This is a genomic window from Mesorhizobium sp. M0140 (assembly GCF_040322475.1).
Classification (GTDB): Bacteria; Pseudomonadota; Alphaproteobacteria; order Rhizobiales; family Rhizobiaceae; genus Mesorhizobium.
Window position 1 is genome coordinate 57,672 of sequence record NZ_JAMYTM010000022.1, and the last position, 55,868, is coordinate 113,539.

58 protein-coding genes and 1 pseudogene (2 of these 59 cut by a window edge) are annotated in these 55,868 nt (G+C 58.3%); 35 read left to right on the top strand and 24 right to left on the bottom strand.

Annotation, left to right across the window (positions count from 1 at the left end):
• Window positions 1-742 carry the 3' portion of a tyrosine-type recombinase/integrase gene (locus NKJ37_RS21440; RefSeq protein ID WP_352774931.1) on the top strand. 359 nt of this gene lie to the left of the window's left edge, so only the last 742 of its 1,101 coding nucleotides appear in the window; its start codon lies beyond the left edge, outside the window; it ends in the stop codon at window positions 740-742.
• Between the two features lie 832 nt (window positions 743-1,574).
• Here the strand turns inward: NKJ37_RS21440 and NKJ37_RS21450 are convergent.
• The 6 genes and pseudogenes from NKJ37_RS21450 to NKJ37_RS21475 all read right to left on the bottom strand — a co-directional run.
• Window positions 1,575-2,310, bottom strand: a pseudogene (locus tag NKJ37_RS21450) (CNNM domain-containing protein); the annotation flags it as partial.
• Window positions 2,311-2,439: 129 nt separating this feature from the next.
• Window positions 2,440-3,153 (bottom strand): HoxN/HupN/NixA family nickel/cobalt transporter, encoded by a 714-nt coding sequence (locus tag NKJ37_RS21455; RefSeq protein WP_023809575.1) that lies wholly within the window; start codon window positions 3,151-3,153, stop codon window positions 2,440-2,442.
• A gap of 21 nt (window positions 3,154-3,174) precedes the next feature.
• Complete coding sequence (locus tag NKJ37_RS21460; protein WP_502895378.1) at window positions 3,175-3,819, bottom strand: DUF1007 family protein; 645 nt, start codon at window positions 3,817-3,819, stop codon at window positions 3,175-3,177.
• Window positions 3,820-3,913: 94 nt separating this feature from the next.
• The gene (locus NKJ37_RS21465; RefSeq protein ID WP_127292005.1) at window positions 3,914-4,348 is read right to left on the bottom strand and encodes a YqaA family protein; all 435 of its coding nucleotides are present in this window, start codon (window positions 4,346-4,348) and stop codon (window positions 3,914-3,916) included.
• Between the two features lie 24 nt (window positions 4,349-4,372).
• The gene (locus NKJ37_RS21470) at window positions 4,373-5,701 is read right to left on the bottom strand and encodes a cation diffusion facilitator family transporter (protein WP_127292003.1); all 1,329 of its coding nucleotides are present in this window, start codon (window positions 5,699-5,701) and stop codon (window positions 4,373-4,375) included.
• An 8-nt stretch (window positions 5,702-5,709) separates the two neighbouring features.
• Complete coding sequence (locus NKJ37_RS21475; protein ID WP_127292000.1) at window positions 5,710-5,991, bottom strand: metal-sensing transcriptional repressor; 282 nt, start codon at window positions 5,989-5,991, stop codon at window positions 5,710-5,712.
• Window positions 5,992-6,199: 208 nt separating this feature from the next.
• On the opposite strand from NKJ37_RS21475, the gene NKJ37_RS21480 reads away from it, so the two are divergent.
• From NKJ37_RS21480 to NKJ37_RS21490, 3 genes are all read left to right on the top strand, one after another.
• Window positions 6,200-6,484 carry a hypothetical protein gene (locus NKJ37_RS21480; RefSeq protein WP_127291998.1) on the top strand — a complete coding sequence of 95 codons (285 nt, stop codon included), beginning with the start codon at window positions 6,200-6,202 and terminating at the stop codon, window positions 6,482-6,484.
• 114 nt (window positions 6,485-6,598) lie between these two features.
• Entirely contained in the window at window positions 6,599-7,267 is a 669-nt protein-coding gene (locus tag NKJ37_RS21485) for a HupE/UreJ family protein (protein ID WP_245490340.1), read from the top strand.
• Window positions 7,268-7,303: 36 nt separating this feature from the next.
• A complete protein-coding gene (locus tag NKJ37_RS21490; protein ID WP_352442498.1) occupies window positions 7,304-7,951 on the top strand; it encodes a transmembrane anchor protein in 648 nt (215 codons plus the stop codon).
• A 157-nt stretch (window positions 7,952-8,108) separates the two neighbouring features.
• On the opposite strand, the gene NKJ37_RS21495 is transcribed toward NKJ37_RS21490, so the two are convergent.
• The 6 genes from NKJ37_RS21495 to NKJ37_RS21520 all read right to left on the bottom strand — a co-directional run bounded on the left by NKJ37_RS21495 (window position 8,109) and on the right by NKJ37_RS21520 (window position 14,876).
• Window positions 8,109-9,125, bottom strand: a complete 1,017-nt coding sequence (locus NKJ37_RS21495; RefSeq protein ID WP_127291993.1) for an ABC transporter ATP-binding protein — start codon at window positions 9,123-9,125, stop codon at window positions 8,109-8,111.
• Entirely contained in the window at window positions 9,122-10,117 is a 996-nt protein-coding gene (locus tag NKJ37_RS21500; protein WP_127291991.1) for an ABC transporter ATP-binding protein, read from the bottom strand. The genes NKJ37_RS21495 and NKJ37_RS21500 overlap by 4 nt, the downstream gene beginning before the upstream one ends.
• Complete coding sequence (locus tag NKJ37_RS21505) at window positions 10,110-11,018, bottom strand: ABC transporter permease subunit (protein WP_031212634.1); 909 nt, start codon at window positions 11,016-11,018, stop codon at window positions 10,110-10,112. The genes NKJ37_RS21500 and NKJ37_RS21505 overlap by 8 nt, the downstream gene beginning before the upstream one ends.
• Window positions 11,009-11,944 (bottom strand): ABC transporter permease, encoded by a 936-nt coding sequence (locus NKJ37_RS21510; protein WP_023809586.1) that lies wholly within the window; start codon window positions 11,942-11,944, stop codon window positions 11,009-11,011. The genes NKJ37_RS21505 and NKJ37_RS21510 overlap by 10 nt, the downstream gene beginning before the upstream one ends.
• 12 nt (window positions 11,945-11,956) lie before the next feature.
• Window positions 11,957-13,534, bottom strand: a complete 1,578-nt coding sequence (locus NKJ37_RS21515; RefSeq protein WP_127291988.1) for a nickel ABC transporter substrate-binding protein — start codon at window positions 13,532-13,534, stop codon at window positions 11,957-11,959.
• Between the two features lie 121 nt (window positions 13,535-13,655).
• Entirely contained in the window at window positions 13,656-14,876 is a 1,221-nt protein-coding gene (locus NKJ37_RS21520) for an amidohydrolase family protein (RefSeq protein WP_352442496.1), read from the bottom strand.
• Window positions 14,877-15,045: 169 nt separating this feature from the next.
• On the opposite strand from NKJ37_RS21520, the gene NKJ37_RS21525 reads away from it, so the two are divergent.
• A complete protein-coding gene (locus tag NKJ37_RS21525) occupies window positions 15,046-15,726 on the top strand; it encodes a GntR family transcriptional regulator (RefSeq protein ID WP_352442495.1) in 681 nt (226 codons plus the stop codon).
• A gap of 39 nt (window positions 15,727-15,765) precedes the next feature.
• The gene (locus tag NKJ37_RS21530; RefSeq protein WP_127291983.1) at window positions 15,766-16,458 is read left to right on the top strand and encodes a flavin reductase family protein; all 693 of its coding nucleotides are present in this window, start codon (window positions 15,766-15,768) and stop codon (window positions 16,456-16,458) included.
• 138 nt (window positions 16,459-16,596) lie between these two features.
• Here NKJ37_RS21530 and NKJ37_RS21535 read toward each other — a convergent pair whose 3' ends face one another.
• Window positions 16,597-17,667, bottom strand: coding sequence for an NAD/NADP octopine/nopaline dehydrogenase family protein (locus tag NKJ37_RS21535; RefSeq protein WP_127291980.1), 1,071 nt, complete (start codon window positions 17,665-17,667; stop codon window positions 16,597-16,599).
• Between the two features lie 232 nt (window positions 17,668-17,899).
• On the opposite strand from NKJ37_RS21535, the gene NKJ37_RS21540 reads away from it, so the two are divergent.
• The 8 genes from NKJ37_RS21540 to NKJ37_RS21575 all read left to right on the top strand — a co-directional run bounded on the left by NKJ37_RS21540 (window position 17,900) and on the right by NKJ37_RS21575 (window position 24,518).
• A complete protein-coding gene (locus NKJ37_RS21540; protein WP_127291977.1) occupies window positions 17,900-18,871 on the top strand; it encodes a LysR family transcriptional regulator in 972 nt (323 codons plus the stop codon).
• Entirely contained in the window at window positions 18,868-20,337 is a 1,470-nt protein-coding gene (locus tag NKJ37_RS21545; RefSeq protein ID WP_352442494.1) for an NAD(P)-binding domain-containing protein, read from the top strand. Before NKJ37_RS21540 ends, NKJ37_RS21545 begins: the two co-directional genes overlap by 4 nt.
• A complete protein-coding gene (locus NKJ37_RS21550; protein WP_127292362.1) occupies window positions 20,334-20,816 on the top strand; it encodes a CMD domain-containing protein in 483 nt (160 codons plus the stop codon). Before NKJ37_RS21545 ends, NKJ37_RS21550 begins: the two co-directional genes overlap by 4 nt.
• Window positions 20,813-21,376 (top strand): peroxidase-related enzyme, encoded by a 564-nt coding sequence (locus NKJ37_RS21555; protein WP_023809595.1) that lies wholly within the window; start codon window positions 20,813-20,815, stop codon window positions 21,374-21,376. The genes NKJ37_RS21550 and NKJ37_RS21555 overlap by 4 nt, the downstream gene beginning before the upstream one ends.
• Before the next feature lie 56 nt (window positions 21,377-21,432).
• The gene (locus tag NKJ37_RS21560) at window positions 21,433-22,173 is read left to right on the top strand and encodes an amino acid ABC transporter ATP-binding protein (protein WP_023809596.1); all 741 of its coding nucleotides are present in this window, start codon (window positions 21,433-21,435) and stop codon (window positions 22,171-22,173) included.
• A gap of 24 nt (window positions 22,174-22,197) precedes the next feature.
• Entirely contained in the window at window positions 22,198-23,025 is an 828-nt protein-coding gene (locus tag NKJ37_RS21565; RefSeq protein ID WP_023809597.1) for a transporter substrate-binding domain-containing protein, read from the top strand.
• Between the two features lie 66 nt (window positions 23,026-23,091).
• Window positions 23,092-23,808: an amino acid ABC transporter permease gene (locus tag NKJ37_RS21570; RefSeq protein ID WP_352442493.1), complete on the top strand. Its 717-nt coding sequence runs from the start codon at window positions 23,092-23,094 to the stop codon at window positions 23,806-23,808.
• A gap of 17 nt (window positions 23,809-23,825) precedes the next feature.
• Complete coding sequence (locus tag NKJ37_RS21575) at window positions 23,826-24,518, top strand: amino acid ABC transporter permease (RefSeq protein ID WP_023809599.1); 693 nt, start codon at window positions 23,826-23,828, stop codon at window positions 24,516-24,518.
• Between the two features lie 487 nt (window positions 24,519-25,005).
• Here NKJ37_RS21575 and NKJ37_RS21580 read toward each other — a convergent pair whose 3' ends face one another.
• Window positions 25,006-25,416, bottom strand: coding sequence for a helix-turn-helix domain-containing protein (locus NKJ37_RS21580; RefSeq protein WP_023809600.1), 411 nt, complete (start codon window positions 25,414-25,416; stop codon window positions 25,006-25,008).
• Between the two features lie 438 nt (window positions 25,417-25,854).
• Here NKJ37_RS21580 and NKJ37_RS21585 point away from each other — a divergent pair, with 438 nt between their 5' ends.
• The 6 genes from NKJ37_RS21585 (at window position 25,855) to NKJ37_RS21610 (ending at window position 31,477) form a co-directional block, all read left to right on the top strand.
• Window positions 25,855-26,778, top strand: a complete 924-nt coding sequence (locus tag NKJ37_RS21585; RefSeq protein ID WP_352774934.1) for a hypothetical protein — start codon at window positions 25,855-25,857, stop codon at window positions 26,776-26,778.
• Window positions 26,775-27,152 carry a hypothetical protein gene (locus NKJ37_RS21590; RefSeq protein WP_127291969.1) on the top strand — a complete coding sequence of 126 codons (378 nt, stop codon included), beginning with the start codon at window positions 26,775-26,777 and terminating at the stop codon, window positions 27,150-27,152. Before NKJ37_RS21585 ends, NKJ37_RS21590 begins: the two co-directional genes overlap by 4 nt.
• 301 nt (window positions 27,153-27,453) lie before the next feature.
• On the top strand, window positions 27,454-28,833 hold the full coding sequence (locus tag NKJ37_RS21595; RefSeq protein WP_352774935.1) for a site-specific DNA-methyltransferase: 1,380 nt from the start codon (window positions 27,454-27,456) through the stop codon (window positions 28,831-28,833).
• On the top strand, window positions 28,830-29,276 hold the full coding sequence (locus NKJ37_RS21600) for a DUF5681 domain-containing protein (RefSeq protein WP_127291965.1): 447 nt from the start codon (window positions 28,830-28,832) through the stop codon (window positions 29,274-29,276). The genes NKJ37_RS21595 and NKJ37_RS21600 overlap by 4 nt, the downstream gene beginning before the upstream one ends.
• Window positions 29,273-30,727 (top strand): phage terminase large subunit, encoded by a 1,455-nt coding sequence (gene terL, locus NKJ37_RS21605; protein WP_127291963.1) that lies wholly within the window; start codon window positions 29,273-29,275, stop codon window positions 30,725-30,727. Before NKJ37_RS21600 ends, terL begins: the two co-directional genes overlap by 4 nt.
• A gap of 450 nt (window positions 30,728-31,177) precedes the next feature.
• Window positions 31,178-31,477, top strand: coding sequence for a hypothetical protein (locus NKJ37_RS21610; protein WP_127291960.1), 300 nt, complete (start codon window positions 31,178-31,180; stop codon window positions 31,475-31,477).
• A gap of 95 nt (window positions 31,478-31,572) precedes the next feature.
• Here NKJ37_RS21610 and NKJ37_RS21615 read toward each other — a convergent pair whose 3' ends face one another.
• The gene (locus tag NKJ37_RS21615; RefSeq protein ID WP_245273111.1) at window positions 31,573-31,923 is read right to left on the bottom strand and encodes a response regulator; all 351 of its coding nucleotides are present in this window, start codon (window positions 31,921-31,923) and stop codon (window positions 31,573-31,575) included.
• Window positions 31,924-32,413: 490 nt separating this feature from the next.
• Between NKJ37_RS21615 and NKJ37_RS21620 the strand changes: the two genes are divergently transcribed.
• On the top strand, window positions 32,414-33,160 hold the full coding sequence (locus NKJ37_RS21620) for a Crp/Fnr family transcriptional regulator (RefSeq protein WP_023809607.1): 747 nt from the start codon (window positions 32,414-32,416) through the stop codon (window positions 33,158-33,160).
• Window positions 33,161-33,615: 455 nt separating this feature from the next.
• On the opposite strand, the gene NKJ37_RS21625 is transcribed toward NKJ37_RS21620, so the two are convergent.
• The gene (locus NKJ37_RS21625; RefSeq protein ID WP_023809609.1) at window positions 33,616-33,858 is read right to left on the bottom strand and encodes a DUF982 domain-containing protein; all 243 of its coding nucleotides are present in this window, start codon (window positions 33,856-33,858) and stop codon (window positions 33,616-33,618) included.
• The gene (locus NKJ37_RS21630) at window positions 33,858-34,088 is read right to left on the bottom strand and encodes a hypothetical protein (RefSeq protein ID WP_023809610.1); all 231 of its coding nucleotides are present in this window, start codon (window positions 34,086-34,088) and stop codon (window positions 33,858-33,860) included. The genes NKJ37_RS21625 and NKJ37_RS21630 overlap by 1 nt, the downstream gene beginning before the upstream one ends.
• 1,452 nt (window positions 34,089-35,540) lie before the next feature.
• Here NKJ37_RS21630 and NKJ37_RS21635 point away from each other — a divergent pair.
• Together NKJ37_RS21635 and NKJ37_RS21640 are read left to right on the top strand one after the other, a co-directional pair.
• Window positions 35,541-35,840 carry a hypothetical protein gene (locus NKJ37_RS21635; protein ID WP_127291957.1) on the top strand — a complete coding sequence of 100 codons (300 nt, stop codon included), beginning with the start codon at window positions 35,541-35,543 and terminating at the stop codon, window positions 35,838-35,840.
• Window positions 35,841-36,247: 407 nt separating this feature from the next.
• A complete protein-coding gene (locus NKJ37_RS21640; protein ID WP_023809614.1) occupies window positions 36,248-36,421 on the top strand; it encodes a hypothetical protein in 174 nt (57 codons plus the stop codon).
• A gap of 489 nt (window positions 36,422-36,910) precedes the next feature.
• Here NKJ37_RS21640 and NKJ37_RS21645 read toward each other — a convergent pair whose 3' ends face one another.
• On the bottom strand, window positions 36,911-37,099 hold the full coding sequence (locus tag NKJ37_RS21645) for a DUF3606 domain-containing protein (protein WP_023809615.1): 189 nt from the start codon (window positions 37,097-37,099) through the stop codon (window positions 36,911-36,913).
• A 111-nt stretch (window positions 37,100-37,210) separates the two neighbouring features.
• On the opposite strand from NKJ37_RS21645, the gene NKJ37_RS21650 reads away from it, so the two are divergent.
• Together NKJ37_RS21650 and NKJ37_RS21655 are read left to right on the top strand one after the other, a co-directional pair.
• Window positions 37,211-38,074, top strand: a complete 864-nt coding sequence (locus NKJ37_RS21650; protein ID WP_352774937.1) for an ATP-dependent DNA ligase — start codon at window positions 37,211-37,213, stop codon at window positions 38,072-38,074.
• Window positions 38,074-38,301 carry a hypothetical protein gene (locus NKJ37_RS21655; protein ID WP_352774939.1) on the top strand — a complete coding sequence of 76 codons (228 nt, stop codon included), beginning with the start codon at window positions 38,074-38,076 and terminating at the stop codon, window positions 38,299-38,301. The genes NKJ37_RS21650 and NKJ37_RS21655 overlap by 1 nt, the downstream gene beginning before the upstream one ends.
• Here NKJ37_RS21655 and NKJ37_RS21660 read toward each other — a convergent pair.
• On the bottom strand, window positions 38,298-38,543 hold the full coding sequence (locus NKJ37_RS21660) for a hypothetical protein (protein ID WP_352774941.1): 246 nt from the start codon (window positions 38,541-38,543) through the stop codon (window positions 38,298-38,300). The genes NKJ37_RS21655 and NKJ37_RS21660 overlap by 4 nt on opposite strands.
• An 11-nt stretch (window positions 38,544-38,554) precedes the next feature.
• Window positions 38,555-38,788, bottom strand: coding sequence for a hypothetical protein (locus NKJ37_RS21665; RefSeq protein WP_023809618.1), 234 nt, complete (start codon window positions 38,786-38,788; stop codon window positions 38,555-38,557).
• 80 nt (window positions 38,789-38,868) lie between these two features.
• Between NKJ37_RS21665 and NKJ37_RS21670 the strand changes: the two genes are divergently transcribed.
• Window positions 38,869-39,588, top strand: coding sequence for an SOS response-associated peptidase (locus NKJ37_RS21670; protein WP_352774943.1), 720 nt, complete (start codon window positions 38,869-38,871; stop codon window positions 39,586-39,588).
• Here NKJ37_RS21670 and NKJ37_RS21675 read toward each other — a convergent pair.
• Window positions 39,585-39,773, bottom strand: coding sequence for a hypothetical protein (locus NKJ37_RS21675; protein WP_023809620.1), 189 nt, complete (start codon window positions 39,771-39,773; stop codon window positions 39,585-39,587). The two genes, NKJ37_RS21670 and NKJ37_RS21675, sit on opposite strands and share 4 nt — an antisense overlap.
• Before the next feature lie 167 nt (window positions 39,774-39,940).
• Between NKJ37_RS21675 and NKJ37_RS21680 the strand changes: the two genes are divergently transcribed.
• Window positions 39,941-40,126: a hypothetical protein gene (locus tag NKJ37_RS21680; RefSeq protein ID WP_245273113.1), complete on the top strand. Its 186-nt coding sequence runs from the start codon at window positions 39,941-39,943 to the stop codon at window positions 40,124-40,126.
• A 606-nt stretch (window positions 40,127-40,732) separates the two neighbouring features.
• Here the strand turns inward: NKJ37_RS21680 and NKJ37_RS21685 are convergent.
• Both NKJ37_RS21685 and NKJ37_RS21690 read right to left on the bottom strand, forming a co-directional pair.
• Window positions 40,733-41,455: a Crp/Fnr family transcriptional regulator gene (locus tag NKJ37_RS21685; RefSeq protein WP_023809623.1), complete on the bottom strand. Its 723-nt coding sequence runs from the start codon at window positions 41,453-41,455 to the stop codon at window positions 40,733-40,735.
• 561 nt (window positions 41,456-42,016) lie between these two features.
• Window positions 42,017-43,459 carry a LuxR C-terminal-related transcriptional regulator gene (locus NKJ37_RS21690; RefSeq protein ID WP_031212654.1) on the bottom strand — a complete coding sequence of 481 codons (1,443 nt, stop codon included), beginning with the start codon at window positions 43,457-43,459 and terminating at the stop codon, window positions 42,017-42,019.
• A gap of 192 nt (window positions 43,460-43,651) precedes the next feature.
• On the opposite strand from NKJ37_RS21690, the gene NKJ37_RS21695 reads away from it, so the two are divergent.
• Window positions 43,652-44,026 carry a hypothetical protein gene (locus tag NKJ37_RS21695; RefSeq protein WP_352774945.1) on the top strand — a complete coding sequence of 125 codons (375 nt, stop codon included), beginning with the start codon at window positions 43,652-43,654 and terminating at the stop codon, window positions 44,024-44,026.
• A 424-nt stretch (window positions 44,027-44,450) separates the two neighbouring features.
• The gene (gene ligD / locus NKJ37_RS21700; RefSeq protein WP_352774947.1) at window positions 44,451-46,223 is read left to right on the top strand and encodes a DNA ligase D; all 1,773 of its coding nucleotides are present in this window, start codon (window positions 44,451-44,453) and stop codon (window positions 46,221-46,223) included.
• Between the two features lie 50 nt (window positions 46,224-46,273).
• Here ligD and xth read toward each other — a convergent pair whose 3' ends face one another.
• The gene (gene xth, locus NKJ37_RS21705) at window positions 46,274-47,071 is read right to left on the bottom strand and encodes an exodeoxyribonuclease III (RefSeq protein WP_023809627.1); all 798 of its coding nucleotides are present in this window, start codon (window positions 47,069-47,071) and stop codon (window positions 46,274-46,276) included.
• 551 nt (window positions 47,072-47,622) lie between these two features.
• On the opposite strand from xth, the gene NKJ37_RS21710 reads away from it, so the two are divergent.
• The 6 genes from NKJ37_RS21710 to NKJ37_RS21735 all read left to right on the top strand — a co-directional run.
• Entirely contained in the window at window positions 47,623-48,792 is a 1,170-nt protein-coding gene (locus tag NKJ37_RS21710; protein ID WP_352443095.1) for a fasciclin domain-containing protein, read from the top strand.
• 914 nt (window positions 48,793-49,706) lie between these two features.
• The gene (locus tag NKJ37_RS21715; RefSeq protein WP_023809629.1) at window positions 49,707-51,344 is read left to right on the top strand and encodes a methyl-accepting chemotaxis protein; all 1,638 of its coding nucleotides are present in this window, start codon (window positions 49,707-49,709) and stop codon (window positions 51,342-51,344) included.
• Between the two features lie 23 nt (window positions 51,345-51,367).
• Complete coding sequence (locus NKJ37_RS21720; RefSeq protein WP_023809630.1) at window positions 51,368-51,835, top strand: chemotaxis protein CheW; 468 nt, start codon at window positions 51,368-51,370, stop codon at window positions 51,833-51,835.
• Window positions 51,832-53,070: a CheR family methyltransferase gene (locus tag NKJ37_RS21725; RefSeq protein ID WP_023809631.1), complete on the top strand. Its 1,239-nt coding sequence runs from the start codon at window positions 51,832-51,834 to the stop codon at window positions 53,068-53,070. The genes NKJ37_RS21720 and NKJ37_RS21725 overlap by 4 nt, the downstream gene beginning before the upstream one ends.
• The gene (locus NKJ37_RS21730) at window positions 53,070-53,774 is read left to right on the top strand and encodes a chemotaxis protein CheW (protein ID WP_127297588.1); all 705 of its coding nucleotides are present in this window, start codon (window positions 53,070-53,072) and stop codon (window positions 53,772-53,774) included. Before NKJ37_RS21725 ends, NKJ37_RS21730 begins: the two co-directional genes overlap by 1 nt.
• Window positions 53,771-55,868, top strand: partial view of a hybrid sensor histidine kinase/response regulator gene (locus tag NKJ37_RS21735; RefSeq protein WP_352630559.1) — the 5' portion only. 176 nt of this gene lie beyond the right edge of the window; only the first 2,098 of its 2,274 coding nucleotides appear in the window; its start codon is at window positions 53,771-53,773; the stop codon falls past the right edge of the window. The genes NKJ37_RS21730 and NKJ37_RS21735 overlap by 4 nt, the downstream gene beginning before the upstream one ends.

Below are 55,868 nucleotides of genomic sequence, written 5' to 3' on the forward strand. Positions count from 1 at the left end.
GGTCGCAATCAAGAAGCTCCTGTGGGTGGGGATCGAAGTTGAGAAATGGATAAAACCGCAGGACGATCCCTCACTGTCGATCCGCGTCCGCATTCCTAAATCGACCGCCAATCCCGCGTGGCCCGTCCCCATTCGTGAAAAGTTCGAGGCGCGCCATCCGATCGGCTCCCCGCCGCGCACCTGTTACGCGCTCGCCTTCTGGCTCGGCAACCGACGCGGCGATATCGCCTCGTTGGAATGGGACGATTTGGTATTCGAAGAGATCGAACTGTTCGATGGCTCTCTAGAGGTGATCGAGGCCTTCGATTTCCGGCAGAAGAAGAACCGCAACCGTCACGGCGGGCGCGAGATGTTTATCCCCATCGTCGACAAGCTCGCGCAAGCGTTGGCGCCGCTCGATCGTTCGAAAGGCGGGACGGTCCTGAAGAATGCCTATGGGCGTCCATTCGCGGAAAAGAGCCTCACCGGCATGATGGCACATTGGAACAAGCAGGCCGGCATTCCTGAGGGCTACACTCTGCACGGGCTACGCCGCACATTCGGCACTTATCTCGCCGAATGCAACATCCAAGCACGCGCCATCATGGAGGCGATGGGGCATTCTTCCATGACGGTGACGGACGAATATGTCCGAGAGGCCAACAAGAAGCGAATCGCTGTCGACATAGCCCGCGCCATCAACGAGCGTGAGGCCAAACGCGATGCGATGAAGCAGCGAGCGGCCCTGCGCGTCGTCAAGTAGGTGAGATCAACCGGCCATGCGCAGGGTGCTACATCGGCCGCCCATTCTCTTTGGGCCCATAACGGGCCCAAAACGTTTTGGGCCGAGGCATATTTTTATCAATGAAATCAATGGTTATGGTGGTGCAGGCAGTCATTGGCGAACCAGTCTCTGTCTGATTTTCCCTATTAGAGCCCGAAAAACAGCGAATTTCTGGCGATTTTGAGCGGCCGAGCCAATTCCGGCCTGAAATCTCACAGTAGTTTCAACGCGTTGTCCAGGAATTCCCTATTCGCCCTAACAGGGAAATGAAAGTAGTCCAACAGGGAAACGCCACGTGCGTCAGGCGCGGGAAATGCGCATCGCTTGCTTGACTTTGAGCGGCCTAGCGACTGGGTTGTCTCACCCACCGAATCCGTCCCCAAGCCAAAAATGCCGCACACCTTCACCCGCCAAGAATTGTATGACCTCGTTTGGTCGACCCCTATCGTCACGCTTGCTGAGCGGTTCGACATATCGGACGAGGGCTGGCGAAGACTTGTGCTCGCTATCAGATACCCGTTCCCGGCCGCGGCTATTGATCGAATGGGCCAAACAGCGGCTGGCTCACATCGAAGCGCAGAACCAACTTGATGTGCTGACTTCGAACCTGCGCGAGCAAAATCTCTTTCCCGACCCAGACGATTTGGATAATCCTGAGGGTGATCCGCCACCGCCAAAGACCCTGTGGGGCTAGCAACGCATTGCAAACGACCTGCTCAGACGGTGGGCCAGCGCCCTGCATCCCGTCGGCCCAATTGAGTTGCAGGTTCGAGGTGAGCTGTGCCTTGCGAAACAGGTCTTTACCTTCCGGGCTGTTTGCGGACGACACGCCGATCCAGTCGATATCGCGCCGCGGCGTCATGATATCGGCGATGCGCCGATCGCCAATGTTGAAGACGCGCTCGACGAGCTCCTGCTGGGTCTGGTGAAGCAGCCCTGCCTCCTGGCTCGCCGCGACAAGCAGCTTCAGCTCTAAGCGAATGCAGGGACTCCTCGCCCGTCCCTAGCCGCAATCCTCAGAGACGCAACACCAGATTGCCAAGACCGTTCAAAGCGAGGATCGCCGGCCTGAGCAGGAACAGGAACAGGCCTAGCGGCCGCACCACCCAGAGTGCCGTGCCCTCGCTACGCTGAAGCGCCAGGCTTTTCGGCGCCAACTCGCCCAGAACGATGTGGAGAGCAGTGATGATAATAAAAGCAATTGCTACGGCGATTATATGGGATCCGGCGGTGGCAAGAGACCCCATCGCTCCGACCAGCAGTGGCTCGATCAGATGGGCGAGTGCAGGTTCGCCAACCCAGCCAAGCGCCAGCGACGAAATGGTGATACCCAGCTGGGTCGCGGCAAGATTGGCATCGAGATTCGCCAAGGCTCTTTGAAGCAGCCCGGCATTCAAGCGTCCAGCGGTAGCAAGTTCGTCGACTCGGCTCCGCCTGACCGCCATCAACGCAAATTCCGCAGCGACAAAGAAGCCATTTGCGCCAACGAGTACTAGAACCAACAGAATTCCAAGAATGTCGCGTAGACTACCATCGTCCGCCGGCATGATATCCTCTGCTGGATCTGACTGGCGGGATCTGTGAAGCGTATTTGGCGCTATTGCGCAACCGCATTGGGCTCAGAATTATCACGCGGAGCTGCTGCCCCGACGCGGGGACTCTGGCTTTGGACAGCGTTAGGAAGAAGTGATTTGCCAGACCGCTACGCCGGCTAGAACAATTCCGGCAGCGCCTTCGATCGTCCGCGAAATGGCATCGAACAGGCGTGGCCGGCTGTCGAAGAAATGCACTAGGCGCTCCCGAAACAGGATCGACAACACCGCAACGCAAGACAGCGTCAGCGCCACGCCGGCCATCATGGTGATTGCAAACAGGATACCGGCGAGCGGAACGCCTCTGGATATTGCGAAGGTCATCACGAAAAGCGTCAGCGGGCATGGGATCAAGCCGGCCATGACGCCGACGGCCTCGCCCTCATGCTTGTGGTGATGGCCGTGGCTCAATGCGCGCCAGAGCATCCAGACGCCTATGAGTCCAAGCAGCCCGCGACTGACGTCTTCTAGTAGCGGCGCGCGGCCAACACTGCCCAGGGCAATAGACACCAACGGTAGCGAGAGCGCCGCGATCAGCACGGCAATCGTCACATGCGTGAAGGAAAGTGTCAGTGATACCCGAAGACCGCGCGAAACCTTTGCGTCCGAACCGGCCAAATACGTGGCCAGTAGGGCTTTGCTGTGACCCGGCGTCAGCGCATGCGCTGCACCGAATAACACGCCCATCGGCAGAAAGGCCGTGAAGGCCAGCCAATCGCCGCCGGCCGAAAGCAGTTTGATCTGCTCGGCCAGCGCCAGGTAGATCGTGCGTTGGAAGTCGACCAGCGTCTGGAACATGGCCATCGAACCGGCTCCGGGTCAGCCGCAGGTCAATTCGAGGCGTGTCGCGAAAATCTTGCCGAGATCGGTCCCTGTTGGGTCACTGAAGAACGCGTCTGTCAGGCTTTTCTGGTTCTGTGCGATGGCCGTGTCCGGATCTGGACGGACGACCGCGCGTGAGCAGCCTACAGGCAGGCCAGCCACAGCAATCTTGTCGTCGTCGGTAAAATCGATCGCCGTGTAGAAGGTCGGGTCATATACGCCGATGCTGACTTTTCCAGCAAGAGCCAACGGGTCCTTCGGCTGCGTTTCGAACTGGACAACGAGCTGATCATTCTCAAAGCTGACGCTGAACTTCGGTGGCGGCGCCATCGTCACGTCCTTGCCGTTCAAGGTCACCATCTGAAAGTAGTTGTACCCGGCCAGCGACGCATGGACGGTGAGAGCAACCTCATCGAGTTCTTTTGTATCAAGAACAAGGTCGGAATTCTTGTCGAATTCCATCAGCACAGTGCTGGAAAAGAGGTCGTCGAAACGCCAGAGATGCCGAAGTGATTTGACCGTGCGGTCTTGACCGACGGTCATGTCCAGCTTCGCTTCGGCAAAGACATGGGGATGGGCACTCGCCGCCGCGGCGGAAGCGAGCAACAGCGCGACGCCTGATACCATGCCCGTCAGTCGCATTTTCACTCGCACTTCATCGTTTCCGGTCAGGCAGCACGTCTGGCATTGCAAGCAGGCCGAAATGGGACATGCGGTTAAGGTGGGCCGCTCAAGATCAAATCACGCTCAGCGTCATGGCGGCAAGAACAAGATAACGGCCGACCTTGGCCGCAGTGACCAGCAAGAGGAAAACCCGAAAAGGCTCGCGCAGGACGCCCGCGACGACGGTCAGCGGATCACCGACAATTGGCAGCCAACTCAGCAGAAGCGACCACTTCCCGTAACGGCGATACCACACTTGTGCGCGGTTTAGTTGCGTTTGGTTCGCCGGAAACCACCGCCGGTCCCGAAAGCGCTCAATGCCTCGGCCGAGCAACCAGTTAATCACCGACCCAAGCACGTTGCCGACGCTCGCGACTCCGACTAGCAACCAGGGCGAATAATCCGCAAGCAAGAGCCCGATCAGCACCGCTTCCGATTGCATCGGCAAGATCGTCGCGGCGATGAAGGCTGCCAGGAAAAGACCAGCGTAGGCTGCGAGATCGGTCATTGAACAGCGTATCTGTCTGTCGACCTAATGATGGTGACCTTCGGGTTCGACCATCTTGAACGGTAGCACCTGTTCGCGATCCTTGGCCTTCAGGACCAGTCTTGCCTCGAATTCATGCGGCTCGGCAGGGGTGACTGTGCTCTCAAGGCGATGATGATTGTCGGCGACAGGATCGAGGTGCAACGTCTCCGGCCCCTCTGGCCGGTCGATGATCACCGTCGCCGTCAAATCGTCGGCATGCCGGTCGATCGTCAGACGCATCCGCTCGCCAGCCGGTGTATCGACGATTTCCAATGTCCCTTCAGCCAGATCACAGGCGACCTTGAAGGGCTCCGGCGCATGATGGTGAGCATGAGAGGTTTCCGCGCCAGTGACGGCCGGGCTCACCAAGCGAACGTTGGCTTCGGCCAACGCCGGCAAGTGGGCGAACAGCTCCTGTTTGAGGGCTTCAGTTACACCCAGCACGTCGTTGGCCGTCGCCATCTCCGGAACACTGATGGCCACGTCGGCATGCAGGCGGTGGCCGATCCAGCGCGCCTGCACGCTTTGGACACGCTCGATGCCGGATACATGCTTGGCGGCATGATGGATTTCATCGACGATGCCAGGCTCGACGCCGTCGAGCATGCGGGTCAACACGGCTTTCGACGACTGCCATACGATGGCGAAGATCGCCAGCGTGATCAACAGTCCGATGATCGGATCGGCAAGCGGAAAGTCTAGCCACACGCCAATAGCGCCAAGCACGACCGCCAGACTGGTAAAGCCGTCGGTGCGGGCATGGTAACCATCCGCGATCAGCGCCGCGCTGTTGATCTCGCGGCCGACACGGATACGGAACACAGCGACGGCCTCGTTGCCTAAGAAACCTATGATGCCGGCTATGGCGACCCAGCCAAGAAATGCGATCGGCTGCGGATTGATCAACCTGTCGATCGCCTCGTAGCCGGCAACGATGGCGCTGAACAGGATGATGAGGACAATCAGAATGCCGGCCAGATCCTCGACGCGGCCCAGCCCGTAGGTGAACGTCTCGCTCGGTTTGCGACGGGCCAGCATGAAGGCGACCCACAATGGGATAGCGGTGACCGCGTCGCCGACATTGTGGATCGTGTCGGCCAGCAGTGCCACGCTGCCGGAGAGGAACACGACCACGAGCTGAAGCGCCGCCGTGATGGCCAGAACGACGAATGACCATTTGATCGCCCAGATGCCGCGCGTCGTCGTGGCGATCGTCGGGTCGATGACGCCATGGGTGTGACCATGGCCGCCCTCGCCGTGATCATGTCCGTGGCCGCCCATGCCGTGCGTCATCGGGCCGAATCCGAACCAATCGCGAACTTTGTCCATCATGGCGCTTCTCACAGGTATTTGGTGATATCCTTGAACTCGTCGATCGAGCGGCGCTGCTCGAGCGCCAGCGGTCCGACGACGTCCTCAAGGCAGTGGTTGAGGTGGTCTTGGATCAGCGTCTTCTTGGCCTGGGCGATGGCCCTCTCCACGGCATGAAGTTGCTGGGCGATGTCGAGGCACGGTCGACCGGCCTCGATCATCTCGACGATCCCGCGCAGATGGCCGTCGGCGCGCTTCAGCCGCTTGATGATGGCAGGATGGGTTTCGTGGACGTGGGGACGCTCATTCATACCTTGATGCTATCCCCCCAGAGAGGATATTCCAAGCCTCAAAGTGGCCTCGATTCTGGTGCACGCAACCATTCGTTAGGATTTTAGAGAATAATCGTTAAGCATGCCGAATTGGATCCATAGCATAGCCTTTCGTCTCATCGTCGCTTTCGCGATGACTCTCGGCGTGCTGGTCTCCCCAATGGGTGGTTCGGCCTCGCATAGCCCGATGGCGCTCGCTGCCGCCGAGGCAGCGCGTCACGCAGAGCTGGCAGCACAGATCGAAAAACACGGCCACAGCCATGACGATGGCGAAGCCGATGAGCAGAGCTTTGGTCATACCCACGGCCACAATCCGGCCGACCACACCCATGAGACGGCGAGCACGCTTCCGGGCTTCGCGCAGCCAGCACCGCCGATAGGCCGGAGCTGGCTGGTTTACCCGCCTTCGTTTGCCGACCTCAAAATCCGTTTCCGGCTTGAGCGCCCTCCCAGGCAGATCGTCATCGCATGATCGCGGCCGCACGCGCGGCCATCCTCAACGACGACGATTGGAATTCTCATGCAAGGATCCTTCTACGAGGGTCCGCCACGCACGCCTTGCGCGCGCTGGCGGTTGGCCCTTCCTATGCTCATTGCTCTCCTGACCCTTCCATTGCTTGGGGCGGTTGCCCTCGCCCATGCCGTTGCCGAAGGCGACAAGGGCTATATCCAGGAGATCACGGGCATCAATCTGCTGCCCTTCATCTATCTCGGCGCCAAGCACATGGTGACGGGATACGACCACATCCTGTTCCTGTTCGGCGTGATCTTCTTCCTCTACCGGATGAAGCACATTGGCATCTATGTGAGCCTGTTCGCGCTCGGCCATTCCACGACCATGCTGCTTGGCGTCTATTTCAAGGTGGGCATCAACAGCTACATCATCGACGCGATCATCGGCCTGTCGGTCGTCTACAAGGCGCTCGACAATATGGGCGCTTTCCAGAGGTGGCTCGGTTTCCAGCCGAACACCAGGATCGCGACGCTGATCTTCGGCTTTTTCCACGGCTTCGGCCTGTCGACGAAGATCATCGAATACAACATCTCGCCCGACGGGCTAGTGCCAAATCTTCTTGCCTTCAACGTCGGCGTTGAGATTGGCCAGCTTTTGGCGCTCGCTGCCATCCTTATTGTCATGGGCTACTGGCGCCGGACCGACAGTTTCTGGCGCCACGCATACACCGCCAACACCATCATGATGACCGCCGGGTTTGTGCTGATCGGCTATCAGCTCACCGGCTGGGTCGTCTCCTGAGCCTCCAAGTAAAGATCCCAAAAAAGGAATTCTCCTATGTACAATACCGACATCCCGACCCGCGCCGAGCTGCCGACATCCATGCAACTCCTTCGCTCTACCGTCATCGCAATTCTCGCGGCAGCTGCCATCCTTGTGACCATCGTGCTGCCGGCCGAATACGCCATCGATCCCACCGGCGTTGGGCGAGCGCTCGAGCTCACCGAGATGGGCGAGATCAAGACACAACTGGCCGAAGAGGCCGAGCATGACCGCCTTCGCGAACTGCAAAACGGCACTCCGATCGCCGTGCCAGCCCGAGATCAGCAGTCGAGTCTTCTGGAGCGCGTCTTCGCTGAACTGGTGATGGGTTCCGCCTCTGCCCAGGAACTCCGGACAGACGAAATGTCGGTCACCCTGAAGCCCGGCGAAGGAGCTGAGATCAAGCTCGTCATGGCCAAGGGCGCACAGGCACAATACTCTTGGACGGCCAATGGCGCGGCGGTGAACTTCGACACCCATGGTGACGGCGGCGGCGAAAACATTTCATACGAGAAGGGCCGCGGGGCTGCAGAGGACGAGGGCGTACTTGAGGCAGCGTTTGACGGCAATCACGGTTGGTTCTGGCGTAACCGCACCGATGCCGACGTCACCGTGACGCTGAAGACGAACGGTGCCTACACCGACATCAAACGGATGATGTGAACGATACGTCAATTTTATCCGGCGCCGTTTGGCGCCGGAGTGACGCGCTGTTCATTGCCACGACCTCACTGTTTGGCGCACCACCGTCCCGTGAGCATTCGTGTCGAGGTAGGCGGCGGCGTGGTGAATTGGTGCGCCGCTAGGCTGTGTCAACGTGTCATGCCGCATTGGCTGTTGGCGAAATCAGCGCCGAACGTTTGCCGCGATGGAGATCCTTGGCAAACACGCAAGCCGAACTGTGCCCAGGAGATAGCTTCAAGGCCGGTGGCATCTGTTGTTTGCATTCTTCGACCACCAAGGGGCAGCGAGTCCGGAACCTGCAGCCGGATGGTGGATTCGTAGGGCTCGGCACCTCCCCGATCATGACCGGAACCCTGCGCTGCTTTTCGGCGATCGGATCCACCTCCGGTGTCGAGGCCAGCAACATCTGCGAATAGGGATGGCCTGGGTGATCGTAGAGTTCCTGCGATGGCCCGTGCTCCACGATCTTGCCGAGGTACATCACGTAGACGCGCGATGCAGCCTGCCTGACCAACGCAAGGTCGTGGGCAATGAACAGGCACGCCACCCCAAAATCTTTCTGCAGGTGCAGGAAAAGGTTCATCACTTGGGCTCGGATGGACAAATCCAGTGCGCTAACTGGTTCATCGCAGATCAGCACTCTTGGATTCACGGCGAGGGATCGGGCAATCGCAACGCGCTGGCGCTGCCCTCCGGACAGTTCCCGCGTGTGCCGATCCTTCAAAGCGTCCGCCAGTCCGACCTGATCCAGGAGCGCCTTGGTACGATGGTTGCGGTCGGATTGTGATTTCAACCCGCTGATCAGCAACGCTTCATCGATCGTCTCACCGACCGTCTGTCTGTCGTTCAGGGACGAATATGGATCCTGAAACACGTATTGGAGCGCCCTGCGGCTTTCGCGCAGTGCTGCACCGGAGAGTGTGGTGAGGTCCACTCCATCAAGCAGGACTCGTCCCGCGCTTGCCTTTTCGAGACCCACAATGGTGCGGCCCAGCGTCGACTTTCCGCAACCGGACTCGCCTACCAGACCGACGATCTCGCCCGGATAGAGCTCGATCGAGACGTCGTCGACGGCATGGATGAACTTGCCTCGCTGAACGCTTTTGAAGCGCGTCTGCAGGTTTTCGACTTTCAGAACAGGACCGTGCGTCATGCTGCTGCCTTCCTTTGGTTGACAACCGCGCAGGCCACGACAACAGCGCTGTCGACCGACCGCGCAAGTGGAGGGCGGCTTGCGGTGCATGCGGGAATTGCGAGCTCGCAGCGCGGGGCAAAGGCACAGCCTTTGAATGGCGCGCCCAGCGTTGGCGGTATCCCGGGAAGACCGCGAAACTCCGAACCGATCGGGTCTTCCCGCCGTGGGATCGCGTTGATCAGCCCTCTCGTGTACGGATGGCGTGGGGTAACGAGGACCTTGTCCACGGGACCTCGTTCGGCGGCCCGAGCCGCATACATGACAACGATGTTGTCGGCCGCTCCGGCGACTACCCCCATATCGTGGGTAATCAGCACCATGGCCATGTTGAGCCGCCGCTGCAGGTCCTTGAGCAGGCGCAGGATTTGAGCCTGGACCGTCACATCGAGAGCGGTCGTAGGCTCGTCCGCGATCAGAAGTTTTGGCTCGCCGGCCAGCGCAATGGCAATTACGATGCGTTGCCTGAGACCACCCGACAGTTCGTGGGGGAATTGACGAAGTCGCGCTGCTGGATCCGAGATGCCGACCAGCTTGATGAGTTCCAACGCCCGCTCCTCCGCAGCGCGTGGGGTCATCTTGAGATGGAGCTCCGCCATCTCGGCGATCTGCCTTCCAACACGGCGGACGGGGTTCAGCGCGCTCATCGGATCCTGGAAAATGAATCCGATCGACTTGCCTCGTACCTTACGGATCTCGGATTCCGGCAGGCCGATCAATTCACGCCCATCGAAGCGCACCGATCCCGACAAGTTCGTCGTCACGCCGGTCGGCATCAGACCGAGCGGCGCGAAGTTCATTACAGTCTTGCCGCTGCCGCTTTCCCCGACGATGGCAAGGCATTCTCCTTGCCGGACGGTGTAGCTGACGCCATCGACGGGGCGTACCGCGGCCTTCGCGGTCAGGAGATCGACCGTCAGATTGCTGACGTTCAAAAGGGGTTCGTCATGCATCCGAATTCTCCTTGGCCCAGCCGGCGACCTCAATTCTGCGCAAGGCAAGCGTCCGCCTCGAAAGCGGCTTGGGAATGCGATTAAGTGCTATGGATTCGCCGAGGATGTTGAAGCCGATCACCGCAGCGGTCAGGGCCAGGCCGGGCAGGATAACCTGTCGCGGATCCGACTCGAGATACGGCAAAGCATCAACAAGCATCTGTCCCCATTCCGGCGTGGGCGGCTGAATGCCCAGACCAAGGAAGCTGAGTGTTGCGACAGCCAAAGCGGCTGTCCCGGCATCCGCCGTCGCATAGACCATGACCGCGCCGATGGTGCCGGGGAGCAAATGGCCGAAGTAAATGCGCCATGGGCTGGCGCCCAGCACACGCAGGGCTTCGATATGCGGCTTGCTCATGATGCTGACCGCCACGGCCCGGCTGATACGACCGCTCATCGGCCACCATGCCAATGACAGAGCCAGTACCATGGTCCAGTAGCCCGGCCCGACGATCCCGATCACGGCAAGGGCAGTGATCAGGCTTGGGATGGACAGTCCGACGTCGACGATGCGCATCAGCAGGTCGTCTACCCAACCGCGGTGGTAGCCAGCGATGGTCCCCATGGCGACACCGACCGTCATTGCAATGATGAGGACCGAGCCAACGCTGACCAACGACGTATTCGCCGCAATGATCAGGCGGCTGAGCGTATCGCGCCCGAGATGGTCGGTGCCGAGCCAATGTGCGGCAGTTGGTCCCAGGCCGGTCTCCAGTAAGTTCTGTGCGCTGGGATCTTGTGGAGCGAGCCATGGCGCGAAGCTGCCCAGGGCGAGGAAGAGGCCGATCACGATCAAGGCCACGCGGGGCAACTTGTTCAACCGGGCGAATGCAGGCTTTAATCTATTCATGGTCAGCTCCATTGGCGCCGGACACGTGGATCGGTCATCAGAACTGCGAGATCGACGATCAGATTCACCACGATGAAGAAGGCGAGGAAGATCAACAGGCAGGCCTGCACGACCATGAAGTCCCGAAACTTCACGCCTTGGAGAAAGTAGTCGCCCACGCCCTGCCAGGCGAACAGCGGTTCAACGATGATAGCAGTTGCGGTCATCAGGCCGACCTGGGTTCCCAGTGCGTTGATGAACACAGGTATGATGTTTGGCAGCGCGTCCCGGAACAGGATGGCGGTCCGTCCCAGACCTTTGCTTTTGGCCGTCAACACGAAGGGGCTGGCCATGGCCTCTTCCAGTCCCACACGAACGACACGGCTGAGCACGGCGGCGGGCAGCACCGCGACAGTGACCCATGGCAGCACCCAACTTTCCGGACCGCCGAAGCCGAAGGATGGAAAGAGCTGAAAGGTGACAGAGAAACCATAGATCATCAGCGCCCCGACGAAGAATGTCGGTGTCGATGCGCCGAGAAGAGCCAAACCGCGCGAAACGCGGTCCGGCAGTCTGTAGGGCCAGAAGGCACCCAGGAATCCGAGAGCCAGGCCGAGCAGGGTCGCAACCACGGCGCTGCCAACGATCAGGGTACCGGTGACCAACATGCGCTTTGGCAAGTCCGCACTGACTTCCTGGCCCGTTCTGTAGGAGATGCCAAAATCTCCTCGGACTGCATCGCCGAGCCAACCCGCGTAGCGCATCAGCAGGGGCTTATGCAGTCCGATCTCTTCGGCAACCTTTTCGACGTAACCCGGGGTTGCAACTGCTCCTCTGAGTTCAGCGATGAGAACAGCGACATTTCCCGGAGCCGAAACAACCAGGGTAAAGCAAACCAGAGACGCCATGAACAGCAGTACGAGGGAGTGCCTCAGCCTCTTGCTGATGAAGTGGATCAACGCGCCCTCCCTCTACTCGGCCAGCACGATATTTTCGTATGGCATATCGTATTCGGTGACCGGGCTGGTGAAGCCCTGGACCCGCTTGGAGTGCGCCCAGATGCTGGGAACGTAAACCAACGGCGCTATCGCGTCGTTGTCACGCAGCCAGTCGTAAACCTTTTGGATCGATGGCGCGATCTGATCCCCGGTTGCCGCTGTCGCAGCGTTGATCAGCGGGTCCAGGTTGGCCGGATCGGTGAACAGCTTGCCCTCGACATCGTTTTTGAAGGTCGAGAGGCACAAGGCCACCACCGTGCCGAACGGATCGTAAGGAGCCCCGTAGGTCAGGAAGAAGCCGAGATCGTATTTCCGTTCGAGCATGTCGGTGTGCTTAGAAGCGTGGTCGACAGAGCGGACGATCAAATTGATGCCGATTTCCTTCATCTCGGATTGTATGACTTCGGCCACGACGCGAGAGCCGGGAACGGCGTCGGGACTGACGACAATCTCAAGCGTCAGTGGCGTGCCGTCCTTGGAACGCACGGGACCACCCGTCCAACCCGCCTTCTCCAGGAGCGCTGATGCGGCCGCAACGTCGCGAACTGGGGCATCATGCTGGGTGCCAGCAAATGGCAATGCATCGGAGAACAGGTTGCCCGCCGGTCGGGCAAAGCCTTGGTAGAGCGCCTGGGAAATCGCCGCGCGATCGATCCCTATGCTGACGGCCTTGCGCACTTGCGGATCCTTGAGCGCTTCGGTGCGATCGGGATTGAAAGCCATCACCAGTGTGACGTTGCCGGGATCGATGACCACGTTGAGCCCTGCGGCCTCGAGCTGCTTTGCCTCAACGGGGGTAAGCGGCGCGATCCAAAACCCGCCGACGAGATCGATCTCGCCAGCGCGCAGGGCGGCAACCCGCGCGCGCGGATCAGGGATGACCTTGGCTTCGAGACGCTGATAAGTCGGCTTGTCGCCCCAGTAGCCGTCGTAGCGCTCGAAAACACTTTGTGTATCGTCAGCGCTAAGTTGACGCCAAGGACCGGTGCCGACGGGTTCGACAAATTTGCCATTCGCATCGACCGATTTGGGGCTAAGGAACCTCGGCGGCCGTGTGTAGGAAAGCTCCTGCATGAGCGCCAGCGGCGGTTCTTTGAAATGAACGGCTATCTGGTGCTCATCGATCACTTCCAACGATTGAAAATACTTGGAGCAGTTCATCCAGCTGAACTGATCGAGTCCTAGCCAACGCTCCAGATTCCACTTGCAGCTAGCTGCATCGAACACTGCGCCGTCCTGGAACGTTACCCCCTGGCGCAACGTAAGATGCAACGTCTTGCCCCCCTCTTCGATCTTCCAGTCGGTCGCAAGGCAAGGCTCGATCTGGCCGCCCTTGCCGTACCGCACCAGCGGCTCGAACATCAGGTCCTGAATGGCCCAGATCGCGTAGTGGCTCTGCGGATCAAGATTGCCCGCGGGTTTGGCGATCGCCACTCGCAATGTGCCCGCCGCCCCCTCGGCAAAGGCAAATTTGGTGAAGGTAGCATCGGTTATTGCGAGTCCTAACGCCCCTGATCCGATCTGCAGAAATGTACGCCTGTTGAATGACATGATTGCTCCTCTCGTTGCTTATTGTTCCCTGGGGCCTAGTTGCCTCGAAAGGCACTGGGGCCTTTTTTGTATAGACATATCACATTATTGTATACAATTTAATTTAGACATCGTATCCCTTCTAATAAGTTTTTGTGCTCATTTGCGCAGGTGAGGTCTGCACCGCAACCCCGCCTCGCGCGACGACCTTGCCGCGCTTGACGACCAACGCGCGCGGCCGGTGGGACACGACGGCATCGGCGAGTGTCTCGCCTTCCACCAAAACCATGTCCCCCCAGCAGCCGGGCATCAGGCCGTACCTTTCCAGCGCAAGAACTCCGGCACCGCCGCGCGTGCAGACGTCGAGGGCCCATTCGAGTTCATCGTCGCGGCGAAAATTGTTGCGCAAGCCGACAAACATCGCGCGTTCCAGCATGTCACCACTGCCGTAAGGTCCCCAGATGTCACGGATGCCGTCATTTCCGGCGCCGACGACCACTCCAGCAGATCGCAATTTGGCGACCGGAGGCGACGGCTGCGATGCCGGCCCGGTGGTAAGAATATGGATCGAAAGCTCCGCCAACTCGTCGATTAGTCGGCCGACATAATCGGCATCGTGCATGCCGAGACAGAAGGCATGGCTGACTGCCACCCTTCCCTGCATGCCGAGTGCACGGGTGCGTTCGATGATGAGTTCGAGCGAAAAGGCGCCAAGCTCTCCCGCTTCGTGCAAATGTATATCTATGGGCCGGCCAAAGCGTTGAGCGAGGTCGAAAATTGCATCGAGGTGCCCTTTGGGATCGCGATCAACCCCAGCAGGGTCCAGCCCGCCGACCACCTCGGCGCCCATTTCCAACGCCCGTCGCATAAGTTCGACAGTGCCAGGCCGGATCATCATACCGCCTTGAGGAAAGGCGACGATCTCAATATCGACGAGGTCTCGTAGCTCGTCACGAGTGCGCATGACGCCCTCTACACCGGCAAGGCCGTGCACGGTGTCGATATCGACGTGGCTACGGATATGGGTGGTGCCTTGCGCCACTGAGGCAAGCGCCTGTCGACGCGACTGGCGGACCGGATCGATACCCAAGCGGATCTTGGCTTCACGCTCGGTCTCGATCTTGTCTATCAAGCGAGGGCCGACTTCATTGCGATACCACGCCATTCCGATCATCGATTTGTCGAGGTGGGTGTGCGCTTCGACCAAGCCCGGAACGACGATGCGACCTCCGCCGTCCTCCACCAGCCCGCCCAAAGGTGAAAGCTCCGGCTCGACGCGGGTAATGCGGCCATTCTCAATAAGAATATCCACATTGGAGCCAGCCATCGGGCGCACATTTCTAATCAACAAATTGGTTGTCATGCGGTGCGCTCCTCCCAGAGGCAGCCTATCGTCTGCGGCACGGCGACGGCCGCCTGCAGGTCGTGTACGTAACTACCGCATAATTGTATACCTATTTCAAGATAAATCGTATCCCATATTGACAAAAATATATCTTGATCGATAAGTTGCGGGAGCTTAGGGGGATGCGATGACCAAATCGAGTCGAGCCGAAAACGTCTACTTGTCGCTGCGTCGCGCCATCATTGAGCAGGCGCTTCGCCCCGGTATGAAATTGCCCGAAGACGCCATCGGCGAGCAGTTCGGCGTTAGCCGGACCAGCGTACGAAACGCGCTTGTCCGACTGAGTGCCGAAGGCCTGGTGGAGGTGAGGAATAATCGCGGAGCCTGCGTCGCCGAACCGACGCTCGAGGAAGCGTTAGATATATTTTCCCTACGACGCTGCCTGGAGCGCGAGGTAGTGGACCGGCTTTCGCGAAAGATCACACCCGCTCAATTTGCGGCACTTGAGGGCCACGTCAAACTTGAAAGGGACGCAGTAAACACGAGCGGACCATTATCGATACGGCTGGCGGGCGAATTCCACATTCTGCTGGCCGAACTCACGGGATCGAAGCCGCTGACCCGTTATGTCAGCGAGATTGTATCGCGCTGTTCGCTGATCCTAGCCTTGTACAGCCGTCCGCACTCCGATCAGTGCGGCGTCGACGAACACGTCGAAATCATTCAGGCGCTGCGCCAACACAATCCCGAGCGCGCCATGCATGCGATGGAACACCATCTCGAGGCACTCGAGGCTCGGGCGCAAATCAGCGATCAAACTGAGCCCGACGTTCGCTCCATCCTGAGTACATACGCTCAGGCAGGGTGACCAACTCTCAAGCAGCTTGGCAAAATTCAGGAGGATATAATGCTCAACCCCCAGCCCGAGCCGGTGGGGCAGCGGAGCCGCGTGAGCATCGACTTCGCCCGCATCTCGGCACGCGAACGCTACAAGCTGCTGATCGGGGCAGTGGTGCCTCGGCCAATCGCTCTGGTGACCACACGACACCCCGACGGGACTGTCAATGCTGCGCCCTACAGCTTCTTCAATTGCCTCTCGGCCGATCCTCCAATCCTAGCCCTGGGTGTGGAGAACCATAATGACATGTCCTTCAAAGATACGACGCTCAACATCCGACTGACTGAGGAATTCACAGTCAACATCGTGGACCATGCGCTGGTTGACGCCATGAACGTCTGTGCCGTCCCATTTCCTTCCCACATTGACGAACTGGCCGAGGCCGGACTGACGCCTGTGCCCGGTGAGACGGTCCAATGCCCCTACATTTTCGAAGCGCCTATAGCCTTCGAATGCCGCCGACATTTGACGCTTGGCCTGGGTAAGTCGCGCGAGATTGTCCTTGGTCAAGTTATGCGGATGCACATTCGTGAGGATCTTGTTGACCAGGAGCGTTTCTATATCGATCAACTCGCGCTAGACGCCGTCGGCAGAATGGGTGGACACGGTTATTCGACCACCCGCCACCAGTTTGACCTGCCAACGATGTCGCATGAGCAATGGTTGGCAATGAGGCCTATGCCACCCAACACCGATGGATAGCGCCCTGATCGCGCAACGCGCTCGTCGCTTCAATCATCCTTCCTGATCGTGCAGAGACGCTGCCTGCGGCCAAGGACCCTGCCGATGCCGGGCTGGGAGAATATTCACTGCAGCTGGGCTACAGCGCACTGGAAGCTGTTATAACCCTTTGCGGCAAAGGGTTTCAAGATCCGCCTTTGTCATTTCCTCGATGCCGAGCGCAGGAAGAATATCATTATCTCCCTTGAGATCCCGGCCATAAGCCGCCGACAAGATGGAAATTCCGGATTCATGGAGTGTCGCCGGATTTCCGCTGATCTTCCCCAGAACGGCAGTCGGTAGCAGGCCGAACGGAACATCCTCGAGAATATAGCGGCTCTGGATGGTTGTCGGGCCAAACCCGCCGCGGCCTAGACGATCCATCTCCTGGTTCATGTCCGAAACAGTGCTCATGGGCACATGAAACGACAATGAAAAATGTTCCTGGACCGTACGAACCGCGATACCGAAATGGGCAGCGATGGCCAACCGTTCGGCATCCAGAGCCTCGATCAAGCGACCAACGGCAGGAGTGACATTTCCCCCTTGGCTCCACTGCTCGGCCTTTTCCATGCGTGTGAGATTGAGAAGGGCAATTCCCAGATGGTTCTGCGGATTGAGGTTGCTGAGCGCAATCGCCAGCAGACCATCCCGCTTGACGAAACGATTGCCGAACAAGGCCGTGCAAAGCTCGTACCCTTGGTCGAGCGCATCGAAAGGCAGCGTCGCAACATCAAGCTTCTGGCGAATGGAAGTGACATTGACTTCGGTTGATCCGAGCTGGCGGCCAGTCAGTAGCGTTGTGCCCCAAACGACGATCGGCAACCTGACCTTGCGCTCGGCCAACCGCTTCCAGAGATACAGAGCCCCGAACGAACTATGCGAACTGATGATGACCGGAATTCCATCTGCCAGATGAGGGACGGCGGCGTCCATCACCATCTTGTGGCCGTAAGCCGGAAGCGCGATCACCACCACGTCCGCGTGCTCGATAGCATCTCTGCAATCCTTGGCAATGCGCACCGGCACCGTCGCCTCGATATCCCCCGTCGCCTTCAACAATTCGCCAGTAGCCAACGTTCTGGTGCGGTGTCCCGACGGTGACCAAAGTGTTGGCGAGTGTCCCGATTGTGCCAAATAGGCCGCAAGGCCATAGGCAATTGCTCCGGCGCCCAGAATACTCACGCGCATAACATTCCTCCTGTTGCAGGCTTTATGGTTCGAGAATCCTTGTAGTCCCGGCCTACAAGTTTTTTCATCACGAGGTTTCGAATTGGAGTCACCTCGGTTGCCCCCAGCCGTTTCGATCAAGGGCTCCGGCTCTGAGCCGGCAAGCGCCGCTGAGAACATTAGTTTCCGCTTGACATATATCAAAAATGAATGAGACGATGTCAATCATACGTATTTCACATGTAGGGAGAATATGGAAACTCGGGACCTTCAGACCTTCCTTGCGGTGGCTGCCAGCGGCAGCATTACCAAGGCGGCTGACATGCTCGGGCGTTCCCAACCTGCGGTGACACGCACCATTCAGGATCTTGAGGGCGAACTTGGCTTCGAATTGCTGCACCGGGTCGGTCGACGGGTGCAGCTATCTGAAGAGGGTGTCGCATTTGAAGAAGAAGCGCGGCGACTGCTGATGTCCTTCACCGAACTCGCGGCGCGGGCCAAGATGATCGCCGCCGGCCGGGGTCGGATCCTGCAGATTGTCACAACCTCCGCGATCGGCACTGGCCTGATCCCGACGGCCATGGCCGAGCTCAAGGGTATCGAGCTTCCGCACGAGACACATCTCGGACAGTTTCTTCCCTCCATCGTGGCCCAGGAAGTGCGCAGCGGTCGTGCCGAGATCGGCTTTTCAAGCCTGCCGCTCGATACACCCGGCCTGGATGTCCTGCGGCTCTATTCGGCGCCCGATGTTGCTGCTGTGCGGGAGGACGATCCGCTGGCAGAACTCGACGTCATACCGCTTTCGGCCTTTGCCGGCCGTCGCGTCGCTACCTTGCTCAACCCGCTGCGTTTCCAACTGCACGTCTCCAAGGCATTGGCCGCCAGGGGTATCGACACCGGGCCAGTGATCCGGACGAATACTGCCTATGGCGCGTTGCAGCTTGTGCGCCGGACCGGCGTTGCCGCTGTCATTGATCCCCTCACCGCCTATGGCGTGGCCTTGCCAGGGGTCGCCATCCGCCCGATTGACGCGACCGTTCTCTTTTATTGGGGGGTTGTGGCTGCCGAAAAACGTCCCCTTCGTCCAGTCGCACAGGCGTTGATGGAGGCGGTCGAAGCGGTGGCTGAACGATCGATAGTCGGCTTCAAGAAACTCGATCCGGCCTTGGCCGGCCAACTGGTGACCGATCCTGCATCCGCCACAAATCACGGAACGGGGATATGAAGCATTCCCCCACCGCGCCAATTTTGACAAGTCTTGCCGCGCTCGAGGCACAGCTGGCGCAGGATCTCGACTTCCTCGAACTGCCTGCCAGGCCATGGGTCCCGGCACGTTCGCACGATGGTGTCCCTGTCCGTGACGTCGTGGTGATCGGCGCCGGCATGTGTGGACTTGCTGCCACGGCAAAGCTGGTGCTGACGGGGATAACCAATGTCGTCGCCTATGACGCGGCTCCGGCAGGGCTCGAAGGGCCGTGGGTAACGTTTGCCCGCATGCAAACGCTCCGGTCGCCGAAAACCCTGCACGGTCCGTCGCTCGGCCTGCCGCAATTGACGTTCCGCGCCTGGTTCACGGCGCAATGGGGCGTTGAGGCCTGGCGGTCGCTGGACAAAATCCCCAAGGGCCAGTGGATGGATTACCTGGTCTGGTACCGCAAGGTCCTGGCTCTGCCATTGCGCAACAGCGTGCGCATGACCGCCGTCGAACCCGTTGGTGATCTGATTGCGATCGATATCGAAGGCGCGGAATCCGGCCGGGTTCTCACCCGTCGTCTGGTTCTGGCCACCGGTCGCTCCGGTCTGGGCGGTATTGCCGTACCCGATTTCCTCAACGGGATCGATCGCGCCTATTGGGCCCATTCTGCCGACGACATCGATTTCGATGCGCTGAAAGGCAAGCGTGTGGCAGTTATCGGCGCCGGTGCCTCTTCCATGGACAATGCTGCGACCGCACTCGAGGCGGGCGCCGGTTCTGTCGACATGTTGATCCGGCGCAAGGAGATGCCGCGCATCAACAAGCTGACCGGCATCGGCAGCCCGGGTGTCGTACTCGGCATGCATGAATTGCCCGATGCCTGGAAGTGGAAGTTCTTCGACTACACCGCCTCCACCCAGACGCCGCCGCCGCGTTCATCCACGCTTCGCGTGTCTCGCCACGCGAATGCCCGGTTCTTTCTCGACTGCGGCATCGTTGCGGTAAGGGAAGATCCGGAGGGCCTGCTGATCGAAACCACACAAGGGCTGATGCGCTACGACTTCCTGATCGCGGCAACCGGTTTTTCAAATGACTTCAACGGCCGCCCGGAATTCGCGGCGATCGCCCCACATATCCGCACCTGGTCGGATGGCCGATATAGGCCGGATATGGGGCCGGGTCGTGCAGGCATGTCGGACGCGCCGGATCTCGGTCCTGCCTTCGAGTTTCGCGAACGCGTCCCCGGCTCCTGCCCGATGCTTGCACATATCCACTGCTTCAACGACGCCGCCATGCTAACGCACGGCAAGGTCTCCGGCGACATCCCGGCCGTCAGCGCCGGTGCCGACCGTCTTGTGCGCGGCATTGCCGCATCGCTGTTTGCCGAGGATGTCGAAACCCACTTCGCCAATCTGATCGCCTACGACACGCCCGAACTTCTGGGCGACGAGTGGGTCGATTCAACACCCTTGTTGCACAAGGAGGCCGCGCTGTGATTGACGCAATGGACAAGGCAGCGGGTCTTTCACCGGACGATGCCCTTTTCGCTGCACGGCGGTTTCGGCCCGAATTCGTGCGAGGGGCCGAGGAATGTCGCCTCTCGGTGCTGCACCCGGCAAACGATCAGGGGCTGGCGCCGAATTTGCGTGTTGCTCTTGCCCGTCGCATGGCCGCCCTGAATGCCGATCCGGTCCTGGTGGCCGAATATGATGTTCAGCTGGATCAGCTTGATCCTACAGAGCAGCTTCTGGCTGTAGCCCAGGGCGAGACGGCTCTGGAAGAACCATTGGCGACTATCGCCCGGCACGCCGACCTGGTCACGGTGACGCCAAAAAAGGCCGAGGCGAGCGACATCGCCCTGCTCGCCCAGGCCGGATTGAGCAATCCTCAGATCGTCGCGCTCTCCGAACTGATTGCCTTCGTCAACTTCCAGACGCGGGTAGCGACCGGCTTGCGATTGATGAGGTCGGCATGATTTCCTCGGTGCGCCTGAAGCCGCTGAACTGGCAGCCATACATCGCGCCGGTCAAGCTATCCGAAGCCACGCCGGAACAGCTTGAAGCGATGAAGGTTACGCCTTCGGCCAAGAAAGTTTCGGAATATGTGCGCACCCTTGCGCATGACCCAGAGAGCTATCTTGCCCGCACGGTTCTGTTCAACGCAATCATGTATGTCGAAGGCGGGCTCGCCCGTCCCGACCGCGAACTTGGCGCATTGGGGGCCTCGATCGTCAATGGCTGCAAATTCTGTGCCGTTGTCCACGCCCGCCGGCATGCGGAGTTGACCAAGAGCGACCAAGTGGTCACCGCACTTTATCTCGACAAACCTGAAGCGCTCGGCCAACGCGATGCGGCAATCTACAGCTTTGCCCGCCGCCTGTCGGCGGCGCCGTCGGAAGCGACGGCAGACGACATCGCCGCGCTTCGATCAGTTGGCATGGATGACCGCGAGATCATCGATCTGATCCACGCCATATCGATCTTCGGCTGGGCAAACCGGCTGATGCACGTTCTCGGCCATGCGGAGAGCGGGTGATGATGTCGCATGCGGTCAAGGCACTCCGTCCCACACTGTGAAGGGCACCAACCAGAATGCTTGAACTCAAAGATATAAAGCTGTCCTACGGAAGCACGCAGGTTCTGAACGGCGTCAATCTCTCGGTAAAGCGGGGTGACGTGGTGTCGATCATCGGCCCCAGCGGCACCGGCAAGACCACGTTGCTGAAATGCATCAACTACCTTGCCAAGCCGTCCTCAGGAACCATCGCGTTCGATCAGATTCGGATGGATTACCAGCGTGCCGACAAGACCGCTGTCCAGGCGATCCGGTTGCGAACGGCGATGGTCTTTCAGCAATTCAACGTCTTCAAGAACATGACGGTCCTGCAGAACGTGATGGATCCCCTGGTGATCGTGCAGCGCAAGTCCGCAGATGAGGCGCGGGAGATCGCCTTGCGGGAGCTCGAGCGGGTCGGCCTCACCCCGAAGCGAGATAGCTATCCCTCCCAACTGTCGGGCGGCCAGCTCCAGCGCACCGGCATCGCGCGCGCCCTGGCGGTTCGCCCCGACGTGATACTCTTCGATGAGCCTACGTCATCGCTGGATCCCGAGCTCGTCGGTGAAGTTCTAAAGGTGATCAAGGATGTCACCTCGTCAGGGATCACTTCGCTGCTTGTGACCCACGAGATGCAATTCGCAAAGAACATCTCCAACCGGATTGTCTTCATGGATCGTGGCGTGGTTGCCGCCGATGGCAGCCCGGCTGAAATCTTCGATGCACCTTCCAGCCCGCGACTTGCCCAATTCCTGCAGTCGGAACTCGCTTTTCAATAGCTCAACAAGAAGGGAACCTAAGAAATGTCTGCAATCACATCCAGTTTTTCTCGCCGCTATGCCCTGGCCATCGCTGGCGGCATCGCAATTGCCCTTGCAACAGCGGGGATCAGCCATGGCCAGACCGTTCGGACGATCAAGATCGCCACCTCTGCCGAATCCAAGCCGCTGGCATGGGGCGCGATCGGCGTCGAGCCGCAAGGCTATGAGCCCGATCTTCTGAAGGCGATCAACGCAAAGCTGCCGCAGTATAAGTTCGAAATGGAAGGCGTCTCCGACATTGCCCAGGAAACCGGCCTCGCCACGGGTAAGTACGACATCGCGGTCGGTGGCTACTACAAGTCGCCCGAACGCTCCAAGCAGTTCCTCATTCCGGAAAATCCCATGGGCGCCAGCCTGATGAAGATTTACAGCAAGAAAGACAGCGGCATTAAGGAAATGAAAGACCTGGTCGGCAAGAGGATCGTTCCGACCACGGCCGGCGGTGGAACCTACAAGTTCATCATGAATTGGCAGAAAGAAAACCCGGAATACAAGCTCGATGTCACGGCATCGAGTGCCGGTATCCCCTACCCGAACCGGCTGGACGAAGTTCAGAACGGCAAGTTCGACGCTCTCGTCCTGCCGTCGAATCTCGGTGAGCAGACCGTCATCGAGCAAAAGAAACTCGATATCGTGGCGTCCGAGCCAGTGTTCAGCAACAACACCTACATGCTGATCCACCGATCTGACGAGAACAAGGTTCTGGCCGACGATGTGAACAAGGTTCTCAAGGAATTGAAAGACGACGGCACGATCGAAAAGCTCTCGCAGAAGTGGTTCGGCGAGGGCATCGTCCAGTACATGAAATAGCACGGCCGTCGGCGACCATATTCGCTAGTCAGCGGCAAGGCTGAATTGCAAGAAGGAGCGTTCAAAGTGGATGTATCTGCTATGATTCCCGAGTTGCTCTCGGCACTGCCGCTGACGCTCGCCATCACGTTTACAGCCCTCATTTCCGGGTTCTGCCTGGCTCTCATCGCGACAACCCTCCGGGTCCGCAGGGTGCCAGTCATCAGTCACCTGGTGGACCTCTACGTGTCCTATGCCCGGAGCGTTCCTGTCGTACTGCAGTTGTTCGTCGCGTTTTATGGGCTTCCGCTGTTGGTGATCCTGTTCGGCGCCAAAGATTTTATTTCGGCGACGATGGCTGCCATGGTGGGGTTGAGCCTCTACCACGGCGGCTATCTGTCGGAAGTCATGCGGCCTGCATACCTGGCCGTCGATCGCGGCCAGCACGATGCGGCCGACAGCCTTGGATATACGTTCCGACAGAAAATTACTCGCGTCGTCGGCCCGCAAGCGGTGCACTTCGCTTTGCCGGGCTATGGGAACTCCGTCATCTACCTGATCCATAACGTTGCGCTGGTCATGTACATCGGGGCGGCCGACATCATGGCGACTGCGCATCTGATCATGGAGCGAGACTACAACCAATTCCAGTTCGAAACCTATCTCGTCCTGGCGGTCATCTATTCGCTGATGTGCCTGGTCGCATGGCTCATCGTGCGCTTCTTCGAGCTTCGATCACCGATGCAAGCGCCTGAGGCGACGCCAACAACCCCGATCAAGAACCAGCTCCTCGCGAGCGTCTGACGTAAGGGTATTCAACCATGTTTGATACCGATATTTTGCTCCAGGACACGCAGGAAATTCTGAGTGCCGTACCCGTGACGATTGGAATGGCGCTCATGATTTTCGTCCTGTCGACGATAGTCGGCAGCATATTCGCACTTATCGAATACAGACGGGTACCGGTGCTGCGAGAGCTCATCATGACTTACAAGATCGTCTTCAAGGGCGTTCCGATGGTCATCGTTATTTTCCTCGCCTATTTCGGTCTGCCGCCCGCATTCCAGTTCCTGTTCTCATTGCTTGGTATCAACTTCAACGCCCACGAAACCCCCAATTGGGTCATCCTTGTAGTTGCGATTACCGGCTGTGTCGCCGCGTTCCAATCGGAGATTATCAAGGGAGCCCTGAATGCATTCGACACCGGTCAGTCGGACGCAGCCCATTCGCTGGGCTATACGGGCGGCCAACTGTTCCGACGTATCCTATTTCCCCAGGTGGCCCTCACGGCAATTCCTGACCTGACGACTTCGATGATGGTCATCATGAAGGCCCTTTCTCTCGGATTCGCCATCGAGGTTGTCGATATCTTCGCCCAGTCCCAGTTGACCGCCGCGCTGAACTACTACTACCTCGAAGCCTTCGTGATTGCCGTCGTGATCTATATGGTGATTGCCTATATCGTCACACAGATTGCCGACAGGCTGGAGCAGGCGCTGAGGGTGCGGACATGAGGTGGATGTGGGATAGAATCGTCAAGCTTCGGATATCGAGCCGTACCTTGGAGGCAATTCTGTTGGCCATGAAAAGCCCGAGGAGAAGCCCAAGTAGCCGATGTATGTATCGATAATTTTGAGTGCCTGCCGGTCGACCCCATGCCGCCTGGAGCGTGGGCAAATAGACTGAGCTTGCATGCCGACTTGCATTCTCTATCGGCAGCTGCAGATGACACATATTTGTTGAGGTGGGTTCTCCCCCGTCTGGAGGGCTTCCCCTTAGCGGGCGCCGGGCTTTGGACGACAACGAGCCCGCCCGCAGTCTAAAGTATGATTGCGATCAGCGTCGCCCTTACGATCTTGCGCGTGACGCTAATGACATCGACAGCGCCGATAAATTGGGTGTCAACGCCAACCGCAGCCACGCGCCAAAGATTCCCCCAACCCTTGCTACCCAAAATCCCGTGTAGAACATCGGGCGCTGGCACCAGGCCCGTTGTCAACGTCAGCCCAACTGCCTCAGCGCCTTGACCTGCTCCACCGCAACTTTGATAAGCCGAGGTGTCAGTTGGCGCGCCGTCTCGAGGAGCTCGGCCTCAAGTTCCGCCCGCTCGCGCGAAAGCGGGCGTGTCTTTTCCAGACCATCAAAAAAGTCCATCAATGGCATCTTGAGGATGCGCGCTAACTCGGCAAGCGTCTCAATGCTGGGTAGCTGTTTGCCGCGTTCGATATTGGAAATGCTCTCAGGGGTGCGCCCAACACGGTCAGCCAACACTTCCTGGCTCAGCTTCGCCCCGCGCCGCGCAGCCTGAACTCGCGCACCTATAGCCTGCTTTAAAGAGTCGCTCATACTTGAAGCGTGACTTCGGCATTTCTCGTTGACAACGAAGTCAGCTTCAGCATTGGTCATCATCATGAAGTTTACTTCAAGTCACGTCAGAAACATCACCGAACCAGCGGTGACCGCGTCCAGTGTGAAGCCGGCACATCCTTTCAGAAAGAGCGTCATACCCGAATGAGTGCATTGCTCCTATCATCCCTGCAAGACATTGCCACGCCGCTGCGTCGACACCCTCTGGTGCGCAATGCACCGAGCGTCGGAGAGTCTCCCACCAGCGTCTCAGCGCCGGCTTATGACGAGCGCTGGCTTCGCGATCTTCTATTTCGACATCCCGAACTCATCGTCGCCGACCGCGATCACGGCCTTGGAGATATCGTTCCCCTATGCTGCGAACTCCCTCTGCCTCGCGCGGGCGGGACAGTATTTGCGGACCTCCTGGGCGTTAGCAGAAGTGGCCGGCTGGTCGTCATCGAGTGCAAGCTTTGGCGAAATCCCCAAGCACGACGAGAAGTGTTGGCGCAGATCCTCGAATATGCCGCTTTGCTACGACACTGGAGTTTTGGCGATCTATCCTCGACCTTGAGGCGCAAGCTGACCTTGGTTGATCCCAACCCGATCTTCGCCGCGGCGAAGCTTCGGTGGCCAGACCTGGAAGAAGCTCCGTTCGTCGATGCGGTAACACGATCGCTAAGACTCGGAGATTTTCAGCTCATCATTGCCGGTGACGGCATCCGATCGGACACTCACGCGATTGCCGAGCACCTCAACGCGCAGGGCGGCGGACTAGCCCAACTCGCGCTACTTGAAATCCAGATTTGGCAAACGACTTCTGGAAATATTATCGTTATGCCTACGGTGCCGCTGCGGACCGAAGTCCTGCAGCAGAGAGTTTTGGTCGACCTCGCCGGTATGCCGCTCTATTTGGAAACGCCAGAACCTATCAGCGCCCCGCCCGCTGACACCATGGAGAATGTTGTCGATCCCGACCGAGTAAACCGGCGGGGCATCAACCGTGCATTCTGGCAGCGGTTCATTGATGAGGTACAGTTCGACCACGCAGACCAACTGGCACAACGCCACGGCGGCGACAATTGGGTGAGAGTTCCCCTGCCCGACCCGCTAGGATGGCTGACTGCCTTTCGGTCGACTGGCAGCAGAGCCGAAGTCGGCCTGTTCCTGACCTTCCGCGAAGAGGATGGTCAGGCTCTCTTTGATGAATTCCACAACGACATTGCAGAATTGCGCGGAGAAACCGGCCTTGATTTGGTCGCGCGGCTGAAATCGGACAGGCCATTTCATGCGGAGTTGGGCGTGTTTAGGCCAAGGTCAGACTTCGCAGACGAAGGCCAGCAGCTCGACTGGCTCTGCCATGCGGCTAATCGCTTTGTTTCGTTGATCCGCCCAAGGCTCAGCCTGATGGCGGAGGCTGCCGAATGACAAGGCTGCTCAAATGGGAACGGCTGGCCCTGGAGGGCGACTTCTCAACCATGCCCGCGCCCCTTAAGTGGGATCAATCCGGCCGCTTCGCCCATTTCCTCAACGGGTACGAGGTCGCCGGAGGAATGGACGCTCTAGCCGGCCTTGCCATCGCAATGTCGGGGCAAGCTCGCAAGACGGGCAAATGGCAAGGCAGCGCGCTCGACCTTTGGCTCAGCCTGTTCTTCCAGCAACGCGCCCATCGCCATACCGGATCAGAAGACAATGACCCAATTCTCGACGAACTGTGTGAAGCGCTTCGTGTGGCTCTCAATCAACTGACGCCGGAAGAGGCCAAGGCATTGGCTCTGCGGCTCAAACAGGAGGCCCTTTAGCTCAGCATTTTGCGAATCAGCTTGCGACGCTGAGGTCGCTGAAAAAGCATGTATTGGCTCGGCTTAGATATAGGCCAACAAAATATTTTGTCGGCCTTCGGCATCACTTTTGCCGAGCGACAAAATATTTTGTTGCAATCTCAAGTCGTGATAACACAAAGAAAAATGCATTTAGTTCAAGTTTCGTTCGATGGATCCGAAGATTTGGTATTTTGCGCCAAGTCAATGGTCGCTATTCTCTGGGTAATTCTCAGGAACATACCGATGTCGGTCGTTCCTGGGCTGGCATTCAGAGGATCTCATGGCCACCAACATCACCACAGTTTCGATCCACGCACTCACCCCTTACCGCAACAACGCTCGCACCCATTCCAAGAAACAAATCCGACAAATTGCCGACAGCATCGAAAAATTCGGCTTCACCAATCCGGTCCTGGTCGACGAGAAGAACAACGTCCTTGCCGGCCATGGCCGACTCTCAGCAGCGCGCCTGCTGGGATGGAAGAACGTTCCAACCCTCTCGATCAACCATCTCAGTGAGGCGCAGAAGCGCGCTTACATCCTCGCCGATAATCGGATCGCCGAGAAGGCCGGCTGGGACAAGCAGATCCTGGCCATCGAGTTGCAGGCGCTGGTCGATCTCGACTTCGATGTGAGCCTCACCGGCTTCGACATCCCAGAGGTCGATCTGATCATCAGCGAGTTCTCGCCGGACAATCAGGATGATGAAGCCGAAGGGGACGAAGCGGAACATCTGGAGCAATCGGCGGGGCCAGCAGTAACACGGCCTGGCGATCTATTCCTACTTGGCGATCATCGACTGCTTTGCGGCAACGCGCTTTCGGCAGAGCATTTCGATATGCTGATGCAGGGCGAGAAGGCATCCGTCTGTTTTACAGACCCGCCCTACAATGTTCCGATCGGCGGACACGTCAGTGGTCTTGGCAAGACAAGCCACCGGGAATTTGCAATGGCATCCGGCGAGATGTCCGACGATGAGTTCGCAAGGTTCCTGGAACAGTCGTTCTCACTGATTGCTGGGTCGAGCAAGCCGGACGCTATCGCCTTCGTGTGCATGGATTGGCGTCATATCGCAGAGACCACATTGGCGGGTAAACAGACGTTCGGCGATCTGCTCAATCTGTGCGTCTGGAATAAGACTAATGCCGGCATGGGCAGCCTCTACCGCTCTCAGCACGAGCTGGTGCTGGTGTTCAAAAACGGGAAAGAGCCGCATCGCAACAACGTCGAACTCGGCAAACACGGACGTCACCGCAGCAATGTCTGGACCTACCGCGGCGCCAACAGCTTTGGCACGACGCGGATGGAAGAGCTCGAAGCCCATCCGACCGTCAAACCTGTCGCTCTGGTTGCCGACGCACTGCTGGACGTCAGCCGCCGCGGCGACGTCGTGCTGGACCCATTTGGCGGCTCGGGGACCACGCTACTCGCGTCGCACAAGACAGGGCGCCATGCACGCCTTATCGAGATCGATCCTCACTATTGCGATCTGATCATCCGCCGCTTCGAAAGGCATACGGGCAAGCAGGCAACGCTCGCCACCACGGGCGAGACGTTCGAGGAACTGTGCGAGCAGCGTGGAAGCCTCGAATCTTCCGACGCACGCGCCAAAACAGCGTCCGCGACCCCGGCGCCTGAAACTGTGGGAGGCCTGCTGTGACACGGAGAAAGAAACCTGCCGACTACTCGATAGGCTACGGCAAGCCTCCAACTGAAACCCGGTTCCAGAAAGGAATGTCAGGCAATCCGAAAGGGCGACCGAAAGGCAAAAAAAACATGAACACTATTGTACGTGAGACGCTCTTTGGGCCGATCCAAATCCAGCAGAATGGCAGGACGACGACGGTGACGGCACTCGAGGCCATCCTCCTCAAAATGCGCAACAATGCGCTTTCAGGCGATTTCCGGTCGGCGGCCCATGCTCTTCAGCTCGCATCCCGTTGTGCCGAACTTGAGGAAAGCCGGCAACCCGATGCAGAGGTCGACGTGTTCGATCCGCAAACAATGGTCGACATGATGCGGGATTATCTCGACCACAAGGACTCGCCAGAGAATGATACCGAGACCCGTTCCAAGACCGGCGACGAGGGAGACGAGGAATGAACGCTCCACTCCCCCTACCGGGCCGACCATCCTCCTCGCCCGTTGCACCGACTGCCCTTCAGCTGCTGTTGGGCGCGGCCCGCGATGACTTGGCGACCTTCGTGGCGCTGGCTTTCTCCGCTGTCGATCCAGGTGCCAAGTATTTGCCCAACTGGCACATCCGAGCGATTGCGCATCAGCTCGAGCGCGTCTCAGCGGGCAAGTGCAAGCGCTTGATCATTACGATGCCACCGCGATCGTTGAAGTCGGTCACCAGCTCGGTCGCGTTCCCGGCATGGATTCTTGGCCGCGATCCGTCGAAGAAAATGATCTGCGTCTCTTATGCTCAACCTCTTGCGGTCAAGCACGCCAACGACTTTCGAACAGTCGTCAACACCGCCTGGTACCGGTCGATGTTTCCGACCTTCAAGGTTAGCCCGCGCAAGAACACTGAAAATGAGCTGCAGACCACGCTCGGCGGTGGGCGCCTGGCGACCTCGACCGGTGGTCAGCTAACCGGCCGCGGTGGCGACATCATCATTATCGATGACCCCTTGAAGGCAGATGAAGCGCATTCGGAATCGGCTCGCAATAGGTGCGCCGACTGGGTTCGCACGACATTGATGTCGCGCTTCGACAATCCCGCTGCCGGTGCCGTCGTCCTTGTCATGCAAAGATTGCATGTCGACGACCTGGCAGGCGTGCTTCTGGAGACTGGCGGCTGGGAGCATTTGAACCTGTCGGCGATTGCCGAGCAGGACGAACGCGTCCAGACAAGTGTAAATCGCTGGCACGATCGCAAGTTTGGCGACTTGCTCCACCCCGCGCGTCTGGGACACGCGGAACTGGACGGTCTAAAGCGCCTATTAGGATCGCTCAACTTTTCCGCGCAGTACCAACAATCCCCTGCCCCACCGGACGGCAACATGGTCAAGAGGGTGTGGTTTCGCGACTACGATCCGCATCAGTTCGACCGTCGGTCGATGACCATCGTTCAAAGCTGGGACACCGCCCTTAAGGGCGACCCCTCCAGCGATTACTCCGTCGGAACGACATGGGCCAAGGATGACAACAACTATTATCTCCTTGATCTCGTGCGCGTCAGGGCAGCTTATCCAGACCTCATCAAGTCCGTCAAAAACTCCCTTTTGGAGCACGACCCTGACATCATCCTCATTGAAGATGCCGGCTCTGGCTCAAGCCTCATCGCCGACTTGGAAAGCCAAGACATCAGCACGACGCCGGTAAAAGCCAGAACCGACAAGGAAAGTCGGCTGTCACGCGTTGCCGCGATGATCGAAAACGGCAACGTCAATCTTCCGAAAGACGCACATTGGAGAGATGACTTCCTGCTTGAGGTGCTCGCATTTCCGCATGGCAGGCACGACGACCAAGTCGATTCCATGACGCAGGCGCTGATCTGGATGAAAGACGACAAGCCTACGGGAAGGTTCTATATCGGCAAATTTTGAAGTCCTGCTCCAAAATCTGGGCGCTTTCGCGAAATGTCAGCTTTGCGCCCACATAACGACGTTGAGCAGAACCCGGCCGCATCCGAGGAGCGGACATTAAAGCGAACGGACGATGTAGCACGCCGATGCCGCTAGACGATCCGAGATACTGAGGTTGTCGGCTCAATGATCGCAGCTTGTAGCAGAGCGCGAAAGGCTACGGTCAGGACAGCCGCCGCGATCTGCACCCGGAGGGTTCGTTGCCATTGTTTTCGGGCGCCCACCATCAGTTACGACCTTCGAAGCGTTCGGGGTTTTGAGACGCCCGCAACGCCGCCGTCGATTTTCTGTATTTCAAACCGAGACAAAACCCGAAATGTACGTCCTTAACCATTCATTGACTCGCGCCCCTTGCAATCTCTAAATCGGTTCTGAGGGAACGTTCTTGCACGTTGCGTTTTGAGGCGCTTGATGTTGAACCGACTCGATCACCCAAACCTTTCCCCCGATGATTTGCAGACCTGCAAACGGGTCTTCGAGCGGCTTTGTTCCGAGCGAAATTTCGACCATACGAGCGAAGAAGCAGAGCACATCGCTCCGGCGGTGATCCGTCACTTTCAAGAAGGCCACATGGACGAAGGCGATCTTTGGCTTGCCGTTCGAATGTGCCGCACATTTCGGGAGGCCTTGGCAATGCATCGCAGTGTCGGTCGGCTGGCCTACTATCAGGGCGCCCGACCTGGCTCGGATTTGCTGAACAGCCTGGCATAGACTTCGAGTTGGCCATGAAAGCTACGGCCGTACCGATACGCCTGACCGACGCGGCTGCGCGAAGACCCTATGACTAACCAGCTACCACCTCGCAGCTATTCTGAGGCAGGTAGCTGCTTCACGCTCTCTTGATTGAGGAGAGTTGCCAGCCCGATAATGATCTGCGGCATAACAAACGGCTTGGTGATCATCAGGCTGTTGGGCACTCCAAGCGACGGCCAGTCGTCCGCGCCATCGCCGCTCATGTATATCACTGGCATAGTGGGATTGACGGTTCGGAGGTGTCTGGCCACATCCCACCCGGTTCGGCCGTCTCCAAGCCTGATATCTGTGAGCAGAGCCGCAACTCGCTCCGGCTCACGATCAAAAATTGCAATGGCTTCAAGGCCCTTTGAGACGGGAATCACCTCAAACCCGGCCTCCCGGAGGGAGCTTTCGATGTCCAAGAGAATGATGCTTTCATCTCCACAACCAGTACGGAAACCGACGGCATTGAAAGGTATGCCTCCCTGAGTATTCCTCGGCAATTCAACGGCCGCAGGCCCGAAAATGCTCCTTAGACAATAACATATGTTAATGCGGCGAAAGCGGGCTGGGACTCGGAGGGCGCAGCCGAAAGGGAGGAGCCTCACGCAAAACAGTCATTTAGATAGGAACTTATAAACATATGTTATAGTTTGGAGGGTTCTGAGTGGTAGGTCATAGGGGAGCACGATTTGAGGTCTGACTCGAGCGTCGCCTTGTCCCAAGGCTTATCGGAGAGACAGACATCACAGAGGCGCAAGCCCTGGAGTTGATATCGCTTCTAGGAGCGAATTGGTCCTCCCTGATGCGGGAGGCCAAAGGCATCAAGCACAATCTAAGGTCACCAACCATGCCGCCCTCGAGAACATTAGCGCCCCCAGCAAGTTAGGGCCAACCCCAAACAGGTTCTTGATGGCACAGGCTCCCTCTTCGAACATTTTAATCCGCAAGCTCCAGACCATCTCGGAACTCGCACCGTCAGATATTGCGCTCTTGGGGAACATCTCGATTCAGGAGAAGGAATATCATGCCAACGAAGACATTCTGCGCGAGGGCGACAAACCGACCCTTTCCTTCGTCGTTCTGGACGGCTTGATAGGCTCGACCAAACTAACCGGCGACGGCAAGCGTCAGATTTCCTCCTTTTTTGTTCCGGGCGACATTCCCGACCTGCATGGTTTGCATTTGTCGGTCATGGATTCCACTTTCACACCTTTCATGCCGACGCGGGTGGGCTTCATGCGGCATGACGCTCTTCACGATATTTGCGACCAGCACCCTTCGATAACGAGAGTGTTTTGGCGCTCGACGGTGATCGATGCGGCGATTTATCGAGAGTGGGTCACCAACGTCGGGAGACGCGACGCCTATGCTCGTATGGCTCACCTTCTTTGCGAACTGATAGTCCGCCTGCACTCCGTGGGCCGCATTGAGGATCGTGTGGCCCACCTTCCGATCACGCAGGCTGCACTTGGCGACGCACTTGGGCTTTCCACCGTGCACGTGAACCGGGTGCTTCAGGAACTTAGACGCGACGGTCTGATATCCACCGTTGGCTCGCGTTTTCATGCGACCGACTGGGCAGGGCTCGTCCGCGCTGCAGATTTTGACTCTACCTATCTGCACCAAAGGGCTGCGCAAACAGGTGCCGATTTCTGAGCCTGCTGGCTCGCTCATAATCCGTTCAGCCAAGCCCTTCGCGATCCGCCGGTCATAGCTTGACGAACCCGACCGCAGACATAAAATAGCGACGGCATGACTTCTCAAAGATACGACCTCAGGAAGGAGCCCGACGAAACCTGAGTTTGACGTGTTCACTGGGCAGCCAGCAGACGCGTGGGGCGCTCCGGCGGAGTATCTTGACGAGGAGTATTCCCGCGATCTCGTCAGCGTTCTGAATCTTGTCGACCTGAAGCGAAGGGCCGCCCCAGGTAACCTCTAAGTACGACTGCCTAGGAGCGCCTGATAGCGTCGAAATTCCGCAAAGTCACCGTTCTGCGGGCGCCACCTGACATGGTGGAGAGGCTGAGCGGGCCGTGCTAAGGGCGAACCCGAAGCCTTAAAGGCGCTGGTCAATTCGCCGCCGCCATAGCTACCAGACCCGCATAACGTTGTTAATCCGGCAGCAGCATCTCCTCTTGGTCGGCCGCAGCCTCGAACAGTAGCCGGAAGTCACCAATCGGCATTTTGCCATCCATCGCAGACAGACATGCCTCCGCCGCCGACCGCCACTTTGGGCCACGGTTGGACCACTTCAATAGTTCCTCGGCGGCAGTGCCGATACGGCTGATCCCAAGGCGGAATCCCGGTCGGTCGGTTTTGACGTAGACAGGCGGGTTGAACCAACGATGGGGCATCAGGGTTCGCGCACGTCGAACGCGACGAATAGCTGCCAAATGGAGGCTGTATTGACGATCATTTCGACTAGTTGGCAGTCGGTTTCACGAAGGTCACGGCCGCGCTCGCGCACCAATGCAATGGTCGCCTTCACGGAAATTATGTCGCCCGGTAGATAGCCCAACAGGGCCTCGCGAACCAGCTCCTTGGCCGCTAGCTGCGCAGGCCAAACAGGTGCTTGAATGTCCATCCCATCCTCCCAGAGAGACAGAACCTCAATGACCCATTCTGTGGTGCACTTTCCGAAAAAGGCAAGGGCCGGAAACGTACAAAGCAGGTTCTGAAGGGCGCCAATCCCTTAGATCTGCGCCTTGCGCTTGAGGGCATTGCTGGCGCTCTTGATCGTGCCAGCACACGTGCGGAGGGTCGGCATTTCGTATCTCCTAGCGGTTTGTTCGGCCCTGTGAGAGCCTGGGCCACTGGTCGGATTGAGGGTCGTGCCGGTGATCTGCCAAACATTTACCCGGACGGAGAATGCTCCCCTTCGAGATGTGTAATCCGAAAGATCGTCGGGTTACGGTCGCAAAGCGCGCCGCCAAACTGCGCCCACAAGCGTTCGCACTCTCTTGCCCTAGACTCGGGGTGCCCGGTTCGCCATAGAAGATCATGGCTCCGCGAACATCGTATCCAAGCACCGAAGCGTTGGCCACCAACTGAATGGCCATACCCAAGGTGATGGGACCGATTTTGGCCTCAGTTTTAGTGGAGAGGTCGACCACACCAAACACTTCCGCATTGACGCCTCTGCCAGCCAAAACGGCCGTCGAGATCGCATTATTCGCGGAAAGAAGCATTCGATTAGTCGCCCGTTGAAACGGCTCTACCAACTCTCAAAGGCAAGGTTTGCTCCCGATCACCCGACCTATCGCAGGTGGGGCGCCTTCGGCTGCAACAATCAACTGAATCAGGCGGCATCTCTCATTTCTGCGTCGTTGACGGGAAACTCCTGGAAAGACAGGCCACTCCGTCGAGCCCAATTCCGCTCAACATCGAGGAGTTCATTCTCACCAGTCAAGCCGTTCATAAACAGTCTGAGTACGTGTGCAGCTATGCGCTCACCGTCCTGCGAAGCAACACGTACACCGCGCTCTTTGCAGACCGTCCGACAAACATGGGCAAGCACCATAATATCGCTCGGCTCCAAAAACCGACCTGGATATAACATACCGTCCTCCCTGGGAAAGCTACATTGAGCTTCTGATTACATAGGGTCACCGGCAGCCACAATTAACTATGATAGTCGTTTACTCGACTCTGCAGAAATTTGAGCTGCCCACCAAAACGCATCGGGCATAGCGCCACTACGGCACCGAGGTACGGGCTATTCAGGACACGCGAGGTGCCTCCGAGCTTAGAATTTTAGGCAAGCTTCGCTTCTTCGCGTGAGAGATCCACCATAATCCGCAGGCAGTGCACTGTGAACTCTCCCCCGAAAGACCGATAGCAGCGGCGCAATTGTGTGGATCCGCGCTGTTTAGCCCATTCACTCGACGATGTTCAGGACGCTCGTTCTATGACAGCGACGCGCTTGGCCCTCATCGCTCCGCAAGCGGGGCGGGCGCCTTGATTAGTCATTTTTCTGGGAACCGTCGTTTCGCAGCGAAGTTCGGTACCGAAGGGACGTTCCGAGATGGAGTTGATCATGAAACAGGTTCTTTTCGCTTCAGCCATTATGGCACTGTCAACTGGCCTCGCCTTTGCGCAATCGACCACCACGACCACAGGCGGATCGTCGAGCTCGACAACCAAGACAATGCCGAGCACTACGACCGATCAGGGGACGGATTCGACCACCACGAGTGGAACGAACTCGAACTCCGCCAAGGACTGCGCTCCGGGTCAACAAACTGGTAGCGCCAAGCAGGCCGCGCCAGGTCAACAGGATACCGATGCTAACTCGGCTGCTCCTGGCCAGGTGAAGAAGACCACGGAAGGCTGCTGACCTGACCTGTCCCAGGTTGATGCATAGCGGTCGATTCTCAGGATGTCGCCGCATTGGAAAAACCCGTCGTGCTAGGCCGGCACGGCGGGTTGATAGCAGGACTATAGTCTTGCATTTCGCAGCGAAGGTCCAAGCTGTGCCAGTTGGTTCTCTGCTTGTCCAACGGCCGTTCCATTACATTAGTTAGTCGACATATATGTTATCGCCGCCTGCAAGCTGTGCCATGTTGGTTCACCCTAGTGGCACCTGTTTTGCATCGCCCGCGACAGCAGGGGAAAACCAACACCCCAGCGAGTCCCGTTATCCCTGGGACGGCCTGCCGCTGCCGTGAATGGGGCGGCGGGCTTTTTTCTTATTCGATGAAACGAACGGTCATGCCGTGAGTTGGCTTCCCAAAGGAGGAGCCGATGAAAAAGGAAGGCGATGGGCGTGTAGACAAAGGCAATCAGCAACTGCTTGCCCGTCGTTTGTCTGAAGAAGTCGGCATTTCAGAACCTGAGGCGCGCGCTCTGATCAAGCTTATCGGCACGGACTGGAATTCGCTGCTTCGTGAAGCCCGATTCTTGAAGGAGCGTCATTAGAAGTCCGCCGCCTATTGGGGCGCCGGCGGCGGACCTGTTAAGCGGCTACATCCTTGGGAATCGACCGCTCGTAGGGTTAATGTGCCACTTGGAGGCCAGTTCCATGTAATTGCACAGCGGCAAGAGCATGCGACTTCCGCTTTATCCGGCATAGGCCATCAGGCGTAATTGTAGCGACGCCATTGTCTAGTATCATATGGGGCCTGGTCATTAGGCCCACCCTCGTGCCCAGCATGGTCGGCACGGTCACTCACTCGATCCTTCGGCTGCTTGATCGTGCCGACTACTGCCGACGTCTGCTACTGCCGGTGGAAAGAGCCGGTTCCAAGGGCTGGTGCCCTGGCAATTCATGCCAAGCGACTTGGCGTAGGTCGCGCATGTCGACCTGCTGGCCGCACGTGGGGCAGGTGTAGAAATTCTCCCGCTCGTCGGCTGGCTCGCCGCCGTGCTGCCTGCCGGGGATGGGTGGTCCAAGGTCGGATAGCTTGGTCATCTACTGCCCAGCGCTTTTGCTTCTCGTTCTAGCGTCTCACGGTCGTTGCCGTGCTTTTTGATAAGTTCACGCACCTCGGGGATCGTAAGCTGAAACTTGCTGGCGAGATAACCCACCTCGTACTCTTCGTCGCCTGATACCCGGTCGCGGTCCCGGAAATCACGCTTGCTCTTGTCGTCGGCCATTGGTGTTCCTCCTAGGGGTTGTTGATCCGCAACGCGCACCGGGCCGCATCGTTCATCCTTCTTGGAACTATTTTAGCTAAAGCTAATTGAATCGCCGGTGTGGGTCAGTTCATGCGTTTGAAGTTCATCAAGCCGATGGAGCCGGAGCTTGTCGACAAGCCGCCAGAGGGTGACGACTGGGTTCATGAGATAAAGTTCGACGGCTACCGCACGCAGCTTATCAAGGACGAAGACGGCATCCGAGTGCTGACTAGGAGAGGGTACGACTGGACTGCACGGTACAAGGTTCTTGCCGACCAAGCTGCGGGGATCGAAGCCGACGACTTCATCATTGAGGGTGAAGCCATCGTGGTTGATGAGGCTGGACGCTCCGATTTCCATGCGCTGCAGTCGGCGGTCAGCAGCCGCGAGACCTATCAGGACTATTATCTTGTCGCCTTCGATTTGCTGCACCTAAACGGACAAGACCTGCGCAGCATGCCGCTCGAGGACCGGCGCGAGATCCTGGAGGGAATGATCGATGCCGGCGGCCGCATCCAATTCAGCGAGGCGATGCCGGGCACGGGTGACGCCGTGTACTACGTCGCAGACCAGACTGGACAGGAAGGTATCGTCTCGAAGCGCCGGGACAGTCCCTATCGCAGCGGCCCGACGATGAACTGGCGCAAAATCAAGTGCTACGATGAAAAGGAGATGGACATCATCGGCGTTCAGCGCGATCCGGGCCAGGCGGCAAGGGTTCTTATGGCTGACAACGGCCGCTATCTCGGCACCGCCAACGTCAATTTTAAGTTCGATAAACGCAAGCACCTGTGGGACCGGGTTCAGGGCAAAGTCGGCGGACCGGTGCCGAAAGGCCTGAAGAGAGACAAGGCGGAATGGCTGAAGCCGGGTCTTGTCGGCCGCGTGAAGTTCCTGAAAGGTGAGGAGCAACTACGCCACGCGAAGCTGCTCGATTACCGGGAGGAGGAATAATGGCGGTTGCCAAGAAAGATCAGGAGCGCATCACCTATGCCTGGATGTATGGCGCCCAGGCACGCAAGGACGGCAAGGAGCGCTCGGTGCCGGAGTATTGGGAAGAACAGGCCGACGCTTGGCTGCAGGGTTTTGATGACCATCCTTTGGCCGACGCCGGCAAGGTCAAGCCTGTCAGTGAGCAGATGGAAGCGGAAGTCGATGAGGCCGGCGTCAGCGAGCATTAGAGCGGCTTGCCGGCGCGCATCATGGCCCGCGCAATCGCGAGCTGCGTTTCCGTCCTGGCGTTCTCTTTCTGCGTCATGTTGTCGGCGGCGATGAGCCGTTTCAATGCCCGCAATATCTCGCCCCGCGTCCATCCCGCCTCTATCATGCAATCGACAATCGCCTGAAATCCGGGCTCCATTGCCTCCTGGCAGTCAATTGCCCGGTCCTGATATTCGTCCTGTCTGCTGGGTGGATTGATCATGCGCTGCATTCTCAGTTGGCGGGGCCTTTGGGCATCGTCTCGGACGTAGTTCCGTCGAGAAGATCGAGAAACGAGTGCATCGCCTTCACCATCATCCGCGCACCGTTTTCGTTTAATGTGAAGGATCGCTTCCCCTCATCAGTCAACAGCCCGACCAGGCAGACCTTGGGATTGTCGCGGTCGTCGATATCGATTGTGACGCCCGATACCCCTGGCAGCATCACGTCCTTTTGCTTCTTAGGCATCACTACGACAGCCTTGACTCGTTCTCACTCTGTTCCCATTTTGGGCAGGCCTCGATCCTTGTCAATGAGACGACCCTAAAATGTGTGGACGCGTTTTCGTAAAATCGACAATCCCGGACATGGTGCGGCGCTTCGAGTTCGCGCACCCCGGCGACATCGAGCGCTTGGGCAACGGGTTCCCGATCTGGAACGGTGCGCCCAGCCTGACCTATCCAATCATTATCCGCGAAGAGCTTTCCACGAGCATGGCCGGTTTCGTTTCTGCGAAGTGGGGACTTGTTCCCGGCTGGGCGCGCGATGGCGGCGGCCGTCCGCCGCCTGTCAATGCGCGCTACGAGACCATTGCCGGCAATGGCATGTTCCGAAAGGCATATGCCGCGCGCCGCTGCCTGGTGCCTGTCGACGGCTATTTCGAATGGCAAAAGCTCGACCCTTCGGGCAAGAAAAAACAGGCTTACGCTATCGCCATGAAGGATGACGATCCTTTTGCCATGGCTGGAATCTGGGAAGAATATGCCGACAAGGCGACCGGCGAGTTGATCCGGACCTTCGCTGTCGCCACCTGCGAGCCAAATACGTTGATGGCGACGATCCATGATCGCATGCCGGTTATTCTGGCGCCGGCCGATTACATGCGCTGGCTCGGGCCGGAAACAGATCCTCGCGACCTCATGAAGCCCTATCCATCCGACCTCATGAAGATGTGGCCGATCGACAGCAAGGTCGGGAAACCAAGCAACAACACGCCCGACATCATCGACGAGATCGGTTTGGGGCCGACCGATTTGTTCGACGTCTAGAGATACTGATCGCCGTCGCCGCGGTGCTCATAGCAGAACCAATGTGATTCCCTGCGCGGCCGGGCAAAGCCCCAGCCGGCGACCTTGCCACAACCGTTACGCTCACATGTGTGGCCAAGCACCTTCACGTGGTCGCGCTGTGCCGGCGTCATGCCTTCGGCTAGTCTCGCTGGTTCGTCGCTCATGGCAGAAAGATTCCACAGTCAGACTTGACGGGCAAGGAAAATGTTCCTTTTCTGTTCTCATGGCACACGAACCGATCGACACGCTGGGCAAAGCGACCCGGCACAACATGCTTGTGAAAGCGGAATGCAGCTGCGGCAATGTCCGCTACTGCCGATCGGCCGACCTGATGATGGTCTACGGCGGCGGCGTCGATCCGCAGACGCTGAAGTTCAATTGCAGCCGGTGCCAACCTCAGATCAAGATCACGCTGCTGGAGGTGCATCCAGAGCACTTGCCGAAGCGTCTGCTGATCCACAAACCGATGAAGATCGACGGCAAGATCACCTGGCATACCGAGCGCTTCAAAGGATGACGAAGACCCTCGCCGATACGTTGGCCGCGCGCGAATGCCTCTATGTAAATTGCGGGCATGCTATGTGCTGCAAGTCCATCAAGCTCGACATCCATGCGCTGATAGATCGCCTCGGGCCAGATCACGGATCGATGCACTGGGACCTGGTCGGGCTTTTTGGCTGCTCGGATTGCAAGGCTGCGGGTCGCGACCATCGACCGGTGTTCTTCACATGTATTCCCGATTACGAGGGTCAGCAACGGAAGCGCAATCGCGAATGGGAGCCGACTTTCGATGGTGAGTAACAGGTAGCCGCGCGGCAGGGCATGGGAGCGTACCGGCAGCATGTGGAGTTGTTGGGCTGTGCGGCGCTGGCCAAGCAGACATCAGGTCCGCCGCCTAACACACACATGGCCATTCTTCCAGGCGCAGTTAAGGTGTGGTCCCGGAAGCCAAGGCCTGTGTGTGCGTCCGTCGGCCATTCCCTACGGTTGGGTAGAGTCATTGTGCTTGGCAATTTTCTCCAAGAGCTTACGTGAGGCTTCGAGGATAAGGCGTGTTACGGCGACTCGTCGGCAGGCTAGCCGCTGTGCTGGTCGGATAGCTTCGTCATGGCTATTTAGTGGTTTACGTCCGGCATGCGATGGTCTTAACGAGCAGTACGTATTCGGCCTCTGGCTTGCCGTAGGTGCCATTTGAGCAGGCCGCAAGGCCGCTGCGGTCCCTAATACGCACTTCGCCCCGCCGAGAATAGATGAGCCCGCGTCCTTCCAGCATTTGAAGCCCAACGGTAACTCCTGGCCGTCTTGCTCCAAGCATGACGGCGAGAAACTCATGGGTGATCGCAAGGCGTTCGCCGTGGATCCGATCGTCACACATCAGAAGCCAACGCGCCAAACGCTCTTCAAGGTTTGATTTGGCGTTGATCAGGGCCGTATAGCTGGTCTGAATGTGGAAGTAGTGGACATAGCGTAACAGGAACAGGCGCAATGTTGGGCTGTTCGCAAGAGCATCCTTGAAGGGCTCGGTTCCGATCCGGAAAGCGCTACCGGGCGACTGAACGTAACATTCATGCGGGGCATAGTCAGCGCCCATCACGAGCGCGGCACCGGTCATTCCCTCAAAACCGACAAGTCCAACCTCGGCCTCCTTGCCTGAAGCCGTCGCGACCACAGAAGCGATGCCGTCCTCCAGGAAGTAAACCGTCTCGATCTCTGAATCGGCTTTCTCTAAGGTCATCTTCAGCTTGAGGGCACACGGCTCAAGATGTGGCTGCAAAAGCGCCAGGTCACCAGGGTTAAGCCGACGCAGCAATTCGTTTTTATAGGAATCGTTCTGTGGATTGGTCATAGCTCAATCCCACTTGGGGCAAGAGCTTTCCAATCTCCTTGCCGTCCGCGCCCGTAAACACGTGCAGACGATTTGGCGAACTTACGCCCTCTGGCGCGCGATTGACAGTGAAATGCAAACTGATGCACGGCGTCCCCTCAGCCGCGGAATTACAAAACAGGGTGTACAAATTTAAAGGGTTGGAATCGTACAGAACTCTGCTTCGTACGAATCCAACAATTTGCGATAGCGGCCAACGAGCCGGCTTGATGTGCACCGGGAAGGAAGCAACTCTGGGGCGGCCTCGGTTTTGGCGGCACGATCAACTGGGCCGACGACAGGTTCTCGGCTTTCGGCGAAGCCATCGCCCGGACGGGCCTCAAAGACTTCGGTGACAGTCATGTACTGACCGGCTCGCTCGGCTTGCGCGTCAAGTGGTGAGTTGCTTGGCTCTTACAAGCTGATGTAGATCATCGTTGAGCGTCGGCTGTTTGGAGTTGCAGAGCTGAAGCTGCCATTCAGCTTCCGGCCCCAATGCTGCCGAGGAGCAATGCGCCTCTGAGGTGACCAGGAGTGAAGAAGCTATGCCAAACCCGCACGACGGGCGCCTTCTCTGATTGCAGCAGTGGCGACAGGATTGGTAACCGGATAGGTTCTGATGAACACCTCAGCCGTGAAATTCGGGAACTCGTCCTTCAGTCGCGAATTGATCCTGGCGACCTGAGGCGTTTCATTGAGCATCGCATGAGCCATTGCCACAAACAGAAGTGTGGCGGGCGAATCTGGCGCAGATTGACGTAGCGCGACCAGGGATTCACGGTAAAAGCCTAGAACGTAGCTGCATCGCGCAAGCATTCCATAATACCAAGGAACATAAGGATTTAGCCGGACCGCTCGCTTGGCCAGTTCGTAGCCACGCTTCGGGTCGCTACCAACAAGAGCAAGGCTACCCGCAAGAAAGGCAAGTGAGTCCGCGTCATTTGGAGCAGCCACCGACACTCGGTCATGTTCTTCGACAGCAGCTTCGACATCGCCCTGCAATGCCCGAAGATCGGCAAGCATTATGCGGGCGTAAATGTCGGCCGGATCGAGCGCCAGCGCTTGCTTGACACATTTGCTCCAGCTCTCGATCGAGCCGGAAAGGTTGTCGGTAAACCCGTTGATGGCTTCCACAGCATGCGCAAGTGCCAGCGCGGTCCAAGCTCTTGCTAGACCCGGGTCGAGTTCGATCGCACGCGCCAGTAGCCGTATCGCCTCCTTGTTCGACTCACGGGTGAAAAGGTGCTTCTGCTCAAGCCCAAGCAGATAGCAGTCATAGGCCTGCAAACTTGCTGGAGCCTTCCGACGAGCAGCATCGCGTCGCAGATTGGCGAGCTGACCGTGGCAAGTTGCAAGGACATTGATGACGTTTTCGGTCACGCTGTCCAGCATCGCAAACAGGTTGTTCGCGGAACGATCGTAACGCATCGTCCAGACATCGACCCCTGTGTGGGCGTCGACGAGTTGGACGCGGATGCGCACCCGCTGCCCGTCCACTTGAAAACTTCCCTCGATCACATAGTCGGCATTCAACTCTCGTCCGAGAGCTCGCACGTCAACACGCCGTCCCTTGTAGGAAAGCATTGTTTGGCGGGCGATCACCGCAAGGTCCCGGTAGCGAGAGAGATCAACTATGAGGTCCGCCGACAAACCATCAGCGATACGAGTCCAGCGTTCTTCTCCGCTTAGATTGTCGAACGGGAGAACTGCGAGGACCGGCGGACCCGGCTCGTCGGTCGAAAGACTTCCGGGTGGTGCATGGCTGCGGTCCTGCTGGCGGTGATCGGCAAGTAACCCAGCAAGCGCCACTTTACTGCGAACATCGAGCTTCCGATAAATGGCCGAAAGATGGGTCCGAACGGTGGTAGGCGCTATGAAGAGTGTTTCGCCAATTTCGCGATAAGTCATTCCCTCCGCAAACTTTGCCGCGACCATCAACTCCCGATCCGATAAGCCGGCGAGAGGATTGCCTACGGGGCGAAGCATCGTTCCATTTTCCTTGCTGCCGACCTGTGGCCAGAACCCGATGGCCTTACATCAGGATGAAAATACTACAGATGCGATATCGAAAACACTGCATTTGCACGATTCCATGCGACGGGTCAGCATCCTAGTCTCTGCAGGTGGGCAGGTTAGGTTGCTTGGCAGGCCTGGTCGATTTAGAACACGGAGGGCTCCATGACAAAGTTGCCTGTCTTGACCGTACTACTGGTGCTTTTGGTGTCGGCGGGGCCATGCTTGTCCGAAGGTACCCAAACCGACAGCAAACTGACTTCGGAAGAAACGGTGAAAGCTGCCAGCGCTGAACTGTATTCCGACATTCTCGTGCGAGCATGCAGGAACGGATGGCGGTATCCGCGCAGCTACATTGAAAACGGATTCAGGCGCCACCTGGCGGAGCTGAAACTGCAGCTTGTCGATCAGGGTTACACTGTCGTACCCGACCTGACCGCGAATGATCCGCAGGTCCAAAGAACGATATCGAGGACCAAACGCCGTCTGGTTGGCTCGCGCCAATTCAGCTGTTCCCACCCATACTGGCGCGATGAATGACTCCAACGCGACGGTGTGCAATCTGATAGCCTGATTTCCGGCGGTTCTCCCCAGGTTGGAAGGATGGCGTTGACGAATGGCAGGTTGTTATTCCGGGAGGAGTGACACTCCTCCTGGGGCTGTAAACAACTTCATGGAATGACCGCTCTTCGGCTGCGTGGCTCCGCAAGCTGCCGATCCGCTCCCGGCCCAAAAGCCGAGCTAGCCTCAGTTGGCCCTTAGTAGGCGAGTGATAGCCCAATTTTCCTGCAACGAAGACCCGCTAGGCCCGCTGACCGACGAAGAAAGTGCGATTTCTCCTGTCGTTGATCTCCCTTGCAGCCGGCTGGCCCAGGATTGCCGGTGCAAGCAGTCGAACATGCTATTTCGCTAAAACCTGGAACCTATTGGTGCACTGAGCCTTGAGTCGCGGTTCGGAGGGTGCATGAGTAAGGCAGCAAACGGGCTCTCTTTCGTCGAGTTTCAGTCGCCGACTCTGGTCGCGACGGCGCCCGAGGGCAGCGAATGGATCCACGAGATCAAGTACGATGGCTACCGCACCGAGCTCATCATTGAGCGCGGCAAAGCGCGGGCCTTCACGCGCCGTGGCTACGACTGGTCGCATCGATACTGCCGGATAGTTGAAGCAGCTGCGAGCTTGCCGGTGAAGACCGCGATCATTGATGGGGAGGCTGTCGTTCTCGGCGACACCGGCCTTCCGGATTACCAAGCCCTGGAAAGGGAGTTGGGCAATCCAGATTCGGCGAGGCTCATCTTCTATGCCTTCGACCTGCTGCACCTTAATGGGCGCGATCTTCGGCAACAGTCATTGGTGAAGCGCAAGGCAGCCCTGGAGAGGCTACTGGAGAACACCGCGCCGACACTAAACTATGCCGAACATCTGGAGGTAAGCGGCAAGGATGTGTTTCAACATGCCTGCCGGATGGGGTTGGAGGGGATCGTATCCAAGCGCGTCGATGCGGCCTACGGCTCGGGGGTTCAGACCAGTTGGTTGAAGGTAAAGTGCATCAAGAGCGACACCTTCCCTATCGTGGCTTTCGTAGAGAAACTCGGTGCTCACCCGCGCCGCATTGCATCGCTTTATATCGGGCGCCGCGAGGGCAACCGACTGCTCTATGCCGGCAAGGCTCGCAGCGGGTACACCTTGAGCGCTGCGAAACTTGTGCGAGAGCGGCTTGACCCGCTGATCATCAGCAAGTCGCCTTTGTCAGAGCCGATTGTGAAGCCGAAAGCGACTTGGGTGAAACCACACGTGCTGGCCGAGGTCCAGTTCAGCGGCGTCACCGATCGCGGGGTGCTGCGCGAGGCAGTGTTCAAGGGTTTGCGCGAAGACCTCGTGCCAATCCCGGCCAAGCCTCAAGCGCCATCAAAGCGACGCGGGCCAACCCGGAAACATGGCGTTCCCAGTGAAAACATCCTGCAACTGCTGCCAGACGCTGTCTCGCCCTCCAAGGACGAGCTTGCGCGTTACTGGGAGAGGGTTGCGGATCATGCCCTGGTTCATCTCGGCCACAGACCGCTGAAGCTGGTCCGCCATGCTCATGGCGCGACCTTCTATCACAAAGGCGCACTGCCGCAGATCCCGGCGGCAGTGCATCAATTGCGGCTGCAGAAGCGCGAGGGTGGCGAAGGTGTGCGCGTGTGGGTGGACGACCTTGCCGGTTTGCTGGGACTGGTCGAGATGGATGCGGTAGAGCTGCATCCCTGGAACGCCACCGTCGACGATATCGAACATGCCGACCGTATTGTTCTGGACCTTGACCCCGGCGAGGGCGTGGAGTGGGAGCAAGTCATCGAGGCCGCACTGGCGCTCCGCGACATCCTGGAAGCGGAAGGGCTGGAGAGCTGGCCGAAGGTTACTGGCGGCAAAGGCATTCACCTGATGGTCCCGCTGGAGAGCAAGATCACGCACGACAGCGGCCGCCTCTTGGCCAGGTCCTTCGCCAATCGGCTCGCTGAAGCGCATCCGGACCGCTATCTACTTTCGGCCTCGCCGTCGGCTCGAACAGGCCGCATCTTCATTGATTACCTCCGCAATGGTCGGGGCAGCACTGCGGTGGGCGCCTTCTCGCCACGGGCGCGCCGCGGTTTTCCAATCGCCCATCCGGTGACCTGGAGCCAGGTTGAGGCAGCCATCCGTCCAGATGCCTTCACGATCGACCGTCCGTTCAGGGCGGCCCTCAGAAAAGCTGCGTGAGCGCAAACGCCGGAAATGAAGAGTGCTCGCCGGAGACATCCCGAATGAGATCACGTCGTGTCTTTGCCGGACCGGCCGAGTTCTATCCAGGCTGGCGCATGATCACTCGGCTTTTCCCAACCGCGCACGTCAGCGTCAACGCCGGCGTCACACAACCTGTCCGAAAGGGATGGGCTGACCAGAAGATGATCCATCCTCAGGCCGGAACTTCGATCATAGCGACCCTGGTAGGAGAAGTTCCAATAGGTGTAGACGCCTTTCTCCGGGTGGATGCGGCGGACGCCATCGGTCCAGCCGCCATCAAGCATTTCGGCATAGGCTTGCCGGCTCTCCGGAAAGTAGACTGCATCGCCTAACCAACGTTGCGGCACCACGGCATCGATCGGGGTGGGCACGACATTGTAGTCGCCGCAGAGAATGCTTGGGACGCCTTCCCTGAGCAGCAGCTTGCCGTAGCTGATCAGGCGGTCGAACCAGCGCAGCTTATACTCGAATTTCGGGCCAGGAGCGGGATTGCCGTTGGGCAGGTAGAGGCAGCCGACGACGATCCCATCCACCTCAGCCTCAATATATCGGCTGTGCGTGTCGTCAGGATCGCCCGGGAGCCCACGACGGCGCTCCAACGGCTCTTTTCCACGAGCGAGTATGGCTACGCCGTTGTAGGACTTTTGCCCGTGCCAGATTGCGCCGTAGCCGGCGTCCCTGATGGCTTCGGCGGGGAATTTCTCATCCGAGGTCTTCAATTCCTGAAGGCACACGACGTCATAGTCGGTCTGACCCAGCCACTTGATGAGCACAGGCAGGCGGCCGTTCACACCGTTGACGTTGAATGTTGCGATGCGGGTCATCAGGAGCTCTCTCCAAAACTCTTCACGCGGTATCAAGGTGAATGGCTCAGCAGTTGATCCCTCACTACGCTGCACAGGAAGACCGCATGCCGTCGGACCCTCTGCCATCAGATTTCGACATCGTTGATCCTCTCGGCTCCTTTTAACCGCCGAGCGTGGGGAAAGTTCAAGATGACAGCGATAGGATGAGTCCGGCCGAACTCGAGCGAAACTCTCAGGCAGGTGCGATGCGGCCCTCGACTGACTGAATGTCTGAAATGCGCCTCGAAGCCGACATCAAGAGTCGGCGTGCCGAACGTCCTGTCTGGCAGAGAGCGAACAGGCAGCTTACGGTATGATGATCCTCAGACGGGGCCGTTCGCGGCCCCTAAACTCGCGTTGAAAATCCTTGGCGCGCCATTGCAGTAGTGATGTCACCGCCTCCCGCAGTTTCATTGGTGGCGCAATCGTAAGGCCAAACGTCCAAAGAACTGCGCCTTGGGCAAATAGCCAAGGTCACTTATCAAAACTGATGGTTATGATAAATTCGCTCTCTCTGGGCGGAGTTTGGCATGAAGCGTCGACTGATTTTTGCAGTGTGCATCCTGATAAGTCAGGTGGCGGTCGGAAACGCCCAGACGGTTGAGACGGCGGTAGCACGCGCCCAGACGACTTCCGACAACAATATCATCCAGAATGCCGCTCTTTCCAAGGACTACACCACCCTTATAGCAGCTGTGAAAGCGGCCGGGCTGGTTGAGACGTTGGAGGGTAAAGGCCCGTTCACTGTTCTCGCGCCGACAGACGCCGCATTTGCAAGATTGCAGCAAGGTGCAGTGCAGGTTCTTCTTGCGCCCGAAGCTAAAAACGAACTCTCCAAAATCCTAAAGTGTCATGTGATTTCCGGAGATCTGAGTACCGACGCGATCCTCGCTGAGATAGCCGCGAACAACGGAGCCTACTCGGTCGACACAATCGGGGGATGCTCTCTCACTTTTCGGGCGGCAGGAAGCAATATTTCTGTAACGGACCAATTTGGCGACATTGCCAGTCTCGTTGCCAGCGACGTGAAACAGACGAACGGCTTGGTCTACGCGGTCGACAAAGTACTTTCGCCCGGCGCTCCAGACACCTCTCACGAAATTCACGCCTCTAGGATCTTTGCCGGACCGAACGAATATCCACCCACTAATTTCGCGGCTTATGGGATTCTGGCATTCAAATCGAAAGTTACCATCTACGACCAGGAACGGCAAAAGATGCTGTGCGAGGCGTTTGTGAATGCCGTCCTGCCGTCGTCGTCGCTCGTCGTCCCTACAGCGGCCCAAATGGTAACGGTATGGCCGATGGACAGCGCCGAGCATGCAAAGGCCGCAACCAAGGCGAACATAACCAGGACCTGCGACGAAGCCCTTCAGGATTATGGACTGGCTGTTTCGCAAAAGGCAGTCCGCGATGCAGTTGCAAGCGGCGTTGCTGTCGACGGCGACGGGCCTTTTCTGATTGCGTGGGCACCGCCGACGCAAATCGGAAAGCCTGGTGCTGTGGTTCTTAAAGCCGACCTTTCAACAGTGACCGAATACAAGATGGCAAGTGACATCATGCACCGGTGGGTAGTGGAAATTGAAAACAGGCCCGAGCTTTGGAGATCGGGAACGTTCGATAGAAGCTTGATCGCAACAGCTCGCGAGTGGGCGGATCACTACGGGTCCCTGATCTTTTCAGTCGTCGGTGTAAAGTGACGCCCTTCCTAGATTTCATAGCCGGGTTCGGTGTGTCCGGAGTGGTGGGATTGGTGCTTGGGCTCATTGCGATGACGATCATTGCGCCAAACACCACTGGTGGAGCGTTGCTAATCATTTTTGTTGGGATAGCAGTGGGGATTATTTTCGGCGCGATTTACCGCTCATTTAGACCAGCTAAGACGCCACCCGAAACGAAACAGTGAAATTTGCTGAGTACACGAAACGCGCTGGACTAAAAAAAAGATATTGAATAAAAAAGCCGCCGAAGCGGGTTTTTCGTTATCAAATACTAGCCAAAAGCGCGGGGCCGAGGATCATTACCTCCGGCGGCCTGTCTGGAGGCAAAGCGCGGGAATATTCGAGGCCGCCCAGAGCGATCTGCAGGGCATTTGCTGATCCAGCAGAGCCGGGAGATCGGACTGAAGGCACGGATATTTGATGTGATTCTGTACCTCTTCTCAAGCAGCGTTCTGACGGTCGCTGGCGCAGACAGACCGTCAGAACGCCGATCATCACGATGTACGCTTTTGGACGCGGCAAATGTCGACCTTCTGGCCGAAATGAGGCGCATTGCAGACTGGCGACTCTGGGCCGCAAGCGGGAGGTCGGCTTTCGGGCATCGAGCTGACCTAAGCAGTCATTCAACTCATGGCCACAAGTAGCTCATACACGCTCCTCTTGACGCGGCGTGCCACCCTAGCCGATGTCGGGCTGATGTGCGTGGACGGCAGGACGTCCTTGACCACCGCTTCTGGCGCCGCCGATTGGCGAGCCGCCTCTCCATCATTTGCGATGGAACGGAAAAGAAACCATTCAGCATCAGACTGCCGCTTTTCGACGCACCTTTTCGAATACGTCGGAACGAGCGCTTGTCGCGCAGCCCACGATGCCCCCATTGGTGAACCGGTTCCATGAAGAGTCTGACAATACGCCACCGCATCCTCGTCAGTTTCGCTGCCGTTCTGGTGGTCATGTCCGTGATAGCCGTCATGGCGTACGCCTGGTTTCTTCAGGCGGGCCAGGAGGCGACTGAGGTCGAGAAGGGCATCCTACCGGACCTTTATCACAGCACCGAGATCATGACGGGCCAGATGGCGGCCCATAGTCTGCTTCAGGAATTTGCCCTTCAGGAAAACCCGTCGGACAGAAGCACGCTTGAAAGCGCGATCACGACCAATCGCGACCAAGTGCAGCGATCGATGGACGACTATGAGGCAACAATCGTCTCCGACATCGACAAGCAGAATTATGCACTCGTCAAAGAACTCGCCAACCAATTCCGTCTGGCTGAAACTGCTGTGCTGGACACAAGCCGGGCTGCCTTGTCGAAAGGTGAAACTCCCAATGAAAGCCCGGCCCTCAAGAACACCGTAGAGCCGATTTTTGTAAAATTGCAGTCCGCTCTGCAGGCCATGGTTGAGGATCATAGAGGCGAGGCAAACAGTGCGACCCAGCGGATCAGCTCGATCGTTAGAACGGCCGAAGTCGGTTTGAGTGTTGGCTTGTTGGTAGCCCTCGGGCTAGCCCTTCTTTTGGGTTACCAGCTGTTTCGCGCCATTACAGGTCCGCTCACCCGTTTGGTCAACGCGGTTCAATTGATGCGGCAAGGCGACTTCAGCGAACGCCTCGATCTGATGCGCCGAGACGAATTCAGTGTGCTTGCCGACGGCTTCAACGCAATGGCGGACGATCTCACAACCCTCATTGGTCAGGTTCAAAGGTCCAGCATACAGGTCGGCACGTCGATAACTGAGATCGCCGCCACCTCCAAGCAACAGCAGGCAACTGCGACTGAAATCGCAGCGACCACAACAGAAATCCGCGCGACAGCCAAGGAAATCTCCGCCACATCAAACGAGCTGGTCCGCACGATGAACGAGGTCTCCACAGTTGCCGAACAAACGGCTGCCGTCGCCGGCGGAGGTCAAGCCGGGCTGACCCGTATGGAAGAAACCATGCAGCAAGTCATGGAAGCGGCCGGCGCGATCAATTCCAAACTCGCGATCTTGAGTGAGAAAGCCGGCAGCATCAATCAGGTGGTGACGACCATCACAAAAGTCGCCGATCAGACGAATCTGTTGTCGCTCAACGCTTCCATCGAGGCTGAGAAGGCAGGCCAATATGGCCGGGGTTTTGCAGTTGTAGCGACGGAAATCCGAAGGCTCGCGGACCAGACGGCTGTCTCCACCTACGATATTGAGCAGATGGTCAAGGACATCCAGTCGGCAGTCGCGGCCGGGGTGATGGGCATGGACAAGTTTTCCGAGCAGGTCCGCCGGGGTATGCAGGAAATCCAGCAGGTCGGCGGGCAACTCTTCGATATCATTCAGCAGGTTCAGGGGCTGGTGCCACGTTTCGAAGTCGCCAATGAAGGCATGCAAGCACAGGCGACCGGCGCGGGGCAGATCAGCGACACGCTAACCCAGCTAAGCGAGGCAGCTCAGCAAACAGTCGAATCCCTTCAGCAATCGACGCTCGCGATCGACGAGCTCAATCAAGTCTCAGGCGGCATGCGAAGTAGCATTTCGAGGTTCAAGCTGCGAGCATAGCGAGTCGGCAGTAGGAGGTGACAATGCTATTCCTCGCCTTCAGCATGGGTCCGGATCGCTACTTGATCGATGTCCACCAAATTGAAGAGGTGCTGCCCTATTTCGATGTGAAAGTTCTTCCGGGTGCGCCAACTGGTGTGGTGGGTTTGGTCAGCTATAACGGAATACCCATCCCTCTGATCGATGTTACCCATCTTGCGCTTGGCCGGCCATCGGAGCGCCTATTGAGCACCCGGATCGTTGTGACGCGCTATCCGGCGCATGATGGCGAGCAACGCCTGCTGGGGCTGATCGCGGAACGGGTGACGGATACGCTCGAGCGACACCCTGCCGATTTCGCGCCGTTCGGACTTGAACAAGGAACCCCGCCCTATCTTGGGCCGGTGGCTTCCGATGGTTCGGAGATCATTCAGTCGGTCAAAGTGGAAGCGCTGCTTTCGGAAGAGATTCGTACCGCTTTGCTCCGCCAGGCCGCAATAGGTGATCAATGACCGGCGCAATAGAAAAGCTCCTGATGGAAACCATCGGACTGGACAGTGCCAGTGTTGGTCCGACAGTGGTTCGTCAGGCGGTCAGAGACCGGATGGAAGCATGCCGGATAACCAACCCTCAGGCCTATAGGGAACACTTGACCGTTTCCTCGCAGGAGCTGCAGGAGCTGATCAATGCGGTGGTGATCCCAGAGACCTGGTTCTTTCGCGACCGAGAAGCGTTCACGATGCTGGCGCGGCATGCGCGCGTGCACAAGCCTGCTCAGCCGATAAGAGTCCTGAGCCTGCCATGTTCAACCGGCGAAGAGGCTTATTCGGTCGCCATGGCGATGTTCGATGCCGGCTTTGAGGCGCACGAGTTCAAGATCGATGGCGTGGACGTCAGCAGTCGCAATATCGCCACGGCTGAACGCGCCATCTATGGGCGCAATTCGTTTCGCGGGAGCCATCTCGAATTTAAAGATCGCTATTTCGAAGCGGCTGAGGGCGGGTTGCGGCCTATTGCTGGGGTGCTGAAACAGGTTCGGTTCAGGGTAGGAAACCTGTTCGGCTCTCGCGCTTTCGGGCAAGAGGTGTATGACATCCTGCTTTGCCGCAATTTGCTGATCTACTTCAATCGAGAGCTGCAGGATCGCGCATTGAGCTGCCTGAAGGACCTGCTGGCCAAGGACGGACTTCTTCTGGTCGGTCCGGCGGAAGCAGCTCTTCCAAGGTTGCATGGCTTTATTTCCGCTGAATGGCCATTGGCCTTTGCCTTTCTGAAATCGGAGGCCGTCAAGACCACGGCGCCGAAAGTTCCGGCCGCCGTCCCGGTGCGGGCGCCAAGCCCGAAGGTCAACAAGAGCGAGCCTCTTCTTCCGTTCCGACCGACAATTGGCAATGAAGGCCGTAGGCAGGCTCCGACCAAGCCGCTTGCACAGGCCTCGGAAAGCCTCATCGCGGTTGAACGGATCGCCAATGCAGGACGGGTAAAGGAGGCACAGGAGGTCGCCCTGGCGCATCTCAAGGAATTCGGTCCTTCCGCGGAAATCTTCTACCTGCTGGGCCTCGTCCAAGATGCGGATGGTTCTGCACCCGAAGCCGCGCGAAGTTATCGCAAGGCGCTCTATCTCGCACCAAATCATCGAGAAGCTCTCGTCCATCTGGCCTTGCTGCTTAGCAAGCAAGGCGACCATAACGGCGCCGAGGCGCTGGCCGGCCGGCTGGGTCGGGTCCAGAAAAGGAGCGGCGGCTGATGGCGGCTTCGACAAAGATCGCTCAGCCGGTGGAGGAGATTGCAATCGACGACTGCTGGCGGCAAATAGGCGTACGGGGCGACAAGTCATGTCCGCTACTGGAGCAGCATCTCCACTGCCGGAATTGCCCGACCTACAAGAAGATTGCACGACGCCTTCTTGACCGTGCAGCGCCCTCGGCATACCGCGACGAATGGCATGATAACGCTGATCGTGCAGGGATCCATTCGACAGACAGCGACGCGCTGCAGACGGCCGTTCTCTTCCGTTTGGGGGACGAATGGCTTGCACTGCCGGTCGGTATTTTTCATGAAGTGGCTGAATCTCGTCGCGTTCATTCACTTCCACACCGCAGGAACAGTGCACTGCTCGGTATTGCGAATGTCCGTGGTGAATTGCTCATTTGCCTGTCCCTGGCCGAATTGCTCGGGATAGACGAGCGCAAGGAGGGGGAACAAGGCACACGCACCAAGGTATTTCGCCGCCTAGTCGTGGTAGGCGAGCACGACAAGCGGGTTGCTTTTACGGTTGACGAGATCCACGGCTTACATCGGTACCAAGAACGCGACACTCTCGATGTTCCGGCCACGATTGGCAAGGCAGTGTCGGCCGCTACAGTTGCCGTGCTGCCGTGGCAGGGACGAGCCGTTGGCTGTCTCGATCCACGACAACTGCTCACGATGCTTGACCGGAGCATCGCATGACAGATGGAGACTTCAGCCAGGTTTCGATGCTCACCCTCTTCCAGGCCGAACTGGAGACGCAGTCACAGGCTCTAACCTCTGGGCTTCTGGCACTCGAACGCGATCCTATCGCCCCCGACGCCCTGGAAGCATGCATGCGTGCCGCGCATTCCCTGAAAGGAGCTGCCCGCATCATCGACCTGATGCCCGCGGTCAAAGTTGCAAATGCGATGGAAGACTGCCTGGTCGCCGCGCAACGTGGGCAGCTGAGGGTGCGACGGGAGCATATAGATGCGCTTCTGCAGGGCTCTGACCTTTTGAAATTGATCGCATCGGGATCATCGAGCGACAGCGCCAACTCAGAAGTCGAAACCTTTCTCGCGAAGTTCGAGGAATTGTCCCTCCCCAAGGCAAAGCCCGGGCCCCAAGATTCTGCAGCTGATTTCGCAACTCCAGATCATGCCCAGGAGCAACTGGCGACGACCTCTTCAGCGAACCTCCTAGTTGCGGCGGAACCGCAAGCCCAGGGCAGCATCGGCTCTGATAGAATGGTTCGGGTGACGGCAGACAGCCTGAACCGATTGCTCGGGTTGGCTGGCGAGTCGCTGATGGAAGCTCGGCGACTCAGGCCATTCGCTGACGGGCTGCTACGGCTGAAGCGACTTCAAGCGGACCTCGCGAGTTCGTTCGACAATCTTCATGCAATGCTGCCGCCGGTTTCAAACAATGCGGCGGTGGTGGAGGCGCTGGCTGAAGCGCAGCGAAAGCTTCGGTTGAACCAAGCGTTCCTGGCGGAGCGTCTCGATGAATTGGATTCAGTGGATCGGAAAGCGACTGATCTTGCCAACAGATTGTACGATGAAACGTTGGCGAGCCGGATGCGGCCTTTTGAGGACGGCGTGCGACACTATGCGAGAACGATCCGCGACCTCGGTCGTACCCTTGGCAAGCGGGTGCGACTGGAGATCGTAGGCGGCTCGACCGGCATCGACCGTGATATCCTCGAGCAGCTTGATGCCCCTTTGGGGCATCTCCTGCGCAACGCTGTAGACCATGGGCTTGAACCGCCTGATGAGCGCCTCGCGATGGGTAAACCCGAAGAGGGGCTGATCAGGCTCGAAGCGAGGCATAATGCCGGGCTGCTGCAGATAGCCGTGGTGGATGACGGCAGGGGGGTCGAGCTCTCGAAGCTGCGCGAGACTGTCGTCGCCCGGCAACTTGCAACCAGGGAAAGTGCTGACACACTCAGCGAAACCGAATTGCTCGCATTCCTGTTTCTGCCAGGCTTTTCGATGAAAGCGGGCATTACCGACGTCTCCGGTCGCGGTGTGGGGCTCGATGCAGTGCAAGCCATGACGAAGGAAGTGCGGGGAGTCGCAAGCGTCTCCTCAGAATTTGGGCACGGAACCCGATTTCAACTGCAACTGCCGCTGACGTTGTCGGTCCTGCGCACGCTGCTCGTCGATGTCGATGGGGAGCCTTATGCTTTTCCACTCGCTGCCATTTCCAAGACTTTGAAACTGCAGCGGACGCAGATCACTCTCCTGCAGGGGCGGCCACATTTTCGATTGAATGATCGACAGATTGGGCTGGTCACCGCGCGCGAGGTGCTGGATCGAGGTGAGCCCGGATCGGAACCGAACGAACTCTCGGTCGTCGTCGTGGATGCGGGCCGGGGCGATGCGTACGGCCTGATCGTCGACCGTTTTCTCGGGGAACGCGAGTTAGTGATCAGACCTCTCGATCCACGGTTTGCCAAAATTAAGGATATCAGCGCAGCAGCTCTGATGGAAGACGGTTCGCCTGTTCTGATCTTCGACGTCGACGATCTGATCCGATCGGTGGAGAAGCTTGCGTCGTCGAGCGGATTTCGAACTCTTCGGCGCGCCGCGGGCGGTCCCGAAGCGAGCAGGCGCAAGCGCGTGCTCGTGATTGACGATTCACTGACGGTTCGCGAACTCCAGCGCAAGATGCTGGGCAATTACGGTTATGAGGTCGAAGTTGCGGTCGACGGTATGGACGGGTGGAATGCCGTCCGGTCTGGTCCTTTCGACCTCGTCGTCACCGACATCGACATGCCTCGCATGGATGGCATCGAACTGGTGAGTTTGATCA

Coding starts and splice junctions, on each gene's coding strand:
- NKJ37_RS21455 (WP_023809575.1), bottom strand. CDS start 3,153: ATGTTCCAGACGCTGGTCGACTTCCAACGCACGATCTACCTGGCGCTG.
- NKJ37_RS21460 (WP_502895378.1), bottom strand. CDS start 3,819: ATGCGACTGACGGGCATGGTATCAGGCGTCGCGCTGTTGCTCGCTTCC.
- NKJ37_RS21465 (WP_127292005.1), bottom strand. CDS start 4,348: ATGACCGATCTCGCAGCCTACGCTGGTCTTTTCCTGGCAGCCTTCATC.
- NKJ37_RS21470 (WP_127292003.1), bottom strand. CDS start 5,701: ATGATGGACAAAGTTCGCGATTGGTTCGGATTCGGCCCGATGACGCAC.
- NKJ37_RS21475 (WP_127292000.1), bottom strand. CDS start 5,991: ATGAATGAGCGTCCCCACGTCCACGAAACCCATCCTGCCATCATCAAG.
- NKJ37_RS21480 (WP_127291998.1), top strand. CDS start 6,200: ATGGCGCTCGCTGCCGCCGAGGCAGCGCGTCACGCAGAGCTGGCAGCA.
- NKJ37_RS21485 (WP_245490340.1), top strand. CDS start 6,599: ATGCTCATTGCTCTCCTGACCCTTCCATTGCTTGGGGCGGTTGCCCTC.
- NKJ37_RS21490 (WP_352442498.1), top strand. CDS start 7,304: ATGTACAATACCGACATCCCGACCCGCGCCGAGCTGCCGACATCCATG.
- NKJ37_RS21495 (WP_127291993.1), bottom strand. CDS start 9,125: ATGACGCACGGTCCTGTTCTGAAAGTCGAAAACCTGCAGACGCGCTTC.
- NKJ37_RS21500 (WP_127291991.1), bottom strand. CDS start 10,117: ATGCATGACGAACCCCTTTTGAACGTCAGCAATCTGACGGTCGATCTC.
- NKJ37_RS21505 (WP_031212634.1), bottom strand. CDS start 11,018: ATGGAGCTGACCATGAATAGATTAAAGCCTGCATTCGCCCGGTTGAAC.
- NKJ37_RS21515 (WP_127291988.1), bottom strand. CDS start 13,534: ATGTCATTCAACAGGCGTACATTTCTGCAGATCGGATCAGGGGCGTTA.
- NKJ37_RS21520 (WP_352442496.1), bottom strand. CDS start 14,876: ATGACAACCAATTTGTTGATTAGAAATGTGCGCCCGATGGCTGGCTCC.
- NKJ37_RS21525 (WP_352442495.1), top strand. CDS start 15,046: ATGACCAAATCGAGTCGAGCCGAAAACGTCTACTTGTCGCTGCGTCGC.
- NKJ37_RS21530 (WP_127291983.1), top strand. CDS start 15,766: ATGCTCAACCCCCAGCCCGAGCCGGTGGGGCAGCGGAGCCGCGTGAGC.
- NKJ37_RS21535 (WP_127291980.1), bottom strand. CDS start 17,667: ATGCGCGTGAGTATTCTGGGCGCCGGAGCAATTGCCTATGGCCTTGCG.
- NKJ37_RS21540 (WP_127291977.1), top strand. CDS start 17,900: ATGGAAACTCGGGACCTTCAGACCTTCCTTGCGGTGGCTGCCAGCGGC.
- NKJ37_RS21545 (WP_352442494.1), top strand. CDS start 18,868: ATGAAGCATTCCCCCACCGCGCCAATTTTGACAAGTCTTGCCGCGCTC.
- NKJ37_RS21555 (WP_023809595.1), top strand. CDS start 20,813: ATGATTTCCTCGGTGCGCCTGAAGCCGCTGAACTGGCAGCCATACATC.
- NKJ37_RS21560 (WP_023809596.1), top strand. CDS start 21,433: ATGCTTGAACTCAAAGATATAAAGCTGTCCTACGGAAGCACGCAGGTT.
- NKJ37_RS21565 (WP_023809597.1), top strand. CDS start 22,198: ATGTCTGCAATCACATCCAGTTTTTCTCGCCGCTATGCCCTGGCCATC.
- NKJ37_RS21575 (WP_023809599.1), top strand. CDS start 23,826: ATGTTTGATACCGATATTTTGCTCCAGGACACGCAGGAAATTCTGAGT.
- NKJ37_RS21580 (WP_023809600.1), bottom strand. CDS start 25,416: ATGATGATGACCAATGCTGAAGCTGACTTCGTTGTCAACGAGAAATGC.
- NKJ37_RS21590 (WP_127291969.1), top strand. CDS start 26,775: ATGACAAGGCTGCTCAAATGGGAACGGCTGGCCCTGGAGGGCGACTTC.
- NKJ37_RS21595 (WP_352774935.1), top strand. CDS start 27,454: ATGGCCACCAACATCACCACAGTTTCGATCCACGCACTCACCCCTTAC.
- terL (WP_127291963.1), top strand. CDS start 29,273: ATGAACGCTCCACTCCCCCTACCGGGCCGACCATCCTCCTCGCCCGTT.
- NKJ37_RS21610 (WP_127291960.1), top strand. CDS start 31,178: ATGTTGAACCGACTCGATCACCCAAACCTTTCCCCCGATGATTTGCAG.
- NKJ37_RS21620 (WP_023809607.1), top strand. CDS start 32,414: ATGGCACAGGCTCCCTCTTCGAACATTTTAATCCGCAAGCTCCAGACC.
- NKJ37_RS21625 (WP_023809609.1), bottom strand. CDS start 33,858: ATGCCCCATCGTTGGTTCAACCCGCCTGTCTACGTCAAAACCGACCGA.
- NKJ37_RS21630 (WP_023809610.1), bottom strand. CDS start 34,088: ATGGACATTCAAGCACCTGTTTGGCCTGCGCAGCTAGCGGCCAAGGAG.
- NKJ37_RS21635 (WP_127291957.1), top strand. CDS start 35,541: ATGAAACAGGTTCTTTTCGCTTCAGCCATTATGGCACTGTCAACTGGC.
- NKJ37_RS21640 (WP_023809614.1), top strand. CDS start 36,248: ATGAAAAAGGAAGGCGATGGGCGTGTAGACAAAGGCAATCAGCAACTG.
- NKJ37_RS21645 (WP_023809615.1), bottom strand. CDS start 37,099: ATGGCCGACGACAAGAGCAAGCGTGATTTCCGGGACCGCGACCGGGTA.
- NKJ37_RS21650 (WP_352774937.1), top strand. CDS start 37,211: ATGCGTTTGAAGTTCATCAAGCCGATGGAGCCGGAGCTTGTCGACAAG.
- NKJ37_RS21655 (WP_352774939.1), top strand. CDS start 38,074: ATGGCGGTTGCCAAGAAAGATCAGGAGCGCATCACCTATGCCTGGATG.
- NKJ37_RS21660 (WP_352774941.1), bottom strand. CDS start 38,543: ATGATCAATCCACCCAGCAGACAGGACGAATATCAGGACCGGGCAATT.
- NKJ37_RS21665 (WP_023809618.1), bottom strand. CDS start 38,788: ATGCCTAAGAAGCAAAAGGACGTGATGCTGCCAGGGGTATCGGGCGTC.
- NKJ37_RS21670 (WP_352774943.1), top strand. CDS start 38,869: ATGTGTGGACGCGTTTTCGTAAAATCGACAATCCCGGACATGGTGCGG.
- NKJ37_RS21675 (WP_023809620.1), bottom strand. CDS start 39,773: ATGAGCGACGAACCAGCGAGACTAGCCGAAGGCATGACGCCGGCACAG.
- NKJ37_RS21680 (WP_245273113.1), top strand. CDS start 39,941: ATGATGGTCTACGGCGGCGGCGTCGATCCGCAGACGCTGAAGTTCAAT.
- NKJ37_RS21685 (WP_023809623.1), bottom strand. CDS start 41,455: ATGACCAATCCACAGAACGATTCCTATAAAAACGAATTGCTGCGTCGG.
- NKJ37_RS21690 (WP_031212654.1), bottom strand. CDS start 43,459: ATGCTTCGCCCCGTAGGCAATCCTCTCGCCGGCTTATCGGATCGGGAG.
- NKJ37_RS21695 (WP_352774945.1), top strand. CDS start 43,652: ATGACAAAGTTGCCTGTCTTGACCGTACTACTGGTGCTTTTGGTGTCG.
- ligD (WP_352774947.1), top strand. CDS start 44,451: ATGAGTAAGGCAGCAAACGGGCTCTCTTTCGTCGAGTTTCAGTCGCCG.
- xth (WP_023809627.1), bottom strand. CDS start 47,071: ATGACCCGCATCGCAACATTCAACGTCAACGGTGTGAACGGCCGCCTG.
- NKJ37_RS21710 (WP_352443095.1), top strand. CDS start 47,623: ATGAAGCGTCGACTGATTTTTGCAGTGTGCATCCTGATAAGTCAGGTG.
- NKJ37_RS21715 (WP_023809629.1), top strand. CDS start 49,707: ATGAAGAGTCTGACAATACGCCACCGCATCCTCGTCAGTTTCGCTGCC.
- NKJ37_RS21720 (WP_023809630.1), top strand. CDS start 51,368: ATGCTATTCCTCGCCTTCAGCATGGGTCCGGATCGCTACTTGATCGAT.
- NKJ37_RS21725 (WP_023809631.1), top strand. CDS start 51,832: ATGACCGGCGCAATAGAAAAGCTCCTGATGGAAACCATCGGACTGGAC.
- NKJ37_RS21730 (WP_127297588.1), top strand. CDS start 53,070: ATGGCGGCTTCGACAAAGATCGCTCAGCCGGTGGAGGAGATTGCAATC.